This is a genomic window from Scrofimicrobium canadense, assembly GCF_009696615.1.
In the GTDB taxonomy this organism is placed as follows: Bacteria; Actinomycetota; Actinomycetes; order Actinomycetales; family Actinomycetaceae; genus Scrofimicrobium; species Scrofimicrobium canadense.
The window spans coordinates 1-57,671 of record NZ_VULO01000012.1 but is presented as its reverse complement, the minus strand read 5'-3'; the positions used below and the strand labels follow the sequence as shown (position 1 = coordinate 57,671).

50 protein-coding genes, 1 tRNA gene, 1 other RNA gene and 1 pseudogene (1 of these 53 running past the window's edge) are annotated in these 57,671 nt (G+C 53.0%); 16 read left to right on the top strand and 37 right to left on the bottom strand.

The window, feature by feature from the left end; all coding sequences use genetic code 11:
* The 3 genes in view from narH to narI are tightly spaced (each overlapping or abutting the next) and all read left to right on the top strand, a layout consistent with a single transcriptional unit that may run on beyond the window.
* Positions 1-569 carry the end of a nitrate reductase subunit beta gene (gene narH, locus FYJ24_RS10195; RefSeq protein WP_154546067.1) on the top strand. The gene continues 1,045 nt to the left of window position 1, outside the view, so 569 of the gene's 1,614 nt are visible here — the last part of the coding sequence; the start codon falls outside the window, past its left edge; the stop codon is at positions 567-569.
* The gene (narJ, locus tag FYJ24_RS10190; protein WP_154546066.1) at positions 562-1,236 is read left to right on the top strand and encodes a nitrate reductase molybdenum cofactor assembly chaperone; all 675 of its coding nucleotides are present in this window, start codon (positions 562-564) and stop codon (positions 1,234-1,236) included. Before narH ends, narJ begins: the two co-directional genes overlap by 8 nt.
* Positions 1,233-2,039: a respiratory nitrate reductase subunit gamma gene (narI, locus tag FYJ24_RS10185; RefSeq protein WP_318656650.1), complete on the top strand. Its 807-nt coding sequence runs from the start codon at positions 1,233-1,235 to the stop codon at positions 2,037-2,039. The genes narJ and narI overlap by 4 nt, the downstream gene beginning before the upstream one ends.
* Before the next feature lie 812 nt (positions 2,040-2,851).
* On the opposite strand, the gene FYJ24_RS10180 is transcribed toward narI, so the two are convergent.
* Complete coding sequence (locus tag FYJ24_RS10180; protein ID WP_154546064.1) at positions 2,852-3,352, bottom strand: MarR family winged helix-turn-helix transcriptional regulator; 501 nt, start codon at positions 3,350-3,352, stop codon at positions 2,852-2,854.
* Positions 3,353-3,541: 189 nt separating this feature from the next.
* On the opposite strand from FYJ24_RS10180, the gene FYJ24_RS10175 reads away from it, so the two are divergent.
* A complete protein-coding gene (locus FYJ24_RS10175) occupies positions 3,542-5,791 on the top strand; it encodes an MMPL family transporter (protein ID WP_154546062.1) in 2,250 nt (749 codons plus the stop codon).
* Positions 5,792-5,814: 23 nt separating this feature from the next.
* Here FYJ24_RS10175 and FYJ24_RS10170 read toward each other — a convergent pair whose 3' ends face one another.
* The 16 genes from FYJ24_RS10170 to galK all read right to left on the bottom strand — a co-directional run bounded on the left by FYJ24_RS10170 (position 5,815) and on the right by galK (position 20,771).
* Complete coding sequence (locus FYJ24_RS10170) at positions 5,815-6,840, bottom strand: magnesium and cobalt transport protein CorA (RefSeq protein ID WP_154546060.1); 1,026 nt, start codon at positions 6,838-6,840, stop codon at positions 5,815-5,817.
* Positions 6,841-7,016: 176 nt separating this feature from the next.
* Complete coding sequence (locus FYJ24_RS10165; protein ID WP_225872119.1) at positions 7,017-7,949, bottom strand: isopeptide-forming domain-containing fimbrial protein; 933 nt, start codon at positions 7,947-7,949, stop codon at positions 7,017-7,019.
* Between the two features lie 100 nt (positions 7,950-8,049).
* Complete coding sequence (locus FYJ24_RS10160; RefSeq protein WP_318656649.1) at positions 8,050-8,811, bottom strand: HAD-IC family P-type ATPase; 762 nt, start codon at positions 8,809-8,811, stop codon at positions 8,050-8,052.
* Complete coding sequence (locus FYJ24_RS13205) at positions 8,735-9,391, bottom strand: P-type ATPase (RefSeq protein WP_263970231.1); 657 nt, start codon at positions 9,389-9,391, stop codon at positions 8,735-8,737. Before FYJ24_RS13205 ends, FYJ24_RS10160 begins: the two co-directional genes overlap by 77 nt.
* Positions 9,391-9,756, bottom strand: coding sequence for a Cd(II)/Pb(II)-sensing metalloregulatory transcriptional regulator CmtR (gene cmtR / locus FYJ24_RS10155; RefSeq protein WP_318656648.1), 366 nt, complete (start codon positions 9,754-9,756; stop codon positions 9,391-9,393). The genes FYJ24_RS13205 and cmtR overlap by 1 nt, the downstream gene beginning before the upstream one ends.
* Positions 9,757-10,073: 317 nt before the next feature.
* On the bottom strand, positions 10,074-10,256 hold the full coding sequence (locus tag FYJ24_RS10150) for a hypothetical protein (RefSeq protein WP_154546056.1): 183 nt from the start codon (positions 10,254-10,256) through the stop codon (positions 10,074-10,076).
* A 45-nt stretch (positions 10,257-10,301) separates the two neighbouring features.
* Positions 10,302-10,377: transfer RNA gene (locus tag FYJ24_RS10145), tRNA-Leu, on the bottom strand.
* A gap of 104 nt (positions 10,378-10,481) precedes the next feature.
* Entirely contained in the window at positions 10,482-11,387 is a 906-nt protein-coding gene (locus FYJ24_RS10140) for a Ppx/GppA phosphatase family protein (RefSeq protein ID WP_318656647.1), read from the bottom strand.
* A 52-nt stretch (positions 11,388-11,439) separates the two neighbouring features.
* Entirely contained in the window at positions 11,440-11,934 is a 495-nt protein-coding gene (locus FYJ24_RS10135) for a DUF501 domain-containing protein (RefSeq protein ID WP_318656646.1), read from the bottom strand.
* Positions 11,927-12,475: an FtsB family cell division protein gene (locus FYJ24_RS13445; RefSeq protein WP_154546054.1), complete on the bottom strand. Its 549-nt coding sequence runs from the start codon at positions 12,473-12,475 to the stop codon at positions 11,927-11,929. Before FYJ24_RS13445 ends, FYJ24_RS10135 begins: the two co-directional genes overlap by 8 nt.
* Before the next feature lie 174 nt (positions 12,476-12,649).
* Positions 12,650-13,924, bottom strand: coding sequence for a phosphopyruvate hydratase (gene eno / locus FYJ24_RS10125; RefSeq protein ID WP_154546153.1), 1,275 nt, complete (start codon positions 13,922-13,924; stop codon positions 12,650-12,652).
* A 57-nt stretch (positions 13,925-13,981) separates the two neighbouring features.
* The gene (locus tag FYJ24_RS10120) at positions 13,982-14,536 is read right to left on the bottom strand and encodes a hypothetical protein (protein ID WP_154546052.1); all 555 of its coding nucleotides are present in this window, start codon (positions 14,534-14,536) and stop codon (positions 13,982-13,984) included.
* 82 nt (positions 14,537-14,618) lie between these two features.
* Entirely contained in the window at positions 14,619-18,143 is a 3,525-nt protein-coding gene (gene mfd, locus FYJ24_RS10115) for a transcription-repair coupling factor (RefSeq protein ID WP_154546050.1), read from the bottom strand.
* Positions 18,140-18,733 carry an aminoacyl-tRNA hydrolase gene (pth, locus tag FYJ24_RS10110; protein ID WP_154546048.1) on the bottom strand — a complete coding sequence of 198 codons (594 nt, stop codon included), beginning with the start codon at positions 18,731-18,733 and terminating at the stop codon, positions 18,140-18,142. Before pth ends, mfd begins: the two co-directional genes overlap by 4 nt.
* A complete protein-coding gene (locus tag FYJ24_RS10105) occupies positions 18,730-19,584 on the bottom strand; it encodes an SGNH/GDSL hydrolase family protein (RefSeq protein ID WP_154546046.1) in 855 nt (284 codons plus the stop codon). Before FYJ24_RS10105 ends, pth begins: the two co-directional genes overlap by 4 nt.
* Positions 19,581-20,771, bottom strand: a complete 1,191-nt coding sequence (gene galK, locus FYJ24_RS10100; RefSeq protein ID WP_154546045.1) for a galactokinase — start codon at positions 20,769-20,771, stop codon at positions 19,581-19,583. Before galK ends, FYJ24_RS10105 begins: the two co-directional genes overlap by 4 nt.
* A 135-nt stretch (positions 20,772-20,906) precedes the next feature.
* Here galK and FYJ24_RS10095 point away from each other — a divergent pair, with 135 nt between their 5' ends.
* Positions 20,907-21,446 carry a 2'-5' RNA ligase family protein gene (locus FYJ24_RS10095; protein ID WP_318656644.1) on the top strand — a complete coding sequence of 180 codons (540 nt, stop codon included), beginning with the start codon at positions 20,907-20,909 and terminating at the stop codon, positions 21,444-21,446.
* Positions 21,443-22,396 (top strand): YihY/virulence factor BrkB family protein, encoded by a 954-nt coding sequence (locus FYJ24_RS10090; RefSeq protein WP_154546043.1) that lies wholly within the window; start codon positions 21,443-21,445, stop codon positions 22,394-22,396. The genes FYJ24_RS10095 and FYJ24_RS10090 overlap by 4 nt, the downstream gene beginning before the upstream one ends.
* 92 nt (positions 22,397-22,488) lie before the next feature.
* On the opposite strand, the gene FYJ24_RS10085 is transcribed toward FYJ24_RS10090, so the two are convergent.
* Genes FYJ24_RS10085 through glyA form a run of 3 tightly spaced genes read right to left on the bottom strand, consistent with a single transcriptional unit; the run spans position 22,489 to position 25,467 of the window.
* Positions 22,489-23,295, bottom strand: coding sequence for an exodeoxyribonuclease III (locus tag FYJ24_RS10085; protein WP_154546041.1), 807 nt, complete (start codon positions 23,293-23,295; stop codon positions 22,489-22,491).
* Entirely contained in the window at positions 23,288-24,178 is an 891-nt protein-coding gene (locus tag FYJ24_RS10080; protein WP_318656643.1) for a bifunctional methylenetetrahydrofolate dehydrogenase/methenyltetrahydrofolate cyclohydrolase, read from the bottom strand. Before FYJ24_RS10080 ends, FYJ24_RS10085 begins: the two co-directional genes overlap by 8 nt.
* Positions 24,175-25,467 carry a serine hydroxymethyltransferase gene (gene glyA / locus FYJ24_RS10075; protein WP_318656642.1) on the bottom strand — a complete coding sequence of 431 codons (1,293 nt, stop codon included), beginning with the start codon at positions 25,465-25,467 and terminating at the stop codon, positions 24,175-24,177. The genes FYJ24_RS10080 and glyA overlap by 4 nt, the downstream gene beginning before the upstream one ends.
* A 319-nt stretch (positions 25,468-25,786) precedes the next feature.
* Between glyA and FYJ24_RS10070 the strand changes: the two genes are divergently transcribed.
* Positions 25,787-26,215, top strand: coding sequence for a hypothetical protein (locus FYJ24_RS10070; protein ID WP_154546039.1), 429 nt, complete (start codon positions 25,787-25,789; stop codon positions 26,213-26,215).
* A gap of 99 nt (positions 26,216-26,314) precedes the next feature.
* Here the strand turns inward: FYJ24_RS10070 and FYJ24_RS10065 are convergent, their stop codons facing one another.
* The 5 genes from FYJ24_RS10065 to FYJ24_RS10045 form a co-directional block, all read right to left on the bottom strand.
* Entirely contained in the window at positions 26,315-27,259 is a 945-nt protein-coding gene (locus FYJ24_RS10065; RefSeq protein ID WP_154546038.1) for a sugar-binding transcriptional regulator, read from the bottom strand.
* A gap of 89 nt (positions 27,260-27,348) precedes the next feature.
* Positions 27,349-28,338 carry a malate dehydrogenase gene (locus FYJ24_RS10060; RefSeq protein ID WP_154546036.1) on the bottom strand — a complete coding sequence of 330 codons (990 nt, stop codon included), beginning with the start codon at positions 28,336-28,338 and terminating at the stop codon, positions 27,349-27,351.
* Positions 28,339-28,506: 168 nt separating this feature from the next.
* Positions 28,507-29,205 carry a hypothetical protein gene (locus FYJ24_RS10055; protein ID WP_154546034.1) on the bottom strand — a complete coding sequence of 233 codons (699 nt, stop codon included), beginning with the start codon at positions 29,203-29,205 and terminating at the stop codon, positions 28,507-28,509.
* The gene (locus FYJ24_RS10050) at positions 29,202-30,026 is read right to left on the bottom strand and encodes an ABC transporter ATP-binding protein (protein WP_318656641.1); all 825 of its coding nucleotides are present in this window, start codon (positions 30,024-30,026) and stop codon (positions 29,202-29,204) included. Before FYJ24_RS10050 ends, FYJ24_RS10055 begins: the two co-directional genes overlap by 4 nt.
* Positions 30,027-30,085: 59 nt before the next feature.
* Complete coding sequence (locus tag FYJ24_RS10045; RefSeq protein WP_154546032.1) at positions 30,086-30,505, bottom strand: GntR family transcriptional regulator; 420 nt, start codon at positions 30,503-30,505, stop codon at positions 30,086-30,088.
* Positions 30,506-30,640: 135 nt separating this feature from the next.
* Here FYJ24_RS10045 and FYJ24_RS10040 point away from each other — a divergent pair, with 135 nt between their 5' ends.
* Positions 30,641-31,276 (top strand): hypothetical protein, encoded by a 636-nt coding sequence (locus FYJ24_RS10040; RefSeq protein ID WP_154546030.1) that lies wholly within the window; start codon positions 30,641-30,643, stop codon positions 31,274-31,276.
* Here FYJ24_RS10040 and FYJ24_RS10035 read toward each other — a convergent pair.
* The 4 genes from FYJ24_RS10035 to FYJ24_RS10020 are packed head-to-tail and all read right to left on the bottom strand — an operon-like array spanning position 31,266 to position 35,469.
* A complete protein-coding gene (locus FYJ24_RS10035; RefSeq protein WP_154546028.1) occupies positions 31,266-32,075 on the bottom strand; it encodes a carbohydrate ABC transporter permease in 810 nt (269 codons plus the stop codon). The two genes, FYJ24_RS10040 and FYJ24_RS10035, sit on opposite strands and share 11 nt — an antisense overlap.
* Entirely contained in the window at positions 32,072-33,004 is a 933-nt protein-coding gene (locus FYJ24_RS10030; RefSeq protein WP_154546026.1) for a carbohydrate ABC transporter permease, read from the bottom strand. Before FYJ24_RS10030 ends, FYJ24_RS10035 begins: the two co-directional genes overlap by 4 nt.
* A 57-nt stretch (positions 33,005-33,061) precedes the next feature.
* Positions 33,062-34,432 (bottom strand): ABC transporter substrate-binding protein, encoded by a 1,371-nt coding sequence (locus FYJ24_RS10025; protein ID WP_225872115.1) that lies wholly within the window; start codon positions 34,430-34,432, stop codon positions 33,062-33,064.
* A complete protein-coding gene (locus FYJ24_RS10020) occupies positions 34,429-35,469 on the bottom strand; it encodes a carbohydrate kinase family protein (protein WP_154546024.1) in 1,041 nt (346 codons plus the stop codon). Before FYJ24_RS10020 ends, FYJ24_RS10025 begins: the two co-directional genes overlap by 4 nt.
* Before the next feature lie 102 nt (positions 35,470-35,571).
* Between FYJ24_RS10020 and FYJ24_RS10015 the strand changes: the two genes are divergently transcribed.
* From FYJ24_RS10015 to FYJ24_RS13010, 6 genes and pseudogenes are all read left to right on the top strand, one after another.
* Positions 35,572-36,321, top strand: coding sequence for a DeoR/GlpR family DNA-binding transcription regulator (locus FYJ24_RS10015; RefSeq protein ID WP_154546022.1), 750 nt, complete (start codon positions 35,572-35,574; stop codon positions 36,319-36,321).
* Positions 36,318-37,676, top strand: coding sequence for a family 4 glycosyl hydrolase (locus FYJ24_RS10010; RefSeq protein ID WP_154546020.1), 1,359 nt, complete (start codon positions 36,318-36,320; stop codon positions 37,674-37,676). The genes FYJ24_RS10015 and FYJ24_RS10010 overlap by 4 nt, the downstream gene beginning before the upstream one ends.
* Positions 37,677-37,885: 209 nt before the next feature.
* Positions 37,886-41,173, top strand: a complete 3,288-nt coding sequence (locus FYJ24_RS10005) for a sugar-binding protein (RefSeq protein WP_154546018.1) — start codon at positions 37,886-37,888, stop codon at positions 41,171-41,173.
* 328 nt (positions 41,174-41,501) lie between these two features.
* Positions 41,502-41,954, top strand: coding sequence for a GNAT family N-acetyltransferase (locus FYJ24_RS10000; RefSeq protein ID WP_206192642.1), 453 nt, complete (start codon positions 41,502-41,504; stop codon positions 41,952-41,954).
* Between the two features lie 1,092 nt (positions 41,955-43,046).
* On the top strand, positions 43,047-43,190 hold the full coding sequence (locus FYJ24_RS12670) for a hypothetical protein (protein ID WP_206192641.1): 144 nt from the start codon (positions 43,047-43,049) through the stop codon (positions 43,188-43,190).
* Positions 43,180-43,941: pseudogene (locus FYJ24_RS13010) on the top strand (ISL3 family transposase). Before FYJ24_RS12670 ends, FYJ24_RS13010 begins: the two are co-directional and overlap by 11 nt.
* 54 nt (positions 43,942-43,995) lie before the next feature.
* Here the strand turns inward: FYJ24_RS13010 and ssrA are convergent.
* Positions 43,996-44,371: a transfer-messenger RNA gene (gene ssrA, locus FYJ24_RS09985) on the bottom strand.
* Between the two features lie 254 nt (positions 44,372-44,625).
* Here ssrA and FYJ24_RS09980 point away from each other — a divergent pair.
* Complete coding sequence (locus FYJ24_RS09980) at positions 44,626-45,387, top strand: SDR family NAD(P)-dependent oxidoreductase (protein ID WP_154546010.1); 762 nt, start codon at positions 44,626-44,628, stop codon at positions 45,385-45,387.
* 114 nt (positions 45,388-45,501) lie between these two features.
* Here FYJ24_RS09980 and smpB read toward each other — a convergent pair whose 3' ends face one another.
* The 5 genes from smpB to prfB all read right to left on the bottom strand — a co-directional run bounded on the left by smpB (position 45,502) and on the right by prfB (position 50,149).
* Positions 45,502-46,032 (bottom strand): SsrA-binding protein SmpB, encoded by a 531-nt coding sequence (gene smpB, locus FYJ24_RS09975; RefSeq protein WP_154546008.1) that lies wholly within the window; start codon positions 46,030-46,032, stop codon positions 45,502-45,504.
* A gap of 11 nt (positions 46,033-46,043) precedes the next feature.
* Complete coding sequence (locus tag FYJ24_RS09970) at positions 46,044-47,339, bottom strand: M23 family metallopeptidase (protein WP_206192638.1); 1,296 nt, start codon at positions 47,337-47,339, stop codon at positions 46,044-46,046.
* 5 nt (positions 47,340-47,344) lie between these two features.
* Positions 47,345-48,259, bottom strand: a complete 915-nt coding sequence (gene ftsX, locus FYJ24_RS09965; protein WP_154546005.1) for a permease-like cell division protein FtsX — start codon at positions 48,257-48,259, stop codon at positions 47,345-47,347.
* A gap of 2 nt (positions 48,260-48,261) precedes the next feature.
* A complete protein-coding gene (gene ftsE, locus FYJ24_RS09960) occupies positions 48,262-48,951 on the bottom strand; it encodes a cell division ATP-binding protein FtsE (protein WP_154546003.1) in 690 nt (229 codons plus the stop codon).
* A 73-nt stretch (positions 48,952-49,024) separates the two neighbouring features.
* Positions 49,025-50,149 carry a peptide chain release factor 2 gene (prfB, locus tag FYJ24_RS09955; protein ID WP_318656640.1) on the bottom strand — a complete coding sequence of 375 codons (1,125 nt, stop codon included), beginning with the start codon at positions 50,147-50,149 and terminating at the stop codon, positions 49,025-49,027.
* Positions 50,150-50,184: 35 nt separating this feature from the next.
* On the opposite strand from prfB, the gene FYJ24_RS09950 reads away from it, so the two are divergent.
* Entirely contained in the window at positions 50,185-51,387 is a 1,203-nt protein-coding gene (locus FYJ24_RS09950) for a phosphotransferase (protein WP_154546001.1), read from the top strand.
* Here the strand turns inward: FYJ24_RS09950 and FYJ24_RS09945 are convergent.
* Together FYJ24_RS09945 and FYJ24_RS09940 are read right to left on the bottom strand one after the other, a co-directional pair.
* Positions 51,353-54,646, bottom strand: a complete 3,294-nt coding sequence (locus FYJ24_RS09945) for an ATP-dependent DNA helicase (RefSeq protein ID WP_154545999.1) — start codon at positions 54,644-54,646, stop codon at positions 51,353-51,355. The two genes, FYJ24_RS09950 and FYJ24_RS09945, sit on opposite strands and share 35 nt — an antisense overlap.
* Positions 54,643-57,671 (bottom strand): PD-(D/E)XK nuclease family protein (locus FYJ24_RS09940; protein WP_154545997.1); only part of this gene is annotated, 3,029 nt, incomplete at its 5' end. The genes FYJ24_RS09940 and FYJ24_RS09945, both read right to left, overlap by 4 nt.

Here is a 57,671-nt window from a genome sequence, read left to right as displayed (position 1 = left end):
CTTTGCCTATGGTCTGGTATGTTCCTCCACTCTCTCCTATTGTGGATGCAGTGACTGCATCCGGGGTAGACGCAGAAGATCACCGTATTCTGCTGACCACCTTGTCGCATATGCGCATCCCCATGGAATATTTGGCACAGCTCTTTTCCGCTGGTGACACAGCCCCCGTAGAGCTCTCACTTCGTAAACTTGCCGCTATGCGCTCATACATGCGCAATGTGAACTTGGGAATGGAAGAGAATACGGAAGCTGCCACGGCAGTTGGAATGTCCGGTGAAGAGCTAATGAAGATGTACCGTCTGCTGGCGATTGCTAAATATGACGATCGGTACGTAATTCCAGCTGCTTCTTCTGCTGGCGCCCCCCGCATGACTGAGCTTGGTATTGACACCTCGTCTCTGGAAGACGAAGAGTTTCTAGGAGACAAACCTGCAAGCCTAGGGCAAGGAGCTCCTGCTGCTTGCTCTCAAGCTGCTGGCTGCGGAATCCGGGCTGGTGGTGGTGACGTGCGCGAACCTGTCTATATCGATTTGCGCACCTGGGATCCTCACGGAGGTCGCGATGAGTAAAACACGGTTTCTCTCGTCGCCGCACTCCTCCATTGGGGCGGTAGTTCCAGCGCAATGTTCACCCCAAGACATGCGAACCATTCACATGCTCTTGTCAGCACTACTGGAGTACCCGTCCGAGAGGCTCACGCAGGCTATCACGGCCTACCACGAGGTTCAGGCGGGATTGCCGACAGAAGTACGCTGCCACATTGACGCGTTCCTCGAGTGGGCTGAGGCTCACGATCAGCGTCAGATTGCTGAGCATTATGTCGATACGTTCGACCATCAGCGGCGCTGCGCCCTGTACCTCACGTACTACATGGCCGGGGATACTCGATTGCGTGGAAGCGCGATTCTTGGCTTTCGCGAATTCCTTCACGCCTTGGGATACGAACTGGCCAAAGAGGAACTGGATGACTACTTGCCGGTTCTTTTAGAGTTGTCGGGACGAAGTGGCGATCCCTTGGTCTGGCAGCTCTTGGCCTCACACCGTGAAGGTATCGAAGTCATGAGAGCGGCCCTCGACCGGGCGCGTTCCCCCTACCTACACCTAGTCAACGCGTTGGCGGCAACTCTTCCAGAGGTGAGTGCCGAAACAGAAGAACGATTCCATCGCCTCGTCAGCCAGGGACCACCAACCGAAATGGTTGGCGTCCACCTACCACTGAGTTGGAGCACACCGTGAACTACTGGAGCATATTCTTGTGGATAATCTTTCCATACCTGTGTCTCACCATCATGCTGGTTGGTCTTATCTGGCGTTGGAAGACAGACCAATTCGGATGGACCAGCCGCTCATCCGAAATCTATGAACGTACGTGGCTGCGCATTTCCTCGCCGCTTTTTCACTTCGGCATACTCTTCGTGGCATTAGGTCATCTGGGAGGGCTAGTTATCCCCGAATCCTGGACGTCGGCGGTGGGTATCAGCGAGGAGGTCTATCACCTAGTAGCTGTTAGCCTGGGAATGATTGCAGCACTGATGACTGTCGTGGGTCTCATTGGGCTGCTAGTGCGCCGGTTTGTGGTTCGTTCTATCCGATTGGCAACCTCACGCAGCGACATCGTCATGTACATTCTTTTGTGCGTTCCCATTGGACTTGGAACAGCAGCCACTGTCACGAAGCAACTCTTTGGAGAGCCCGGCGGATATAACTACCGCGAAACAATCAGTCCCTGGTTTCGCTCACTGTTCTATTTCCATCCCGATATCTCTCTCATGACGGATGTCCCTGGGGTTTTCAAAGCACACATTATTGCTGGCTTCCTTCTCTTTGCCATCTGGCCTTTCACTCGTCTTGTGCATGCGGTCGCCCCTCCCATCTCATACCCACTGCGCCCCTACATTGTTTACAGAAGTCGCGACACTCAATCCGGACAGGTTCCCCATTCCCAAGGCTGGACTCCTCAAGGACACGGTGACAGTGCTCCTCAAAAGGTCATCCATCGTGCCTCCTACGAGATATCTAGCCGCAACAAACGCCCTTAAATACGCACCATCAGGCGGACAACAGCATTGGTCGAGGTATTGAAAACGGTAGTTCATAAGGGACCTCAGTCAGTGGTCACTTCAACGGGTAGCTGGTAAAGCATGACTACAACCCACGCTGCGAGGAAGGACCCTACTTTCTTCATCGCAAGACTCGACCATTTCGGTAGAGATCATCGACAATCTCTTTCAAGTCTTTTGTCAACTGTCCACGTCGAAATTTCGTTGTTGAAGTGACGAGATCTCCTCCCGATGTGAGATCGGGAGGAGTACACCAGAGCGCTTGCCCCCTCACCGACTTCGAAACTCATCACTATCGAAGAAAACTAGAGCAGCTGGGTAGGGTTGCGAGTCACTCACTACCGCCGCGTGTGCCACTAACGGATCCGCTTGACTTCTCGTTCCCATAGCTGCGGGGAAATAGTCTTCCCACCGGAGGCCACTATCATCCTTTTGGTGCGGCCCGCTATTGGCAGCCGCCTGTCAGCTGCCAATGGAGACTAAGGGGTATCTGCAATCCTGGTTCATATTGTCGGCGCTACGTATAGGTACCCTAGGTAGCCGCAGCCTTCTCAGCATTTTTCCACGGCCAGGCAAGATGCTTGTCTTGGGCAGTTGTAGCTATGCGCTCGAGAGTTTTCTGAAGCCCCCTTAAAACAACCACTACGAAAGTCGGCTCCACCTCTGACAAGGCTGCGATTGCCTCTCCTGGATTAGCCTCATGGCTGATAGCATCCTCGATGTATCATCCAAAGACGACTGCACACGACACTCTTCAAGCTGCTGCAGGCATATGTGTTCACACTAAGTAGTTACTCATCATCAATCCAATCCGCATGAGATACATCGATATCGTTGGCCATATCGCGAAGAAATCGAATAACGATTTCCCGTTCTTGAGAGGTGAGACGTGCTGCTGAATAAAACCTTCGCGACTGGTGTTTCCCAATGGTTTCATAAGCAGCCCGTCGGGTTTCGGGCGTGACGGTGATCTGTAAAGCCCGCCTATCAGTTGGATGCGGGGTACGTATTACATGGCTGGCTTTTTCGAGCCTATCTATCAGCTTGGTCGTGGAAGAGCCAGATATACCCAAATAGGCAGCTATATCTGTAGCAGTGGCAGTCACACCTTGGTTTTCGCACACAATCAAGTAATGGAGAGCTCTCATGTCGGTGTCATTGAGTTTCATGTAGCGAGCCGAGGCCTCACTCACTTTTCTCTCAGCATCGCGCAAACGCCCCATTTCCTGCATTAGCTCAGCAATCTGAGCAACTTCTTCTTCAGACTGCTTGCTAATATCAAGCAACTGCATGCTGGGGTCATTCTCACGAATCCCGTACACCTTTTCACGCCTTCCGTTTGCAAACCTCTCGATTGGTGCTTACTATTCACAATAGTAGTACGCTAAGCGAACTAATAGCTAATCTAATGGTTCGCTTATATAAGTATTCATACTTGTCGAGCTGACACTCTCGACTCACATGGAAGATTGGAAGCTGATATGGGACGCGTGAGAAAACCAGAACACAATAATTCCGCCTCTCATCGCGAACCCGGTACCCACACCCGCGCAGCGCGCTGGCTCCGTATCTTGTTACCAGCTTTTCTCATCATTGGATGGGTTGCTGCAGCAGGAATGGGGGGTCCACTTTTTGGCAGAATAAGTGAGGTCTCGTCCAACGACCAGGCTGCCTATCTTCCAAGTTCAGCCGAATCAACCAAAGCAAGTGAACTCTCACGGGAGTTCTACGACTCTGATGACATTCCCGCTGTTGCCCTCATCGTTTCAAATGACAGCGAAATAGGTGAGGATTCTTTAGTAGAGATTACGACATCCGTAGAAAAACTCACCGATATAGACGGAGTCGTGGAAGTATCCCCCCCTATTCCATCCGAAGACGGGAAGGCAACCCAGGTATTCATTCCCCTAGATTCTTCGGGAGACATAGGCGAAACAGTCACAGAGATGCGCAACAGCCTTAGCACCTCTCTGGGGGATTCCTACTCGGTATACATTACAGGCCCCGCTGGACTTACGGCTGATCTAGTTGACGCTTTCGGTGGTATTGACGGGTTGCTCTTAGGGGTGGCTCTTGTCGCAGTCCTCGTCATATTACTATTCGTTTATAGGTCAGTACTACTGCCTATCACCGTGCTCCTCACAAGTCTTTTTGCCCTCTGCGTCGCCCTTCTCGCGGTATGGAATCTTGCCAATGCTGGAGTGTTCCTACTCAACGGACAGACGCAAGGAATCTTGTTCATCTTGGTTATCGGGGCAGCCACCGATTATTCGCTTCTCTACGTCTCTCGGTATCGGGAAGAACTTCTCCAGTATGAGGACAAGTGGCGTGCCACTCGAGAAGCAATAAAGGGCACAATCGAGCCAGTTTTAGCTTCAGGAGGAACTGTTATTGCTGGACTATTGTGTCTACTTCTTAGCGACCTAAAGTCCAACAGTGTTTTAGGCCCGGTTGCATCTATTGGGATTGTTTTCGCGATGCTTGCAGCTCTCACGTTACTACCAGCCGTGTTGGGATTATTAGGCAGGAAAGCCTTCTGGCCAAGACTTCCGCAGTTTGATCCCGGCTCTGAGGGGGAAGAACACATCAACTATCAAGGCGTGTGGGGTAGAACTGTAATGTTCGTTAGCCGTCATTCACGCCCAATATGGATGGCTACGACTGCGGCACTTCTTGTCGGTGCAGTCGGGGCCGTAGGTCTCAAAGCTGACGGAGTAGCCCAGACGGAACTGGTGCTGAGCGCATCCCAAGCGCGTGATGGGCAAGAGGCACTTTCACAGCACTTCCCTGGCGGTTCCGGAAGCCCCGCGACCATTATCACCACTGAAGAAAACCTCGATAGTGCGGTCGAAGAGATACTCTCTCAGCCAGGAATCGACTCTCTCACTATCACTTCCGACGATTCACCAAGCGGGCAAGCACCTATCAATGTTGACGGTATTAGCCCAGTAGGCCCACCCGGAACTCCTGCACCTACGCCTACCGTGGTAGCCGGACGTGTGCTTTTGCAGGCGACTCTCGCTTATCCTGCCGACTCAACTGAAGCTCTCAGCACAATCACTGAATTGCGAGAATCTCTCCATTCCACAGTGCCAGACACGCTTGTGGGAGGCACAACAGCCACTACTTTGGACACGAATGTCACGTCATCACACGACAGAAACCTCATCATTCCCATCATTTTGGCAGTGATCCTCATTATCTTGATGATGCTGCTGCGCGCAGTTGTCGCTCCTATCATGTTGATTCTGACCACTATCCTCTCTTTCGGAACAGCTATGGGAGTTGCGGCGATAGTCTTCAACCACATACTCGATTTTCCAGGAGCGGACCCAGCAGTACCTCTGTATTCCTTCGTATTCCTCGTGGCTCTAGGTATCGACTACAACATCTTTCTGATGACCCGTGTGCGCGAAGAAAGCCAAAAATATGGCACCCACCAAGGAATCATCCGCGGCTTGGCAATAACGGGGACGGTCATCACATCAGCAGGATTGGTACTTGCCGCTACTTTCGCAGCACTTGCTGTCATCCCCATTCTCTTTTTAGTTCAGTTGGCCTTCATCGTGTCATTCGGAGTTTTACTAGACACATTTGTCGTTCGGACACTGTTGGTACCCGCACTATCACTAGAAATAGGGAAAGCTATATGGTGGCCGTCGGCGCTCTCTCGAGCGAAACAGCCAACCCCTCAATTCGAAAGCAACACAGCCTCTCGCATTGCGGACTGAAGTAAGTGGATGCACTTCGAACCCTAGAGCCAACCACGCCGTTTAAACAGGAACCATAAGACAACTGCCGAGGCCAGCATCAGGGTCAAAGCAAAGGGATAGCCCCACACAGTGTCAAGCTCAGGCATATGCGAAAAGTTCATCCCGTAGATTGAACCAATGACCGATGGCGTGAAGATAATTGCCGCCCACGCGGAGATTTTCTTCATATCATCGTTTTGTCTTTGAGCCACCAGCGTCGCATTGACATTGAGTATCCGTGTCAGCATGTCACGCAGTTCTGCCGTGAGTTCTGCATCTCTGGTCAAGTGGTCAGCCACATCTGCTAAGTGGGCGCGCAGTTGAGTCGCCACCGCATATTTCTCAAAACCACTTTGCAGAGCCTTAACCACAAACTGCAGCGGCACTATAGCGTGCTGTAGGTCAACAAGTTCCCTACTCAAACGATAGATACGCTCTGGCGCTGCCGCATCACCTGAGAACACTTGACGCTCCACATCATCAATATCATCAACGATTCCTCGCAAAGCTGGCGCGTAGCCGTCCGCCGTATAGTCGATAACCGCATATAGCATTGCTTCCGGACCTGACTGAAGCATGGGTGCTTGTGCCTCAAAGCGGCGATCCACCTCGTCAACCCATCTCCTATCAGGAGCGTTCCTATCGCCGCGCTGCCGTATGCACACCACAGTTCGCCCTGCCACCACAATGTGAGTTTCTCCTAGAAGGACGTCCTCTGTGGCCTCGTCGTAGACCGCAGGCTTCATGACACAAAACAGCGTGCTGCCATACCGTTCTAGTTTTGGTCGCTGATGGGAAGTGACAATATCTTCCACCAGCATGGGATGCAGCGAAAGAGCCCGTGCAATAGTACGAATGTCATTGAGGTCTGGACAGTCGTAGGCAATCCACCCAGTTGCATGCGGAGACTTCTCAATTTCTCCCAACAGATCCCAAATATCTCTGGCTGAGATCGGCTTTCGTTGACCTTCCTCATACATAGCAATATCAACAATCGAACCTTTGTAGCCGAGATCCTGCCCATCCATGATTGGTCCCTTCAGCTAGAAAGTAGCGCCAGGTGCAACTCTATGTCTCTCATCAAGCCTCGTCTACTAGCAAACGATACACTCCTCAAAATCTTGTCACTCACAGTTAAAAGAAAGTGGTCTTGGAGCCATCGGGCGAAGAAGACTCCAAGACCACTGGGGACGGGTAGCCCACCCTATCTTTGGGCTACATATCGGTCATTTAGCTGTGTTTTTTTCTTGCGTACTATCAACACAGCGCCAAGTCCCGCCAGTGACAACGCTAGGACAACTCCCAGAATGAGGAGTGGTCCAGAAGCACCGGTCACAGCCAACTTACTCTTCACTGGATGCTCAGTGCGCGACGGAGGTGTCTCAATGACTGGAGTGTCTCCTGGAGGAGTGGCACACCCTATCACTGTATTCTCAAGAACCGTGCCACCAGCATCGGGATTAACCGTCACAGAGTAGGTGATTGTCGCTTCCTCGCCGGGCTGCAAAGAGCCATTCCGCGAGAGCTCATCTTCCTGCACTAGCGCAGTCCCTACACTTGCAGCGACATCACCGTTGCACTGTGCATGTGCTAGCACCCCAGACAGATCATCCTTTATCTCAGCTGGTTCCAATACAGTTTCACCAGTATTGACCCCGGTTACCGTATAGGTGATGATGCTTCCAGGATCTACTGCGGTTCCGGTCTCGGGATTCGCGCTCTTTGAAACTGAGAACCCTGGAACATTGACAGGATTATCAGTTGTCACAGGCGGGGGAACAATCTTGCCCCCACCAGGAGGTGTTACCTCGCCAGCAACATGATTGACAAGGTTCTTACCCACTGCGCTAGCATCTACTGTTACGGAATACGTGATCGAAACTGATTGCCCCGGAGCGAGAGCCCCACTCCAAGTCAGTTCATCACCAGTAATAGCAGGAGCAACTGCAGTTTGGCCAGCAACAACAGCAGTAGCGTCATTGTTGTAGGTTGCGTCGGAAATGACAGCAGAGAGATCATCCACTATGGACACGGAATCTAAAGCGGTCTGTCCTGTATTGATTCCAGTAACTGTATAGGTGAGTACATCGCCAGGATTAACTGCTGTCCCAGAAGTTGGCGCGACTGACTTTGTCAGTTCAAACCTGGTTCATTCACTGGGTGTTCGGTTTCACTAGAAGGCGTCACAACAGGTTCACCAGGAACTGGAGGTGCGTTTGGATCATCAGGATCCGGCGTCAATGGTGTTCCAGAACCTTGAGCAATGTTATGTAAAATAATGCCCCCAGCATCGGCGGCAACCGTAATAGAATAGGTAATTTCAACGGTTGCTTCGGGTTCGAGATTTCCACGCCAAGCAAGACGTTGTCCATCCAGGGCCACTTCTCCGACTGAAGCAGTCCCAACCGTCTAAACCACCCATGACCTACACCACACCTAACCGCCTTAACACACAATAGGAGCATCGTTGACTCTGCCGCAGCTGCCCGTGTGATCATTTCAGCGTTATCAACCTGACCAAAAGTCCTTGCTTCGATGACACTGGGTTGGTTACGGGTAAGTGTGCCTGTCTTGTCGAAAGCGATAGTGCGAATCGTACCGAGTTGCTCGAACGCTTCACCAGACTTGATGACCACGCCTAACTTTGAGGCTGCCCCAATCGCACTGATGACGGTTACCAGAACCGCAATCGCCAGTGCACAGGGGGAGGCTGCCACCAACACCACCAGGGCTCGTTCAATCCAGGTCAGTGGATCCCCAACGATGAATCCGTAACCGGCCACCAAAGCAGCAGCTATCAAAACTAGTGGGACCAGCGGCCGAGCTATCCGATCAGCTAACCGTGCCCGAACTCCCTTCTTTGCCTGTGCTTGTTCTACCAAGGTAACAATCTGCGTCAGCGAGTTATCTGTTCCGCCGGCACTAGCTCGAACGCGAAGTGTCCCGCCGCCAACATTGATCGACCCCGCTGCCACCACTGCTTCGGGAGAAACATCCACAGGGATCAACTCCCCCCGTCACCGCAGACGTATCGAGTACCGACTGCCCAGCCTCCACTACTCCATCGGTAGCAAGGCGCTCCCCTGCGCCAACAATCAGTAGGTCATCGACTGCCAGTTCTTTGGCGGCAATCGTCTGTTCAACACCGCCTCGAGACACCCTCGCTATATCCGGAATGAGAGCAAGCAGAGCACGCAATCCCGCCTGGGCACGACCCATCGCCCGATCTTCTAAAGTTTCAGCCAGAGAGAATAAGAACGCTAAGGCAGCGGCCTCTCCCACATGTCCCAAAGCAACCGCCCCAACCGCTGCGACCGTCATCAACAAGGCCACGCCTACGCGCCGATTACATAAAGCTCTCATGACCCCCGGAACGAAGGCCCATGCCCCGGCCGCCAAAGCAATCCCTTGAAATACGACTGGAGCCACAGGCACCCCGGCCCATTCAACGACGTAGCCAGCCAACAGAAACACACCCGAAACAGCAGACGGTAAAAGTGCTCGATCTTGCCACCACAAACTAAGAGGTTCCGCACCAAAGTCACGGTCCTCTTTTTCTACCCTGCAGCAGTCATCCATCAGGCATTTACCTCATCACCGGGGCAGCACAACGGCACATCGCAATTCTCACCATTCACACACGGATGACCGTCATCAAAAGCCAGCACCACTTCTACTAAGGCAGAAATTGCCCGCGAGATATGCGGGTCAGCAATTTCGTACCGGGTCTTTCGCCCTTCAGGAGCAGCCACCACGATCCCACAACCCCGCAGACATGCCAGATGATTCGACACATTCGTCCGTGTCAATCCCAAGCTCTCCGCTAAACGTGCCGGATAACCCGGCCCCTCCAATAGTTCCAATAAAATACGTGAGCGAGTACTATCAGCCATCGCCCGACCTAAACGATTCATAACCTCAACACGAGAAGCAATAGTCAGCACATAGTGACCGCACAGTAGATGCTGACCTGTTGCAAGCCCACAACCACTTAGGGTCAACCATGTCCAATGGAACTTTGTCTCACCTACTTCACGTCAGTAGACTTCGCCCAGACCCCACCGCACCTTTGTTCTGAGAAAGGGAGCGTGTGGGGAACTGTGAGACTCCCACCAGCGAACAACGTTGACTCCTCGATCCATACCTAGCCGAAGCGCTACCGATAGACCTTTTCACCGAGAAATAAAAGGCACTAGAAATCGAGATCACCCACCTCGACCGAAAGATCAGATAACACCAAAATGTATTCTCGCTAGCATACTCATACATCAACGAATGCCTTGGTGCCGTCAATGACCCCACAAGCTCCTATCAAATTCTCAGAGTACGCAACAAAGAACTCTTCACGAAAAACTACATAGACGAAAACCGAATCATTAGCACAGAAAACCAGGCCTAATTCGATACCATCATCGAAGCCAACCGACAACAGCAGTCGAGCCACAAGTCAGGATTTCCCGAAATGCCTGAGGCTGGAACATCTCAGATCTGGTACCCCCGGTCGGACTCGAACCGACACTGGACCGATTTTAAGTCGGTTGCCTCTGCCATTGGGCTACGGGGGCTTGCCGCGTACCATTGTATCTTTCTCACCTGGCCAGCACCAAAGCGCGTGACCAGCAGCATACATACCCTGCTTGTAACGTGCTATATATGTTTTAGGAGTTACTTAGTCAACCAGTGCCAATGCGATACCGTCAAGGATGTCATGCTCTGAGACATAGGCACCGCCAAGCTTCGGTAGCCTTTTATCGACTCGATTGATGATTCTTTGCCAAATCAGCGCACCAGCACCTATCACATCCGCACGTCCAGGAGGCATGAAAGGAAGGGCCGCCTTCACCTCGACAGGCTGGTCCTTCATGAAATCAGCTGCGTCGTTCCACTGTTTCCAGGTCAAGAACTGTCCGTGGGTGAGTTCCGGTTGATACCTGGTTGCACCTAGAGAGTGTGCGGCTAGCGTTGTGACCGTACCGGCAACTCCCACCAATGCCCCCAATCGCACAAAGTCAATGGCGTGTTCTACCTGGTCCAGCTTGTCATCTACCCACTGCGCTGCAGCATCGAAGTCGGAGCCAAACCGCTCTGTTACTCGCACAGAACCCATGTCAATGGAAATAGCGGCTTCTGGCGCCTCGGCTCCATATACGAACTCGGTGGAGCCTCCACCAATGTCCACAATCATTCGAGGGGCGGGGGCCGTCAGCGAGCTCACCGCACCTTTGAAGGATAACGCTGCCTCTTCTTCGCCCGGAATAATCTCTGGCCGCACACCAATAATCGCCTCGACAGAATCCATAAACTGTTTTCCGTTATGAGCGTCCCTCATCGCAGATGTGCCGACGAATCGTGTTCGTTCAACATCATGGTGTGAGATAATTTCTCGGTATTCTCGCACTGCGGCAAGGGTCCTCTCAACCGCGGTGTCAGCTAGTCTGCCAGTGCGGTCCACGTCTTGCCCCAAACGCACAATGCGCATTTCTCTCACCAGATCGACTAGACCTGTTGGAGTTTCCTTAGCGATGAGAAGGCGGATGGAATTCGTTCCACAATCGATGGCAGCTACTGATTTCACAGAACTAATCTAGGCCGCTCGCCGAGTGGTCGCGAATTTGCGTCCACTCGTTCTATCTGTTCCACAGTCCACGTTCGCCGATCATTTCTAGGGCAGCATCACCAACGGGGTTGATTCCGGGGCCGACTGCTAAGGAATGAGCAACCATGGCATGGAGACATTTCACACGCGTCGGCAGTCCGCCAGCGGAGAAATCACTAATCTCCTCCACTTCTTCCAAAAGAGAGCGGCGACGCAAATAGTCTTTATGCGCCTCATGGTTAGAAGGGAACCTTTCAGCAAGTTCTTCCATCATGTGTTCAGCCTCTAACACTGAACAAGCCCGAACCACGTCGGGATGCGTCAAATAGAACAGAGTCGGAAAAGGGGTTCCATCGGGCAAACGCGGCCACGTAACAGCGACCAGAGGATACCCCTGACTATCACGCGCACCAATAGCCCACACACCGCGAGGTGTCCTTCCCAGCTGCTCAGCAAGAATCGTCAAATCTTCTTCAGTAGCTGGGCTTCCTTGGGGCGCGACTTCTTCAATGGCGGGGCTATTCACTGACTATATCGGCTTCCTGTAACTCTTCTTGTACAACCATCGTCCAAGGGCGTTCTGGCCCGCGGCGCTTGTCTTCCGCATCTTTTTCTGCCTGCCTCTGCGGTGCATCAGCAACGGAAAACTGAGTTTCCCCCTTTTCAACCAGCCCTAGCCGGCTTCGTGCTTGCGAGGCGATGTATTCTTTATTGTCCCAGTTTGCAAGTTCATTTTCGAGTTCAGCCCGCGTGGCTTTAGCCTCTTCCAACTCGCCTATCGCCGCCTGATACTCGCGCGCTTGATCCGCCCACTGCAGAGCAACCGGAACTGTCACCAGCGCGGCAACAACAACGACTGCCGAGGCGATGACGGCTCTGAGAGAAAACGTGAGAGAAGTAAGCGCGAACCCCTTCTTCTTCGGCTGAGAAGATTCCACCTGGTTTTGGCGGCTAACTCGTTTTGGCCTGGCACTTGCTCGCACATCTTCCGGACGCCTTGCTGGGCGCGAATTACCACCCGGCCCACGTGGGGCCTTAGGACGGCGAATGGGATCAGTATCAGACACGTCCTCATCTTCTCATCATGAACAAAACCAAGTGAACCACTACTGCGGGCGTGGCGGCTCTTATCACCACCGTAGCGGATGTTTAGGGACCAAAATTGCTTGGGGTAATAGTAAGGGGAGAGAACCACAATGGTTCTCTCCCCTTGTCTGTATCTATGTATCTATCGAGAAGAACTAGAAACGTGCGCGTGGGAATGCGCTGGCGCCAGCGTATGTGGCTTCTTCGCCCAGTGCTTCTTCGATGCGCAGCAGACGGTTGTACTTCTCTACACGCTCAGAGCGGGCAGGAGCACCGGTCTTGATCTGGCCTGAGTTGGTTGCAACAGCCAAGTCAGCAATGGTTGTGTCACCGGTTTCACCTGAACGGTGTGAGGTCATCGAACGGTATCCGTTGCGGTGTGCCTCTTCCACTGCATCCAGTGTCTCAGTGAGTGAGCCAATCTGATTGACCTTGACCAAGAGTGCATTAGCAATGCCACCCTTGATACCGCGTTCGAGTCGCTCAGGGTTGGTGACAAACAGGTCGTCACCCACGAGCTGTACGCGATCACCGATGGCATCGGTGAGGCGCTTCCAAGCATCCCACTCATCTTCCGACAATGGATCCTCAATCGAGACCAAGGGGTAGTCAGTGATGAGTTTCTCATAGTAATCGATCATGTAATCGGTGGAGCGAGCTTCACCTTCAAACTGGTATGCGCCGTCTTTGAAGAATTCTGTCGAGGCAACATCGAGAGCTAGAGCAATGTCCTTGCCGGGCTCATATCCAGCGCGCTTGATAGCTTCGATAATGAGGTCCAGCGCAGCGGTGTTGGACTCAAGACTTGGCGCAAAGCCACCCTCATCGCCAAGTCCTGTGGAAAGTCCACGTTCCTTGATGACTGCTTTGAGCGTGTGGTACACCTCAGCACCCCAACGTAGTGCTTCACGGAATGAAGGAGCACCGATGGGGGCAATCATGAACTCTTGAATGTCCACGTTGGTGTCAGCGTGTGATCCGCCGTTGAGAATGTTCATCATAGGAACGGGCAGTACGTGAGCATTGGGACCGCCCAGGTACTGGTAGAACGGCAGGGCAGCAGAAACTGCAGCAGCTTTAGCAACTGCTAGTGATACGCCTAGGACCGCATTCGCGCCCAGTTTGCCTTTATTGGCTGTTCCATCGAGGGAAATCATGGTGTGGTCGATGAGACGCTGCTCGGTTGCATCCAAGCCGATGATTGCAGGAGCAATCACTTCAGTTACGGCTTCAACAGCCCCCTCAACACCCTTGCCCTGGTAACGTCCTTCATCACCGTCGCGGCGCTCTACAGCTTCGAACGCGCCGGTGGAAGCACCTGAAGGCACAGCAGCACGGGCTCCGACGCCGTCCTCCAACACGACCTCAACTTCCACAGTCGGGTTGCCACGGGAGTCCAGAATCTCGCGGGCCGCGATGTGCTCGATCATTGACACGTTTGTCTCCTTTTGTTGGATATTTCTGTCTCCGGCGCCGCGCGCCAAAGTCTATTCGGTAGGAAGTTCTGCCTGTGAAGCACCGGCAGATGCTACATCACCTAGATAAGGAACTAATCCTTGCTGTGGGTCAAACGACCCATATCGGGGATTGACCTTAGTCACAGGCGAAGTCATATTTTCGGTGATTGTCTCTATCGCTGTGGGGTCTTGTTGCGCCAGCATCTGTTGTGCTTCCTGCAGTTGACCGAAAGCTAAAATCTGCTGGGTAATAGGAGAATAATCTTCGATATTGATGCCGGCCTGGGCTAGAGACTGTCCAGCCAAGGCAACTCCCTGTTCCTGCGTTGCCAGTCCGCTCTCCTCAAAAGCATTGAACATGGGCTGCAGCATAACGATGGTAGAAATTACCACGTCACGGGTAATTTGTTGTTGGCCACCAAAGAGCTCTTGCAGTTCTGGCATGGCCTCATCAATTTCTTGTTCCGTATAGGAAACGCCCATCGATTGAACAGCAACATTCGGTCCAGGTGTGCACCCGCTAAGTGCCAGGGCAACTCCTAAAACTGCAATGCCAGCTCCTATGCGACGGCGGGTATTTCTCACTGGGTCCTCCTCAGCGGCCCTCTTTGGGCCCCTCCTTATTCTACGCTACTGCAGCGCTAAACCAAGCTGAGGTTCACGCTTTTTATCCTCTGCTCTTACCTCGCCCTACAATGACTCCACGCAAGAGGTCTTCGACAAAACTGAGGATTGCTTCATCTTCTGGTCCTGTCTCGCCATGATGCCTGGTAAGTGGAACCAGAATTTGCCGAGTCGCAGCTTTGATGACAGATCCTGGATACAGCCGTTTCAGACGCAAAGCCTGTGAGTCAGCTAGTTCGACGGGCCCTAAACGTACATAGCGCCCCTGGGTCACAACTTCGGTGATTCCAAGTTGGCGCAGCATTGACCGCAAACGTGCCAACAAGAAGAGCCTCTCAACCTGAGAGGGCAATGGCCCATACCGGTCAAGTAGCTCTTCTTGAACCTCGCGCATAAGAGCAGGATCGTTAACTTGAGCTATCTTCCCATACACCTCCAGACGCGCATCCTCGCCGGGGATGTACGACTCCGGCAGATGAGCGTCCACTGGAAGTTCAATCCGAACCTCTGTGGTCTCCTGTGGTTTCTCACCTTTGTACTCAGCGACTGCATCGGCAACCATCCGCACGTACAGATCAAAACCGACGCCTTCAATGTGACCAGATTGTGCACCGCCAAGGAGATTCCCCGCCCCACGAATCTCCAAGTCCTTTTGAGCGACAGCTAGTCCCGAACCCAAATCAGAATTCGCAGCTATGGTCCGCAAGCGCTCTAAAGCCGTTTCCGTGAGAGTTTTACCCTTGGGGTAGAAAAAGTAAGCGTAGGCACGTTCGCGACCGCGTCCCACCCGTCCTCGTAACTGGTGAAGTTGCGACAGTCCAAAGATGTCAGCTCTGTCGACAATGAGCGTATTGGCATTGGAAATATCGAGTCCAGTCTCCACGATCGTGGTGCATACCAAGACATCGAATTCGTGATTCCAAAAATCTACGATGACACGCTCTAGCTCACCCTCTGAAAGCTTGCCATGGGCTACTCGAATGCGCGCTTCTGGAACCAGTTCTTGTAGTTCTGCGGCTACTTTATTGATGGTTTCCACCCGATTGTGGATGAAGAAGACCTGCCCATCGCGCATCAATTCACGTCTGATTGCTGCAGCAACTTGAGCATTTTGGTACGGCCCCACAAAGGTGAGGACCGGCTGACGCTCTTCTGGTGGAGTCTGCAGGACCGACATTTCCCGTATTCCAGCTACCGCCATCTCCAATGTGCGGGGAATCGGGGTGGCGGACATCGCCAGTACATCAACTTGGGCTCGCAACGCTTTGAGTGTTTCCTTGTGCTCAACTCCGAAGCGTTGTTCTTCGTCAATGACGACTAATCCTAGGTCTTTGAAACGCACCGAACCGGTAAGTAGGGAGTGGGTACCAATCACAACGTCGATAGTTCCGTCCAACAATCCTTGACGGACTTCGTCCGCTTCTTTCTTTGTGGAAAAACGCGACAGGGCTCCTATATTGATGGGAAAACCTGCGAAGCGTTCAGTAAAGGTGTCCACATGTTGTTGGACCAGAAGCGTGGTGGGGACCAATACCGCCACCTGTTTACCATCTTGGACTGCCTTGAATGCGGCACGAACAGCAATTTCTGTTTTCCCATATCCGACATCGCCAGTGAGGAGCCTATCCATGGGCACGTCACGTTCCATGTCGGCTTTCACTTCATCAATGGTGAGCAGCTGATCGGGGGTTTCAACATAGGGGAAAGAGTCTTCTAATTCCCGTTGCCAAGGAGTGTCCGGGCTGAATGCGTGGCCTTTCATACTCTGTCGGGCCGCATATAGACGCACCAATTCGGCAGCGATTTCCTTGACCGCAGCTTTGGCACGTTTCTTAGTCTTTGCCCAATCTGCGCCGCCCATTCTTGATAGGCGAGGCTCGTCAGAACCTGTATATTTCGATACTTGGTCGAGGGACGAGGTGGGGACGTAGAGCACGTCGGCGGGCCGGCCTCGCGCACCGGCATATTCCACCACCAGGTAGTCGCGTTTGGCATTAGTTCCTGGGACGACGCGGGATTCCATTTCTAGAAAACGTCCGATCCCGTGTTGCTCGTGAACGATAAAATCTCCTGGACGAAGACTCAGCGGGTCCAGTTTTCCTTTGCGCCGCGCGGGCATTTTCCGCATGTCGCGGGTGGTGCCTCCACTGCGTCCTCCGGTGAGATCTTGTTCTGTGAAGACCGCCAGCTTCGATTCTTCCATGACGAAGCCGACACCTGCTGCCACCGGAACGACATGGACCAGTCCTAGCTGCGGGTCGAGGGGGAGTTCTTCTTCGAGGCGAGCAGGTACTTCAGCGTCTAAGAGAAGTTGTGTGAGCCTGCGTGCAGCTCCGTGTCCCGGTGTTGTCAGGACTAGTGTCCAACCTAATGCGGCCAGTTCAGCTAGGTCTTGGGCGGCTTGCCTGAAGTCTGCGCGGTATGGAATCACGTCACGTGCTTGGGTGCGGAAGTAACGCGTTTCGGCCTCATCCAGGACTTCGGCGCCCTGCAGGGAGGTCAACTCCCACCAGCGGCTGCCCTCAGGTGCCCACACTTCGTCCAATGCAAGGAAAGAACCCGTGCCCATTGTGAGAGGCGCGTTGCCACCCCCGGCTGCGGCCCCCCATGCTGCTGATTCAAATTCGGACGAGGTGGTTGCCAGATCTTCTGCGCGGCGAAGTACTCTCTCAGGTTCGTCAACACACCACAGCGCGTCAGTAGGAATGAGGGAATCGAGCGAGCGCATCTGGGATACAAGTGCGGAGGTGAGGGATTCAATGCCCGGTGCGTAAATTCCTTCAGATGCTAGTTCGAGGATGTCGGCAGCACCTGGAAGTTCTCTTTGGAGCTCTCGTGCTCGCTGACGCACTTCGTCAGTGAGAACAAGTTCGCGGGCTGCTGGAGCCCACAGTCCACCTTCTGCTGGGCCTGCACTGCGCTGGTCTGAAAGGTTGAACCAGCGAATTTCTTCAACTTCGTCACCAAAGAGTTCCAGGCGGACAGGATGATCGCCTGCTGGGGGAAAAACGTCGACGATGCCACCGTGAACGGAAACTTCGCCGCGTCCTCTAACGGTGTCGACTGGAGAATACCCGAGGTTGAAAAGTCTTGCGAGTAGATCGTCTCGATCGATCCAGTCACCGACTTTGACTCTTAGCGGTTCCATTTCTGCAACGTCGGCGGCTACTGGCTGCAAGAGCGCGCGAACTGGGACAATGAGCACATCTATCGGGCCTGCATGTTCATCGCCGACTATCGGATGGGCGAGGCGCCGCAGCACCGCCGCACGCCTAGCCATTGTGTCAAGGCCCGGTGAGAGCCTTTCATGAGGGAGCGTCTCCCAACTGGGGAAGACTGCCGCCCGCGGTCCCCAGGCACTGATTGCTTCACCTAGTTGGTTAGCTCGCCTCCCTGTCGCGGTGATAACAACCGTGAGGGAATCGTCATCGGCTAAGGCAATGATTGGGGGACGCAGTCCAGGTGGGGCGACTATCGTCCCGGTGCCAGGCACCGACATCCCGCGCATGGCAGCATCAATAGCAGGATCGTGGGCTACTTGGGAGAGCAGCGAAGATAACTCACTCATGAGCGCGAATGCAGGTCTTGTTGGGCTGCGGCAAATCCACGAACCGCCACGTCTTCGACGGTATCGGCTGCCAACTCATACGTGACATTCCATTCTTCACGCGCCGCTGAAGAGATTTTTTCCAACACAAAGTCCGCTGGATTTTGTCTCCCTGGAGGACGTCCGATTCCTATGCGCAAGCGCCCGTAGTTTCTGTCTCCCAAGTGTTGGCTCAGAGACCGCAGCCCATTGTGTCCCCCTTCTCCCCCGCCTTGCTTGAGGCGCAGTTGATGTGCGGGGAGATCCAGGTCATCATGGATGACCAGTATTTCGTCTGGGGATATGCGCAGGTATTGCGCCAGACGCGACAATGGCCCTCCAGAAACGTTCATGTACGAGTCTGCAACGGCTAACGTGATCTTGGGGCCAGGCGCCCCACCAGGGAGAATCCCAATTCGAGCTTCGGCCACATGGCACCGGCTGGTATGTGATCGCATCGTGGCGCCTAGCCGCTTCACCAATACCGCAATGGTTGCTGCTCCCACATTGTGCCGGGTATCGACATATTGTGTTCCCGGATTTCCTAACCCGATAACCAGTTTCAGGGTCATTGTGTCCAATCGTCTGTGTTCCTGACCCGCCATTCTACTGGGTCAAAGACAGCATTCTCTATTCCTTCTTCTGTCGCCCACTGCTCAAAGTACAGCGCTGCCCACTCTCTGTAGGCTCTCGAGTTGGGATGGAACAAATCGGCAGCATGATATCGGAATAAGTAGGTCGACGTCGGCAATGAACGACTAAAGGAACGCAGGTCAATAATGTGATGGCCGTAGCGCCCTGCAACGTCTTCCAAGATTTGGGAGAATTCGGCCGCGCGTTTTTCTTGTGGCAAGCCACTAAATGACGGGATATTCGCTATGTATGAGCCGCTGAAAAGATACCGTCCCAAATGTTGTGCAAAAAGCGCAAACCGGTTAGCGTCGATGCTGGGGTCCATCACATCGTTCCCTCCGATCTGCACAATCGTGAGATCGGGCTGCCAATTAGTTCCAGCTAGGCCATAGCCATTGACGGTGGGGAGCTGCGTGTCAAGGATGGAAGGAATCTTTGCCCCTGACCGTGAGATGTTGAGCACCAACCCCGGACGAGGAAGATACCGGTCGATAGCCCCCATCAGGTAGGGCACCACACTGTGATTAATGCTGCTGGCACCGATTCCTTGCATCGACGAATCTCCCATTGCCAGCATGACAAAAGGGCGTTCAAGGTTTTCGGAGACAAAAGGGGAATCGGGGTCGAGGTCCGTGATCCCTAAATCGTGCAGTTCTTGGAGGGTGTCTAAATTGTGGTGTGCCCATGCGTCTGCGAAAGCACCCACGTGCTTACGTAAACGAGCAAGAGCCCTTACTTCGGCGACGCAGCCAGCTCCCGCGGCAACAGCAGCCACGGTAACCGGCTTCATCGTTCCTCACCGGCTGCCCCTGCTGCGTGGACTGCCAAGAATTGCGGAGCCACAAAACCTCGCCGGGCGAACTCTTCTGCAATTGCTTCAGCTACTGCTTGTGTGGAAGAGGAGGGGACGACGGCGATAGCAGAGCCACCGAAACCGCCACCGGTCATTCTGGCGCCCAGTGCTCCCTGCGCTAATGCGACTTCTTGTGCAGTGTCGAGCTCTGGGCACGTCACCTCATAGTCGTCACGTAGAGAATCATGTGAGCTGTTGAAAAGGCAACCCACGCGTTCGATATCGCCATTTTTCAAGGCGGCTATTGCTTCTTTGGTTCGTTCGATCTCTGTCACGACATGGCGGACACGTTTCTTGAGAGTCGGATCGTCAAGACGCCCCAGGGCTTCATCTAGGTCATCTACCTGCGCGAGGTTATCGACCCCCAATGTATCTGCCGCTTCTTCGCAGCTGGCACGACGCTGCCCATATCCACCTGTCGCATGAGAGTGCTCTGCCCGCGTATCAACCACTAAGAGATCTAAATCACGAGACCCCAAGTCAAAGGGGACTGCCTGGGTGGTGAATGTCTGGCAATCCAACGCAATAGCTTCACCCTCCTGGCAACGCAGCACCGCAGATTGGTCCATTCCACCAGTTGGGGCACCCGCTATGTCATTTTCGGCTCTCACACACCAGGAAACCATGTCTTCTACCGGAGCCTCAATATTCGACATTTTCATGATCGCCCCCACCACTGCACCTTCTAAGGCAGCCGAGGAGGAAAGTCCCGAACCGTAGGGAACGCAAGAATCGACGGCCACATCAAAGCCTGGAACTTTGATGCCCGTGTCCTTTTCCATTGCCCACGCAACACCTACCACGTAAGCTGGCCAACCACGTACGGGGTGGGCCGAAGAATGTATGTCCACCTCATCAAGATTGACCTCACGAATGCCATCTTCTTGCGCGGATACCAGCCGCACTATACGGTCTTCTCGGGGCCGCAATGCAGCATAGGTACGGTGAGGAAGGGCAATGGGAAGTGCCATTCCCCCGTTATAATCAGTGTGCTCTCCAATGAGGTTAACGCGCCCCGGGGCAGACCACAGCAGCGTGGGTTCTTCCTGGAAACTCTGCTGGAATAGATCTTGAACTTTCTCGCGTCCTTCATCACGCTGCCACGCATGGCGCCATACGACCATTATTCCCCTATTCAACGAATTCTTACCGGGTTAAGAGTAGCCGGAATTGGTCGAGAATCTCCCTTTGTGCCACAAGGCGATCGTGCTTTGGTAGTCTAGTGAAGTTATTAATCCCGAGATACTGAGGAAGGGTGCGTGTTCCTACCGGAAAAAACTGAGAGCCAAATATGGGGCGGCGTTGTTATTGCTGTCCCTGAACCGTGGGTCAGTCAGCTGTCGGAGGTGCGTCAGGCACTTGGAGACCCAGAAGGTGCATCAGTTCCCCCACACATCACTTTGGTACCGCCCCTCGCTATCGAGGCAGATGACCGCGAAGCGGTTATTACCCACCTGCAAACAGTTGCTCAGCATTTCCCTCCTTTTCGCATTCGGTTGGGAAAGGTTGAGTCTTTTTATCCGATTTCTCCCGTTGTGTATTTAGCATTGGACGAGGGGGCGGCAGCCTGCGCAGCTCTTGCCGATGAGATCCGGGGCGGCCCGCTCAACTACAAGCCTCGTTTTCCGTACCACCCACATGTCACACTGTTGCAAGGATCGTGGGATTGTGACGTACCTGCAGTGCAGGAAGCCGTTGCCGACCTAGACGCCCACTGGCAAGTCTCTGGTTTCCGACTCGATCGAGTAAGTGAATCAGGAACCTACTCTTCCGCCGCTATTTTTGATTTTGCGCTATGAAGAAGGAAATTGCTCACAGTATTTCGCGTTTTCAAAGCACACGAATCTTTCGAGCATATTTACGTTTCTCCCGTGGTCGCGGCCCTCTTTTAGCTGCAGGTATTGCTTACATGGGCCTATTTTCCATCACTGCTGCCATCACCGTCGGGTGGACTGCCTTCAGCGGAATACTTGCATCGCGCCCAGCTTTCAAAGAGTCCGTCATCAATGCCGTCAACACTCAGATTCCAGGATTGCTGCAAAGTCCTCATCACCCAGAAGGTCTCGTTGATCCAGATTCGCTAGTAGGAACTCCAGGAATATCGTTGACGGGATGGATTGCAGCGGCACTCACAGTGGTGACTGCCTCCACAGTTATCTGGTATCTGGGCCTAGCGATACGATCAATGTTCGGGCTATCAGCAGTTCCCGAGCCACTGAAGTCTGCGATTCCCCGCCGCTTCTTGGGACTTTTCGCTCTTCTTTTTGCTGTAGTGCTGGTGGCGGTCCTCACCAGCCTTGCTACTTTCTTACGTTCCTGGGCTGTGGAATATATAGGCGTTACCAACGGCCGGATTTTCGATATTTCACTGTTGGTCGCGCCTTTTGCTATCGACTACCTAGCATTCATCATCTCGGTGCGTTTAGTGGCTGCGGTGCGTCCTCCTCGCCGGGACCTTGCTTTAGGAGCATTGCTGGCTGCGATCGGTTCATTTGCACTTCGTACCCTGGGAACCACAGTAATAGGTCGTGTCTCCAGCCCAGTTCTAGCCACCGCAACATCACTGGTCACCGTGATGTTATGGATGAATTTCCTAGGTTGGATTACCCTATACGCTGCTGCATGGACGTCAAATCCGCCGCTAGTCCTCCACCCGCGATTGGCATCCAGTCAATATTCTTCCCAGCGTCCGAACTACGTAACAATGTCAGCGCCACACACCCTGGGATGGGTGCGAGACCTGCCATAGCCACTCCATCTGCTTATCCCCCAAGTAGAGCAGTGTCCCGGCTCGATATTTCTCACCGTGTCAGGAATTATCACACTGTGATGCGCCGGAGGTTATGGCGCGTAGCGGATCGTGACAGGGGCATGATCTGAAAAACGCTCATCCCAGCTAGATGCTCGAAATACGGAATAATCGAGAGCTCTCTGCGCCACGTCCGGAGTCGCATACTGGTAGTCAATACGCCAGCCAGCGTTATTATCGAAGGCCTTTCCACGCCACGACCACCATGAATATGGTCCTTGCACATCCCCTGCCAGGTGACGAACAGTATCTACCCATCCGGATTCCACCCAACGGTTGAGGTAGATGATTTCCTCATCTAGGACTCCAGAAGACTTGTTGTGGTTAGGCTTCCAGTTCTTGATGTCGCTCTCGCCGCGCACAACATTAAAGTCCCCCGCTACCAAGGAACTTCCCCGCAGGCGAAGTTCCTCCATGCGCTTTTCAATACGCGCCAAGTGCTCCATTTTGAGGTCTTGTTTAGGAGTACCGAGGGCGCCCGAATGGAAATATGCGGAAACTAATTTCAGTGTTCCATTCCAGTCGATGTCGACTTCTAACCAGCGACCCGAATGCGCCGCGTGAGCCTCGTCTCCAGGTAGTCCTTCAACCACATCATTCACCTGAATGTCTGGACGTACAGCTACTGCAACACCAGCGCGTCCATTAATCTGACAAGGCAAAGAAAAGACCTGGTATGAACCCCCCAGAATATCCTGAGTTACCTCTGTAGGAGCTCTTACTTCCTGCATAAGCAAAATATCTGGAGACTCCTGTTCTGCCCAGTCAAGAAAACCCCGTTTGTGGGCCGCGCGAATCCCATTGAGATTGACTGTTGTCACCTTCAGCGGCTCAGTCATGTACTACACTCGCTCTCTCAGCAGATTCAACAACGTTGACTAATAGCAGCGCTCGGGTCATCGGCCCGACTCCACCCGGGTTTGGACTGAGCTTCCCAGCTACTGTTTCCACCCCAGGAGCAACGTCTCCAACTATCTTTCCGTTAACTCGTGAAACACCCACATCAACCACAGCTGCACCCGGTTTCACCATGTCGGGAGTGATAAGTCCGGGCACTCCAACCGCAGCAATAACAACGTCAGCAGCGCGCACGTGCGAAGCCAGATCACGCGTCCCTGTATGCACCAGTTCCACGGTTGCATTAATATCCCTGCGACTCAGCATCAAACCGATGGGACGCCCGACAGTTAGCCCGCGTCCGACCACACACACTTGAGATCCTTCAAGAACAACACCGCCCGCACGTAACAACTCAATGATGCCGCGAGGTGTGCATGGTTGCGGGCACGTGGGAGCGGTGCGAATGGAACTCACTAGCCGTCCGAGGTTTGTCGGATGCAAACCGTCAGCGTCCTTGGCAGGATCAATACGTTCCAGGGCTGATGCCTCATCGAGATGGGAAGGAAGCGGCAGCTGCACGATGAATCCGGTGCACGTTGGGTCCTCATTGAGCGCATCAATGGTGGCGATCAATTCCCGTTGAGTTGTGTCAGCAGGTAGCTCGACTTGAATGGAGGCAATCCCCACCTCTGCACAGTCCTTATGTTTGCCGCGAACATACACCTGTGAAGCCGGGTCTTCACCTACCAATACTGTTCCCAGCCCGGGAGTAATACCTTGCTCCTTTAGTGCCGCAACCCGACTTCGAAGATCTTCCTTTATACGACCCGCTAGCGCCAATCCATCAAGAGGCTCCGCCTCACCATTCCACGGATACTTCACTGTTCGAGGCCTGGGTACAGCGGGTGCGCGGCAGTTAGAGCAGCTACACGGTCTTTGAGGGCCTCGGTGTCAACTTCTCTACCAAGAGCCGCATCGCGGAGTGCAACGGAGATAACGTCAGCAACCTCCCTGAAGTCGTCATCGGAGAAACCTCTAGTCGCCAATGCCGGCGTCCCAATACGCAAGCCAGACGTGACCATGGGTGGGCGCGGATCGAAAGGAACCGCGTTGCGGTTCACAGTGATGTTGACCGTGTGAAGCAGGTCCTCAGCGTCCTTGCCTGATAGCGCACTATTTTGGAGATCTACCAGAACCAAGTGCACGTCGGTTCCTCCGGTGAGTACCGATATTCCTGCCTCACTGACATCAGGTTGCGACAGGCGATCTGCCAGGATACGAGCCCCAGAAAGAGTGCGCATCTGACGATCCTTGAACTCTGCACTGGCAGCAACTTTGAGAGCAACAGCTTTTGCTGCGATCACGTGCATGAGAGGGCCACCTTGCTGTCCAGGGAATACTGCCGAGTTGAGCTTCCTCCCAAGTGTTTCGCCTCGCGAAGACAGGATCATTCCAGACCGCGGACCCCCTATTGTCTTGTGAATGGTTGTCGTCACGACATCGGCAAAGGGGACTGGGGAGGGGTGCAAGCCAGCTGCAACTAAACCGGCAAAATGAGCCATGTCTACCCACAGATACGCGCCCACCTCGTCAGCGATTTCCCGGAAAGCCTGGAAATCCAGGGTGCGCGGGTACGCACTCCACCCAGCAATGATGACTTTAGGTTTGGATTCAATGGCCTTCTGGCGCACGTCATCCATGTCGATGCGATAGGTTTCCTTGTCGACACCGTATGCTGCGACGTTGTAGAGCCGACCTGAAAAATTCAGTTTCATGCCATGGGTGAGGTGCCCTCCATGATCAAGACTCAACCCCAGGATCGTATCGCCTGGCTGAGCCAGCGCATGAAGTACTGCCGCGTTCGCCTGCGCTCCTGAGTGAGGCTGCACATTGGCGTAATCGCCACCAAAGACCTCCAGGGCACGTTCGATTGCGAGGCTTTCCGCAATGTCAACCCATTCGCAACCGCCATAGTAGCGACGCCCAGGGTATCCCTCAGCATATTTATTGGTGAGCACCGATCCCTGCGCTTGAAGCACCGCTCTGGGAACAAAGTTCTCTGAGGCGATCATTTCCAAAGTATCGCGTTGGCGTTGTAATTCGCCCTCCAATACCTGGTAAATCTCTGGATCGAGTTCCTGCAGTGACTGGTTGATTAGGGGATCACTCACGCTGCCTCCAAGGTCTGACCGACTTGCGTACTTAACACTAGCGACTTGCCACTACTTACGAAAATGCGACCAGTCAGTGGCACATGCTTGATGTTCTTGGGACCTATGACTGAATGCAGTTTTCCACAGTGCAACCGTTCTCGAGGATACTTTCGAGCAACCGCATTATTCATGAGCACTAAAGACAACCCCAAATCTTCACGTGTGTGGCGTTTCTTTGATGTGTCTTCCTATCTCATGCCCCCCGGCAAATGTGTTGATTCTTGCCGGGCTAATATTCGTGCTCATTACCGGAGATTTCGGAGGCCGAAAGGCCGCTATGGACCACATTGAGGAAACTCCAACTATCAAACTAGGCGATCACATCGACGCGGCACCTTTTTCTCTAACAGTTCACCAGGCATTGTGGATATCAGACGTACCTCCCCTCATTGCAGGTGTCGGTAATAAGGCTTTCTTTGCTGTACGCGCTACAGTTGTCAACACGGCTTCTCAACCAGTTCCAACGCACGTCTTCACTGGTTCACTCGCCTGGGCTGCACCGCGAGAAGTCCCCCATTCGCGCATGGATTCAACGGACCCCACAAAATACGACACCGCCGTCACAAACTATAGGGCCTCAAGATACCCCACAAATCCCGCCCGCGTAGTGGTTCCTAGAAAGAATAAAGAACAATGTGAAAAGGATCGGCCATTTTCCAGCGAATACACGCCAACCGTCTCCGAGCATTTAGGCGAAGACAGGTAGCGCCTTGCCTATCATTTACACCAAAGCTACAGGGTGAGCCTAATGTTTGCGCACAGTAGTTGTTTGAGTTCTCTACAGAGCTCATCCCTACAACCACGTTTAAGAGGCCAAGAGAACTTCAGCTGTATCTGAATCGATGACGAGGCAATCTGCCAGTCCGCCGGTACAGGCCGCCTTGATTGCTGGTGCTCGTGTCACCCCGTGTCCGATGAGGACTTTCGAGCGTATCCCACGTAAATCACATAGTGGCAGCGCAATAGTACGTCGATCGAGATCTTCACTGACGGCGTTACCCTTTTCGTCAATCCAATGCCCCATGATGGAGCCCACTGGTCGAGGCCCGAGATCCTCAAGACGTTCCTCAGCGTCAGGACCAACAGTAAGCGTCCAGGACCGGGAATCGGAAGCTCCCGGGGAAAATACCGCTGTATCTGCTGCTCGTGCTGCTGCGATAGCCGTCTTCACTCTGCTATCGGCAAGTTGTGTTTGCGCCTCTTGCACCGAGCCAGCTACCAGAGGGCCTGGGAGGACGCGAACTGCTCCGCGACCGCGTTTAGCTAGAACTGCGAGTGCTTGCCCCACCAGTGTTCCGTCATGGAAAAGTGGTGCGGCATTGGCCTGCACGATATTGACTCCGTGTGCCCAATTATCTTGCGCAGCATGGGCAGTGGCTGCGACCGTCCGTCCGGGACTTACCGCGATTACTCCGGGTACCGGGCGTAGGTCAGCAAGAAAGTCAGCTGCAAGTTTGGCCAGGAGAGTCAGCGTGTCACTGACAGTCTCTTGGGTTGGAGATACTCGCGCAGCACGAAGGTTGAAACGAGTTACTAGGTTGACTTCTAGGTCGTGGCGCCGGGCATGAGGGTGTGAAACAATTACGGTTACCACTCCACTATCTGAAGCGTCTTTCAATAAACGCCCCACAGTCCACCGGGTGCATCCCAATCGTTCAGCAATTGCCGCTTGCGTCAAGCCGTCACGGTAATAAAGCTCAACGGCACGCAACATATTACGATCACGGTCCGTCATCTTCTCCTGGTTCACCCCCCAACAGTAACCCGTATGGTGAGGAAATGTATTCACTTATAAAAGGGGGTCACCCCCTTAGAAAACAGGGGTGACCCACCTAGATGCTATTTGATGAAACCTAGCGCTTTCACCGCATCATACTCTTCTTGAAGAGCCGCAATATTGTGTTCGATTCCCGCAATTGTCGCAGGCGACAAATCTAGACCATCAACAATTTGGTACTCACCATCGACAGAAATCACCGGGAATCCGAAGGAAAGACCCTTAGGGATGTTGTAATGGCTACCATCGGAGTACACACCACCGGTTACCCACTGCCCTTCGGGGGTTCCATTGATCCAATCGTGCACGTGATCAATCGCAGCGTTAGCGGCCGAAGCAGCTGAACTTGCCCCCCTGGCCTCGATAATCGCAGCACCACGCTTAGCCACCGTGGGGCGGAAGTAATCATTCAACCAGTCTTCACTCACTAGCTCTTCCGCAGGTTTCCCATCAACTGTGGCAAATGACACATCGGGATACTGGTCGGCAGAATGGTTACCCCACACAACGATATTCTTGATGTCTGAGACGGCCGCACCGGCCTTTGCTGCCAGTTGAGAGACAGCACGATTGTGGTCGAGGCGCATCATCGAGGTGAAACGCTCCGGGGGAACGTCGGGTGCCGCATTTTGAGCGATGACCGCATTAGTGTTGGCGGGGTTGCCAACTACCAGAACCCGAATGTCGTCGGCCGCACCATCATTGATGGCCTTACCTTGGGGTCCGAAAATTCCAGCGTTCGCAGCTAAAAGGTCTGCGCGTTCCATTCCCTTTGTGCGAGGCCGTGCCCCCACCAACAGGGCGACATTGCTACCTTGGAAGGCTGCATCGGCGTTGTCAAACACGTCGACGCCAGCGAGAAGTGGGAATGCACAGTCATCCAGCTCCATCGCAGTTCCCTCAGCAGCTTTGACTGCCTGGGGGATTTCTAGAAGATGCAGTTTCACTGGTACATCTGGTCCGAAAAGCTGTCCTGAAGCTATGCGGAATAGAAGTGCATATCCGATGTTGCCAGCTGCGCCGGTGACAGTGACAATTCGAGGCTGAGCCATAAGAAAACTCCTTGCGTTGGTACTTTTGTCATCCTCCAGGTTACCCGTCTCTTCATGGATTGGATAGGACTTCTGCCGGACACGGACCCGTTGGTGAGGCTTCCACGTATCTCCACCTGGAAATGCTGCTCATTCGGCACCTGTGAGCGGCGCCTTTCTAGGAGAGGACTACCGTATCGCCATACGCCGAAGAACCATCCACCCCGCAAACACCGACATCACAGTACAGAGCAAAACGAAGTTGGCCACCTCGCCCGGTCCGAATCCCGCGAACCAGGTGAATACTTCTATCCACGCATCGGTTCTCGCAATAACGACCATTGCGATAGCCAGTCCCAAGGCAAATATAAGAAGAATCAGTGCCAAGAACAGCATCCCCCACCTTTTATAGATAGCCGCAAAAGTAAACCCTATGCTCATGAAGAGCCAGACAATACTAGCTGTCAGAAACCAAGCTCCTCCCCAGCCTGCTTGCCACATCCACGGCAAATAGAAAAAGTACCCCTCAATCCACCACCCATGACTGAGCCGTTCTAACACCCCACCTAGAGTGATAATAGATCCACAAACAAGTCCACACAGCAATGCGTTAAGGATAAACCCCATATAGAACTCTCCTCGGGTAAGCGCCAGAGCGAGAGCAAAAGGAAAATAGAATGCCACCAGTTGAGCACCAAAGGCGATGTAGAACCATAGCGGTGCCTGGAGTCCTCCCCCCCCCATTTTCATTTCGTCACCAGGTATTGCTGCATAAATAATGAACGAAATAATATAGGCACCTACCAGCACAACAAGAGGAACCCAGTAGAGGGTACGAGTGTTGGCAAACTGTATGCGCGTTGAGGCGAAGATTCTCTTAGCCATCATGCTGCATCCTGATTTCGGCCCCGGAGCCCACCTAAACTCACAACTAAGTCGTTGAGGGCGGTCGGGCGTACCTCTAAGTGCTGCATTTTCCCCCGCGTTAGGTCTTCACTGCTGAGCTCCTTAATAATGGTGGCTCGCGTTGTACCGCCGAGGCTTTCACTGCGAATAACCATGGCGCCCCCTATGAAATCTTCCACGAGTGCGTACGGTCCGACGACCTGGAAAGAGGAGCTACGCAGACTCTCAGCATCCATATCTAAAACTAGTTTGCCACCATCAAGAAGCAACACATGGTCGATCAGACTCGCTATTTCGTCGATGAGATGCGATGAGATGACCACAGTACGGGGCCGACTGCTTATTTCTTCGAGAAGTTCGCGATAAAATATATCACGGGCGTAAGCATCAAGTCCTAAATACGGCTCATCGAAAAAAGTGATGGGCGCGCGACAAGCTAGCCCCACGGTGACTCCCACAGCAGAGAATTGTCCGCGTGATAGTTTTTTCATGGAACGCGACATTGGTATATCAAGCCTTTCAGAAAGACGTGAGCTGAGGGAGCTGTCCCAATCGGGATATAGCCAAGCCGCACTGCGAAAAACCGACGCAGGTGTCGCCTCATCAGGATATTTCTGGTTCTCTCTTATAAAACACATTTGACGAGTAATCTGAGAGTTTTCAGTGACAGTTTCTTCGAAGACACTGACACTTCCACCGTCGGCAAAGTTCTGACCGGTCAGAACCGACATTAGGGTCGTTTTTCCAGCACCATTACGACCCAACAACCCGTACACACAGCCTTCTTCCAGTGCCATGCACACGCGGTCGAGAGCCTTAGTTTTTCCAAAATGTTATGTCAGGTTCCTCGTTTGGACGATTTTCATCGGGTTACCTCTTCCACTCTTGCGGTGTCCCCGCTTGATTCTGGAGCCACGGACGCTAGAGAGTACTGCACCTGGATTAGCTCTTCCACGTGAGAAAGGGGAATCTCAAGCGCGTTCGCTTCTGCGATTAGCGGCTGGACGAAGTCGGCCACAAACTGCTGATTTCTCTGCTGCAGCAACTGTCTTCGGGCACCGGAAGTTACAAACATCCCGACCCCTCTCTTCTTATAGAGAACGCCTTCATCCACCAAAAGATTGAGACCCTTTGCTGCAGTGGCTGGATTGACTCGATAAAAGACTGCCAGTTCATTGGTAGAAGGTGCTTGCGATTCTTCTGGCAGGACACCCTCAAGAATTTGGCGGCGTAGCTCTTGAGCAATCCTCACAAAAAGAGGGAGATTATCACCGATTCCCATCCAATTCCTCCTTGGTTCATTAGTTAACTAACTAACCAATAGAGTAGCGAAAGGTTGCCGTCAAAGCAACCACCCGCACATTTTGTCAGGCAACTAGATAGACTCGATGAACACCCTCACAAAGGAGATATTGCCATGCGCGGGTCGGGGACGTTTTCTACCCATACTGCAATTCGAGTAATTGCTGCCAGTCTTTCAATAGCCGTTATCATCGCCATTGTCTGGGTTGATATCGCAAGCGGAGTATGGCAAGAAACCGTCATCCTTTCCGGTATCACCGCAGGACTGCTTACTTTTCCTCTCACATCTCTCTTCCTAGAGCGGTGGTTAGCCAGAGTTGAACACAAGAAATGGCAACCAGTCACTAGGCTTGCATTGACCGACATTCTTCACGCCATCGCAGACGATGAACACAGCGACATTCACCGACAGCACATCGTCCCCCGATCAATCCGTGTTCCCGATGCGTGGAGCTCACAAAGCCTTCACAACCTTATGCGTCAAGTAGTACATGAACGTAACAATCTCACTCACGCATTGGCTAGGTGGTCAGGATTCCTCGCTGGTAGCGCTGACGTGCAAGGATTCATGAACCATATTGCAAATTTGGCCGAGGAGCTGGACGACATTCGCGATGCAGCCGTCGAAGCCGATACTGGTACTTCTCGCTCTTATGACACGGTCACATACGAGATCAACTCATATAATAAGGCGGTTATCGAGGCAATCGACGAGATCGAGCGACTTCTCGAGGCAATGACTACCCTTTGACTGCCCCCTCAGTCATTCCGGCAATAAAGTGCCTCTGTAACAACAGATAGAGAATAATCATTGGCAATGCCACCAAAACAGCGGCCGCTGACAAAAGAACGGTTCCCTGAGTGTACTGTCCTTGGAAAAATGCGAGCGCTAACGGAGCTGTTCGCATTTTCCCAGATGGAGACATTATGAGTGGGATTAGGAAGTCATTCCATGTCCACATGAACGTCAATACAATCTGGGTAATGATGGCTGGAATTCCCATGGGCACCAACACCGATCTAAGGATTCGCGTATTCCCAGCACCATCCAGCCTGGCAGCTTCGATAATAGCGGGATCAACTGCACGAAAATACGAACGCATCCAGAACGTGCCAAAGGCAGTGGATTGAGCTATCTGAGGTAAGGCTATTGCCCAGATAGTGTCGGTCATGCCAAGACTGCGCAGGTCGAAATATAGCGGCAAAACTATTGCTTCGGAAGGAACCATAATTCCGAGCAAGAACACGTAGAAGATAATATCCGCACCCGGTGGTCTGAGAATTCCTAAAACATAGCCAGCCATGATCGATAGCACTAGCGAGCTAGCCACCACAATGACAGCGATAACCACCGAATTCTTCATATAGAGGGAGAAGTTTCCTTGCTCCCAAGCCTTCACGTAGTTTCCCACGTGTCCCCACCCCTCCTGCCCTCTCGCCTCGGGACTGAGTGATGAGTGGACAACCAAGAGAATAGGAGTAAGCGCTGAAAACGCAAAGAAAGCCAGAACTACGTAGTTGACAATAGTCTCAAAACTGCGGGATTTCATCGGTCACGTTCTCCCAACCAGTTAACCGTCACATTGATGACGAAAATAATCACGGTAAGAACTACCGCCAGCGAGGAGCCTACTCCCACGTTTCCTAGTCGAATCGCCTGGTTATAGACCTCATAGGCAGGAACTGTTGTTGCGGTGCCAGGCCCGCCTGACGTCGTCATATAGATAAGATCAAAGGTCTTCAGTGCGGCAATAATCGTCAAGGTGGCAGCAACGAGCATCTCGCCTCGCACCGAAGGGATCGTAATTGACCAAAACTGCCGAACAACACCAGCACCGTCTAGGCGTGCCGCCTCATAATACTCTTGTGGAATTCTTGATATTCCCGACATAAAAAGCACCGTGACTAATCCAGTCGACACCCATGTGCCAATCAGCCCGACAGCGGGCAATGCTGTACCAAAGTCTCCCAGCCAGGCACGAGTGAGACCGTCAAGCCCTACACTGCGCAATACGGTGTTGATAAGTCCATTTGGCGCATAGATTTGCCGCCACGAAATAGCCAGAACCACCATTGCGATTACCTGGGGCATAAACACCACGGTGCGAAAGAAACCAAGCCCCTTGACTTTTGCTTGCACAAGAAGAGAGGCAAGTATCAGTCCAATAAAGATTGGAACCACTGCATAAAAGAAGATGAGAACCAGGGCATGAATAAAAGAGCTAGAGAGCCTAGGATCGGAAAAGATTGTCAAGTAGTTATCTATTCCGGCCCATACGCCGTCTCCCATTCCATCCCACTCATAGAACGACAGAACGACGACTCGCCCTAGTGGGTACAGCAAGAATAGGCCATACACCAAGAGAGGTAATGCTAGCAACGCTATCGAAGCGCCTATATGACGGTGTCGCACTCTCTTGAGGGGCCGAAGTTCACCCCCCTCTCTACCACTTGCTTCATTCGCTCTTACTGCTGTCATTTCTTTGGTCCTCACGTGTTGCTGTGGTCCCGGGAAGCCGGGACCACAGTGTTGTTGCTATCCAACAAATGCCGTGTAATACCCCTCCATCTGCTGGACAAATTCCTCTGGAGTAATTCGCGCTTCCATCAGCTCTTGCAGAGCTGCTCCCAAATCATCACCCATTGTTGGCGTGGCGTAGTCCATGTAGGGCAGAAGATCGCCCTCTGTGGTCAGATCAGTAAACCCATTCATGATGTCCGCGATCACTCCCGATTGCTCTGAGGCAAACTCGGATGCGTTGCGCACCGGTATGTTCCCAGTCTCAGCAAGGACCTTCATCGCGTCATCATTCGTCAGAAAATCGATATAGGCCGCTGCAACGTTGGGATCTTTTGCTGCAGAAGTAATCGCGAAAGGAAGACCGGTCCCACCAGTGGTAGCCACTACTTTGTTCACTGAGTTTGCCGGCGGCAGGAAGAAACCTACATCCTCACCCATGGATGCCTCTAAGTCAGGACCCAACCAAGACCCACCAATAAGGTAGGCACCTTCACCCTTAGCAAACTCTTGCCAAACTGTATCGTAGTCGGCTCCATTGAACCCCTCGTTGAAATAGCCAGCTTGAGCCCATCGTTGAAGCTCACTAGCCGCAGCAGTATTCCCTTCGGTGTCCCATGACCCACCCGGATTTCCAAAACCAATCACGCGAATGTCCGCAGCCTTTTCATAAGCTCCTTGAACGGGACCCCATACGTGAATTCCCGGCCATTTTTCCACATTTCCCAATACCAGAGGGGTCTTTCCTGCGGCTTTGATCGTCTCTAGCTGAGCGACAAAATCCTCCCATGTTTGTGGAATCTCTAACCCCAATTCTTCGAGGTGTTTTTTGGAGTAGTAGACGCCTACTGCCTCACCCACTTGTGGCAAACCGTAGACGCAGCCTTCACCAAAGTCTTGTGCATCTTCGGAGTATGAGGAAAAAGCCAGAATCGATTCTGGATAAGCCTCATTCCATCCATATGCTTCAGCCCAATCATCTAAGCAGAGAATTTGTTTGGCGGATACAAACTGTCCCATGATTGCACGTGAGTTGTTCGCCTGCACGACGTCCGGAGCATCATCACTAGTCAGAGCTAGTCTTAACGTGGCTTCAAGATCGTCAAAGGACTGAGATACGCGATTAATTGTAATATTTGGATATTTTTCCATGAACGCAGCATTAAGCTTTTCTATCTGCTCATTTTGGCCACCGCGTATCTCTTGATCCCACACCGTCAACGTTTGTTCAGGCACGTTTGCAATATCAGTCACGATTTCTCCAGACTGACTGCCTGTATTTGATTGAGTCACACCGCCTCCACCTGAAGGCGCACATGCGGCTAGCGTTATGAGGGCTCCTACTGCACCGATTGTCAGCAAACCCTTTCGTATCTTTGGATCCATCATTGATCCCTTTCCTTTGTTAGTGGTCGGTCTAAATACATGATTTCGGGAATTGCGTACTGGGAAGGAAGCTCTATCGATTGAATTAGGTTTCTGATTTGTTCGAGAGAGGGCGCCGATAATGAACCACCGAAAGCCTGCACAGAACATGCGGCTGCCAAAGACGCTACCGAGAGACTCTCACGCAAAGGGAATTCCTGTAGAGCACACCATGTCAGTGCCGCGCCGAATACATCGCCCGCCCCAGTGGGGTCAACCGCATCGACTGCTATAGCCGGTAGTTCCACTTCTGTTGTGCCGTCATATGCGAAGAGACCTTCAGCTCCGTTAGTAATCACGACTACAGGAACTCGACTTTGCAGGGAATATGCAGCGTCACGAATACAAGTGGTACGTGTGTACCGGCATGCTTCACCAGCATTGGGAACAAAATAGTCAACTAAGTCCAGGCCGTTGAGCTCCTTTGGATCCCATCGACCGCTGTCATCCCACCCAACATCAGAAATAAATAGGGGACGAAGACTACTTGCACGCCACTTCTCTAACGTTGGCCTGTTCATCGCAATCGCACGCAAATCAGCCATCAAAGCGCGGGGTTTCGTTTCAGGTACGATCTTCGGAGCTTCGTTAGTCCCATAAGTCACCATTGCCCGATCGTTTGCAACACTGATCGACGCAGTTACTGACTGATGGGCAACTTCTACCATCCCTTCTTCTGAGAGTCCCTCTTTCCTCAGTAACGATTGCAACAAGATACCCGGCTCATCTGTTCCAAGATAAGAACACAGTCGCGATGACAATCCGAGTCGTGCCAAGGCAACGGCTTGATTGGCAGCCCCACCGGGGGCAAACGCACATTGTGATACCCAACGCTCTTCTCCAGGGATCGGCATGGCATCGACAGGACCCAGCACCACATCGAGAAACACCGGACCAACAACTAAAACATCCATACTGAATCGGTCGGGAATAGCCATCATGTCGTATTGCTCGTCAGTACTTTGCATGTCGTTAAACGAATCGCTCTGTGATAGCATCATGCTCCTTCGCCAATGGATGGTACTGGAGCATAATGCACAATACCCGTGAGTGCAAATAATAACATTTGCTCACTTTTGCTCATTACATGATATGCTCTGTTCATGCTTCCCAAACAGCGTCAGGCAATGATTTTGGATCATGTCCGCCAACGTGGTGGTGTTTCCGTCTCTGCCCTAGCGCATGAACTGCAAGTATCACCCTCAACTATTAGACGCGATCTTAACGACATGGATAGCCAGGGGATTCTACGCCGTGTTCGTGGTGGAGGAATGATTGACGCTGACCCCAAACCATTCCACGTAGTGGCCTCAACCTCCAGTGAAGAGCGTGATCTTCTAGGTAAATATGCCGCTGACATGGTTTCTGACAGACAAGTAGTACTGCTCGATATCGGAGCTACAGTGGCGATGGTAGCCAGACACCTACGAAACCGCCCCGTAACGGTCGTCACCGCTTCCTTGGCAGTAGCTGATGAGTTGCGCGATTCCTCCCAGACTGAAGTGATTGTCCTAGGCGGCATCATGCGACATTCCTATCTCTCTCTTGTCGGCCCGCTCACAGAGCAGGCCCTTGACGGACTTAGCGCTGACATTGCATTTCTTGGGACCTCAGGCATCCGGGATGACCTCACAGTTCTCGACACGACGGGCACAGAAGTCCCCATCAAACGTCTGATACTGCAGAAAGCAAATTCGTCCTATTTGCTCGCTACTGCAGACAAGTTTCCAGGTTCCGGGATGCTGTCGGTATGCAAAGCCACTGATTTCTCGGGAGTAATTACCACAGCAAGCCCTGACATCACTCCACTACAAAAGTTGTTGACCACCAATACGAGAGTAGAAACGCTATGAAACTGACGATTTTTGGGGGAGGCGGCTTTCGCGTTCCACAAATCATTGAAGCTTTAGCAGTGCGTTCGCGCAATGAGCTGGATGTCGACACAGTCTGCCTTTTCGATATCTCAGCGAAGAGGCTGTCTGTAATGAAGTCAGTTCTCGAGGCGCTGCCCTTGACTAGCATGCCGCGTATTGCTGTTACAACCGATTATAGGGAAGCACTGCGCGGTGCTGACTTTGTCTTTTCAACCATGCGCGTGGGGGGAACCCATGGGCGCGTCATCGATGAGAAGGTCGCCCTCGACGAAGGAATCCTGGGGCAAGAAACAGTCGGCCCTGGTGGTTACGCATACGCATTTCGCACAATCCCGCATGCAATTAGGCTGGCAGAAGCTGTAAAAACTTACGCTCCGCAGGCTTGGGTCATTAATTTTACCAATCCAGCCGGGATCATCACTCAAGCAATGCGCAATGTGATGGGCAAACGAGTCGTTGGAATCTGTGATACGCCGATTGGATTGGTTCGCAGAGTCGGCAGAGCTTTGAAACGAACCGAGTCAGAGTTCACCTATGACTATGTCGGCCTCAACCACCTAGGTTGGCTTCGCGCCCTGTATGTTGATGGCACCGACATGCTCCCGACATTGTTGGCGGATGATAACTTGCTTTCCGAGATCGAGGAGGCAAGGATCATCGGCTTTGACTGGGTGCGCCAAATAGGGATGGTTCCTAATGAGTATCTCTTCTACTACTACCATAACCGGGAAGCTGTAGAGCAAATTCAAAATGAGTCCCACACGCGCGGCCAGTATTTAGATGAGCAGCAGCAAAAGTTCTACCGCGCAGCAGGTGAAACTCCCGACCAGGCAGGCGCTCTCTGGGATGCGGCTCACCGTGAAAGAGAAGCGACCTATATGGCTGAAGCTAGAGAACTGGCCGACGAGGGCGAACGGAAACAGAGCGATGTCGAGGAAGGCGGCTACCAAGAAGTCGCACTTGATCTCATGACCGCACTTTCAGGCACCGCGACGAAACGTATGATCCTTGGCGTATGTAACGGCGACGGGCCAGAAGGGCCACTCATCTCCTCCCTCGATAATGACGCGGTAATCGAAGTCCCGTGCTTGGCCGATGGTGATGGTGTGCATCCTCAAGTGGTTGCCCCCCTCATAGGCGCTGAACTTGGTCTTGTCACCCAAGTTAAGGCGTGTGAAAACTTGGTCATTAAAGCAACTGTTAATCGCGACAGGGGGCTTGCGTGGCAAGCATTGGCTGAGCACCCTCTAGTCAATTCGGTAAATGTCGCACAACGAATGTTTGATCAATACTGCTCACTAATTCCTGAAGTTGCAGAAGTGTTTGATCGCTAACAACGCTCTGACTCTATGGAAACTTGTTAGAAATTAGCTCAATAGGCTGCATTTTTGCGGGCGCATCACTCTGAAATGTGGCGCGCCCGCTTTTTTACATGCTCACTTTTGCTTACTTTTAAGCTCCTTTTTCCTTCATTAAGCTGCTAACATGCTTCATTAGGGAGCAAAAGCGCCGGTGCTTTTGCTCAGTATCAAGTGGAGTTCACATGAAAAAAGCTACTTTGACACATCGGTTGCTGCGCGCCGGTGCCGCAGCCCTTACAGCCGTTGGGGTATTAGTCGCGGCCCCCTCCTTCTCACATGCGGAGGAAACACCCCCACTTACACTCGATTCACCCAGTCAGGCCAGCGCAACCACCCCTCATAAGATCGATGTCATGGGGTTATGGGCGCACCCAGACGACGACGCTGGTTTCACCACTCCGTGCGGTGTTTGGCACGATCTCTACGGAGTGCGCTGCGGGATCATTATGGCAAGCCGGGGTGAAGGCGGATCAAACTCAGTTGGACCAGAAGCAGGACGAGACTTAGGTCTACGCCGAGAGAACGAAGATCGCACTTCACATGTCCGCTCAGGTACGGTAGATATCTTCAATATCGATCGCGTGGACTTCTACTACAACACAAGTGCCCCACTCACTGAAGAAGTGTGGGGGCATGACGAGACTCTCAGAAGAACCGTCCGAATCATACGTGAAACACAACCAGAAATCCTCGTGGGCTGGCCCTCTGCCCTCAAAGGGGGCCATGGTAACCACCAGTATGCTCAAGGACGCATGATCTGGGAAGCGGCCGCGGCGGCAGCAGACCCCACAATGTATCCAGAACAGTTAACCGGCATCGGGGCGGTAGAAGTTTGGCAGGTAAAAAAGATACTGGCCGGCGGTAAGACCACAGGAACAGGAGGAACTGAAGGACCTGGCTGTAATAGTGGCTTCACACCAGCGCAAGACAACCCCTTCACAGTTGTTGGAACGTGGACTGGCTATGACTCCCCCTATTCCTGGCTAGAGGGGAATCTAGCAGGGATTGCCGCTGGCACACCCAAATCATGGGCTCAGGTAGGACGGGAAGGAGGACGCGCTCACCCAACACAAGAACGAGTCATGCAAAAAGACGTATGGGAACCCACATGCCAACGTTACGGTGTTGCGCAGTCCCTGGTGCCCATGCAACCTAATGGAAGCCCCGAGTCCGAGCGGGACGATGCAGTTTTGTTTGGGGCAACGGTCCCTGACCCAGGCGGTATGCCGCTGGGCACTCTGTTCTATCCACACACCCAAGATTACTTCCAAGCTGCGGGCGTTCCCTTCACCCTTTCAGCCTCAATCCTTATTCCTGACTCATCCGTGTCTGAGGGAGCTATTGAAGTGGTCTTGCCTGAAGGATGGACCCACTCCGGCTCCCAGTCACTTACAAATCTCACAGCAGGAGAAGCCCAGACCGTCGATTTCACTATCACACCCTCGCCGGAGGCAACGGTTGGCACATACAAGATAGGGCTGCGTTTTAGTAACGGCACAGTACAGGCTTATAACGACATGCGTGTCGAGCTGGTTCCTGCCGTTGAGGGACGTCTTCTACGTTCTGGTCTTGAAGCCGAATACGAACAATGGGCAAGTACGCTAGGGACTTTCGTTGAGGGCCGCTCAGATGCCGTCACTCAAATCGGCACCGGAGAATCCATTACGTTTCCAGTTGAAGTGACGAATCGAAGTGATTCTGAAAAGAGCGGCGAAGTCGTTGTTCACGCACCCGAAGGTTTCACTATCGACACAGACACCAAGGAATTTGTCAGCCTTCCACCAAGGGAATCTACAGTTATTGATTTCATTCTTACCCATACGGACCCGACTAGTCCCGGAAATGTTACCGAGTCGATCGAGATTGGTACATCCACCGGGTCAGAGCAATCCTCTGAAACAGTTGCAATCCGCATAGTCCCCACCACCGTGATCCCGCAGCTGGAAACAGCCCCAACCCTGTCTGGCGATATCTCTCAGTACCCAGGGGCAGACTTAGATATCTCTACTCTGTGGGAAGGTAAACCATGCGAACCCAACGGAACAGATTGTGGCGCAGGCTCTATCGCGAAAATTGGATGGTATGACGACGCGCTCTACTTCTATTCACGAGTAACCGATGATGTTGCTGGAGGTGCTGTCACTCCGGACAGATGTTTTGGGCATTGGATAACCGATTCTGTTGAAATACTGCTTGACCCTCAAAGCCGCTCTATCGATACTTCTTCAACTTTTAAGCTCGGCATCTTCCCCTACACGAACGACCCAGATAATTGGAACGGAAACGGTATAGACGGTCCATGTTGGTCACGGGACGCCGACAACCATCAAGGGTTCTCTTCCGGACCACTAGCCGCTTCGATTCTCGATGCCCCCAATGCCGAAGGAGTCGAAGTTGTCAGTAATGCAGCGACTGATGAAAACGGACACTACATCGACAATCAATATGTTATCGAAGCAAAAATTCCTTTTGCTGCATTGCCTTCGGCAGTGCAGTCCAGCGATAAACCTAGCGGCGATCCCCTCACCAACACTATTGATCCACAATACTTGGGACTCAATATCACCCCATACGATTCGGATAACCAATCATTTGTTGGGAAGAGCCGGACAGCGTGGTCTGCGTTTGGCAGCCAGCAGTCTGAACCTCTGCGGTGGGGACACGCCTACCTAGAGAACTATGAGCATCCATCAGACGCTCCAACGACTACTCCCCCAGCGCGTATTCCCGACACTGCACTAACTGGAGTGGAATCACCCCAAACGATATACCAATCAGCTATGCGCGGCGGGACAATCTCGGGTGTACAACCAACCCAGGCACTGTCTTTCCTCACACCAGCAATCACAGAAAATCAGATCACGTTACCTTTTGAAGCTGATAAGCCCGGGGTAATACGAGCATTCGTTTGGAAGGGCAGCCCCGAATACATCCCCGTGTGGACATCCAGCTGCCCTGACGATGAGTACGGGTTCGAAGCCTGCTCGCCAGATGATGGCGCTGCTCCTCCTTGGGCACCAGACATGGGCGGGCGACTCAAAGGATCAACCGTCGTTGAGGTTGAAGTTGGTAACGGTCAAGTAGATATTCCACTAGAACAAGAGGTGTATAACACCCTGGGCGAAGACTCAATGGTTCTTGTCTCGTTTGTCGAGGCAGTCCCCAATTCCGGAATAGAAGGCGACGGAGTCGACGCGTGGGTATTCCCCATCACGGCCAGTGATACCCCAGAGTCACCAGACCCCGACCCAGAACCAGAACCGAGCACTCCGGATCCTGCCCCTAACCCAGAGCCAACATCACCCCCAGAAACTGGAGAATCGGCCCCTGGAACCACAACTAACAACGAGAATAATCTGGCCACCACAGGTGCGACAGTCGCTGCAATAGTATTTGGGGCTCTGTGTGCGGCGGTGCTAGGCACTACTATCTACCGTTTATCGCACAGAAAGAGAACCACCGAAAACTGATACATGATGCTGAGGGGTACACGCGAAGTCAGTGTGCCCCTCAGTCTTTTCTGAGTACAACACAAATTAATTTTAATTCAGGCTGATTGAGTCCATTTATTGTCATGTCAAATACTCGATAGGTGAACACCTCACCCATTATCTCAACGCTGAGGGCATCGCCGATTCCCACACAATCAAGACCAGTGAACATTCAGAGTTTCCAAGTAACCGACAACGCCATGCACGTGAGGCTTACTATAGTCTCTTGGGTGGGACAGACTCGCATTGTCTGTCAGTAAGCAGTTACGAAATCACACAAAATGAAGCAAATGAAATGGGGGGTTCCATGAGCGATACTGTTGAGGTCACGTGGGACACGAGCTTTGGTTCCAGTGGCTGCGAAAACGCATTCGACATCCGACGCAAAACATTCGTCGACGAACAAGGAGTCCCCTATGACGAAGTATTTGATGCACGCGACAAAGAGGCAATACATATTGTCGGCCGTATAAATGAGTCTGCTATCGCATGCGTCAGATGTGTCGATGAGGGAGGCGGCCGGTGGCGAGTTGGATGGCTTGCCACGCACCAGGAACTCCGCGGCAAAGGAATAGGAACCCAGGCAATGAGACTCGCCATCAAAACCATAGGTGAACACGGCGGTCACGAAGTAGTGCTTTCCGCGCAAGGTACCGCCATCGAATTCTATAGGGGCCTAGGATTTGAACAATGCGGGGCATCTGAAGATCTGCCCTCAGGGTTTACACTCACTCCCATGCACTGTACTCTCAAAAACTAAACTCATCTGATCTATAGCTTTCGTGACAAGCTATCACCAACGCGAAAGATGCAAATTCTTGACTACTGCCATTTCTTACAGCCTCGTGGGGATGATCCGTAATATATTTTCTTTACAATAACAAGTCTCGATATCTAAAACCACAAGGTTTTAGGCATTTTAAGTGTGGGCCGCGGTGACCGTTGTGTGTCAGAGTTTTGGTAATCAACGCCTCTTTGCTAACAGGGTTTGCGCGTACAAGTGTCACAAAGGTATTGCGACCAGAAGCGGACTCACCTGCGCGTTAGTGTGATTGACAAATCTTTGTCCGCAACGACCGCGCTCTACCTATTCTTTACCTTCCATCACCTCGCCACACAGCAGACTCTAATGATGTGCTCTAATGTGACTATCGGCGTAGATAGGCATTGCTAGCAAGCTACCTTGACACATTTATTGAATCTACGGTTGACGCCACGTTCTAAAGAGATAGAGTGGATACCCAAACAATCGGAGTAGGGATACGTAGTCTCGTGGTATTGAGCTACGCAACCTAGCTTTGACGGCTCTTCATAATGGGGGCTGTAATGGTGTGACCCTCTGGCTGACAGAATGTAGGTATCTGAGTCTGCATTTGTTGCCCGGAGGGTCTGTGTTTGAGTTTAGCAAGCCGTGTTTGGAGTGCGCATTTCGCCTTGATTCTGCCGTTGTGCGAGTCACGGGACAGGCCCAGGTTCGCCAGAGGGGCCGCGAGGTTCTGGTTTTCGAGGTGCGTCTGATAGGCATTGGCCGGTGGTGTGCTTCGTGTGGGGCCCAGGAACCGCCCGGGGAAGCCGCGCTCGTGTTCTCACGCATTGCCCATGCGGGTCTCGCCCAGTACGACTGTTAATACGACTGCGGTGTTTCACCTGCGGGGACTGCGAACACTATTGGTCTGAGCAGGTCCCTGACATTCTTGCGACTCCTGGCTCCAAACTAACCCAAGCAGCAGTCAACTGGGCTCTGGTATCAGTGGTCTTGGACGGGATGAGCATCAACGCTGCCGCCCGGAATCTAGGGGCCTCATGGAACACGGTGAACACCGCCGTCCTAGACGCGGGCTACACACATTTGATGAGTGATCCCTCCCGCTTTGACGGAGTGAAAACCATTGGGGTTGATGATTCCCCCGCGCGCTTCGCTTATTACGGGAGGTGCCCCCAGTTGCTGGAAACACACAGGTTGGCGATCAGACAGGTTCGTCACCGTGATCATTGACCTGACCCCCAGGAGTGGGGGCAAGCCAGCCAGGCTTGTAGACATGATCCCCGGCAGGTCAAAGAAAGTGTTGAAAGCCTGGCTAGAGAGCCAAGACACCAGGTTCCACTTGAACGTGAAAACCGTGGCAATGGACGGGTTCACCGGTTACAAGAACGCAGTACGAGAAGTCCTAGCCGGAGCCGCTACAGTCATGGATCCTTTCCATGTTGTCCAGCTGGTTGGAGACAAGATCACTCAGTGCAGGCAGCGACTCCAACACGCCACCCTGGGCAGGAGAGGCCGCAAAGGAGACCCCCTTTCCAGGCCCGACGTCTCCTGTTGACCCGCAGCAAACTCCTCAGTAGCAAGGCCGCCCCTAAAGTCGATGTCATCATCCAGGACCCCCTAGTACGCGGACCTGGCCCGGATTTGGACTATCTACCAAGCCGTGATTCTTGCCTACGAGGAGCCAAACCGGCGTAAGGGACGAGAGAAACTCGCCAGCATCATCGATGCTCTGGACAAGACCAACACCAAAAGGGGGATCCCCGAGCTTCGCACCCTGAAAAACACACTCAAAAAGAGACGCAACAATATTCTGGCCTACTTCACCCACCCCGGCAGTAGTAACGGGCCCACCGAAGCCATCAACAGTAGATTAGAACACCTCCGCGGCATCACCCTCGGATTCAGAAACCTCGACAACTACATCAAACGCAGCCTCCCCCACACAGGAGGAATCAAACACCAACTACAACCCCTATTATGAAGAGCCCTTTTAACAAGCAAAAACACCGCCCCATCTGGGACGGTGTTTTCACAAACGTGGAGATGGGGGGAATCGAACCCCCGTCCGGCAACCAACCCCGAGGACTTCTCCGGGTGCAGTCTGCTTACTATTTCTCAGCCCTCAACTACCTGCAGACCTGCTGTTGAATGGGCTCAGTCAGCTAAATGTCGGAGTCACGCAGCTGACACGCGCAACACCCAGTGGCTCTTTAGACGACGCCAGGAACCGGAGGAAGAGCAACCTTCCGGGCTGACGGACTCAAAGGTCCAAGCTGCAATCAGGCAGCGAGGACGAAGTCAGTGCGATTTTGTTTGGCACTTATTTGTTTTGCATACACTTTTACGAGTGAGCATGCATTCTCGACCCGCTTCTCCTCGATCGAGGGCCACCGTCGAAACCGATCATCCCCTATTGAATTGTTAGTTCATACCCCGAAAGGCGATATTTCAGTTTACACGAATGTGTCACTTTCATCAATACTGCGATCGCCTCCCACAGCATTGCTCGAATGGACAGCATCGCTAGGCTGTCCGCAAGCGCACGAAAGCTGCCAGCGCCCTTCACACCAACACCAAAATACATAGGACAAAAGGCCCACGAATCCATCTCATTCTGCTAGCGCGAATATGTCAATCCTTCGCTCTACTATGAAAAAGAAGTGCAATGATGCAATGGGATTTTGACGGACGAGTAGCCTTGGTCACTGGTGCGGGATCGGGCTTGGGAGAAGCTATCAGCCGCGACTTGGCGGAAAACGGTGCACGTGTGGTCGTTGCAGATATCAGCAAGGACGCTGCCGAACGAGTGGCGGAAGAAATCGCCGAATCTGGGGGCTTAGCGTTCCCCGTCGTTGGAGACACATCGAGTAAACATGACAGTAAGGCAATGGTTGATATTGCTATTTCTACGTATGGACAACTGAACTATGCGGTGAATAACGCTGGAATCGGCGGACCTCAAGCACCCGTGGGCGACACTGATCTAGACGCTTGGGACAGAGTCATAGATATCAATCTCAATGGAGTTCTCTACGGGATGCGGTATCAGATCCCAGCAATGATCGACACCGGCGCCACTACCAGCACCATCGTCAATATGGCATCAATACACGGAATGGTAGCCGCCTTGGGCAACGGTGCATACACCGCAGCAAAACACGGGGTTGTCGGTATTACTCGCACCGCCGCTGGCGAGTACGGGCCTCAGGGGTTACGCGTCAATGCTGTGGGGCCGGGCTATATTGAAACTCCTCTCTTGGCAAACCTTCCTCGCGAGGCGTATGACGCTCTAGCCTCAAAACACTTGTTAGGAAAATTAGGAAAAGCTGAAGAGGTTGCCCACTTAGTCACTTACCTTTTGTCTGACTATTCATCCTTCATCACAGGGGCATACATCGTGATAGATGGCGGCTATACCGCCATCTAGTGTTATGCGGATTTCTGGAGCGAACTGCGTTCCAGAAATCCGCATCATTGATCGGATGCTATTAGAGTCCCTAGGTTGACCCAGTGCTCAGCTCCGATAGCCTACTAGGTGCAGTTACCGCCCCGAACTGCGACGCACATACCGCTTCATAGCCCGCTCTGCTTCACGCTTGTCCTGCGCCTCACGTAAAGCATGCCTCTTGTCGTACTCGTGTTTGCCTCGCCCAAGGCCTACTTCTACCTTGACACGGCCTCCAAGGAAATACAGTTCAAGGGGCACTATGGTGTAGCCCTTTGCTTGAACTTTATTCCCCATTTTGCGAATTTCGTTCTTATGGAGAAGTAGTTTGCGTTTGCGCGTGGGAGCGTGGTTATTCCATGAACCTTGCGAATACATAGGAATGTTGACGCCGTAAAGCCAGGCTTCTCCGTCTTTCACCTCGACCCAGCCATCAACCAGGGAGGCGCGTCCCATCCGTAAGGCTTTTACTTCGGTGCCCGAAAGGACCAGGCCAGCTTCCCACGAATCCTCAATGAGGTAGTCATGGCGAGCTTTCTTATTGCGCGCGATTGTTTTATGCGCGTCGGCGGCTGCTTTACGCTTTTCCGCTTCACTTAGCTTCGGCTGTTTCCATTCTTTCGGCATAACACTATAGGTTACCCCAGGTAATCCATCGGATTTACCGTAGAGCCGTTTTGGTACATAGTGAAGTGAAGATGACACCCTGTCGAATTGCCGGTGGTGCCAGTGTACCCAATCAGTTGACCTTGTGAGACAGATTGGCCTTGTGAGACCACTGCAGAGTCAAGATGAAGGTGCTCTGATATCCACGAGTTACCACCCAGGTTTCCATGGTTGATAATCACCATGTTTCCGCCACCGGAATCGTAGTACGAGCCTTCGACCGTTCCAGCTGCGATCGCATACTGAGGTGATCCACACCCACCAGCAAAGTCAGTACCGTCGTGGAGTCGGTAAATGCCAAGTATCGGGTGCAGGCGCATCCCATAGGATGAGGAAATCGGCGTGCCCGCTGGAACCGGCCAGCTGAACATTGCCCCTGATGAAGGCGAAGCGGGGGCTGCACCACCACCTTGGTTTGCAGCTTCAGCCGCTTTGCGGGCTTCTTCTTCCGCCTTCTTCTGATTCTCGGCGTCTATCTTGGCAATGATCTCGTCAGCTTTTGTCCTAGCCTTCTCTTGCTCTTGAAGTTGGGCGACTGCTTCATCTTTACGAGCCGCCCACGCCTTTTCTTTACTCTCCAACGACGCTTGCAAGGCCTCAAGCTCTTCTTGCTTGGCGGCCGCTGCTTCTTCTGCCGCCTCTGCCTGTGACAATGCCTCTGCGGCTTCTGCCTCCAAAGCCGAAATACGCTCAGTCGCGGCATCCTGTTTCAACGCTTGGTTCTGCAAAGTTGCCGCCTCCTCACGCACACTCTCTAGAGTGCGAGATTGGGCACGGGTGACGCTCTCCGCCGCTGTTGCCCTGTCGGTAATGTCCCCTGGCCCCTCGGTAGTAAGAAGGAGAGTGAGTGCCGAAGTTTCACCTCCACGGTAGAGATCACGCGCCATCGAAGCAATCGATGTTTGTAGTTCTTCAGCTTCGTCCTTGCTGCGGGTAAGTTCACCGGTGATACGCTCATATTCTCCCTGCGCTGCCGTGAGCTGAGAAAGCACTTGATCGTGTTCTCTTTCTGCCGCGGCTGCCGTTTCTTGAGCGGCTGCCAGCTCCGCCTCGACCACAGGAAGTTCAATATTGACTTTTTCGAGGTCTACATACACTTGTGCAAGATCAGAAGACAATCCTTCTAGTTCATGCTGCAAGTCAGCGATCTGCTGGTCGGCAGCCTCACGTTGTTCCAGGGCGTCCGATCGCTTATCCGCATAGGAAGGCACACTCAAACACATGACCAACGCAAGAGCAACACCGGCCGCCGCACATCGTTTCTTCATGCCCATCACACCTTGGTGTACTTTCCGAGAGAGAATGCCGAAGATATAAGGGCTAAAAGCAGGGCTGCTATCACTAAGAATGGGGTCACAAATGCGACTTCGGTAGGCCCAATGAGCTGAGCCCAACTAAGAGCATCCGATAGCCAACCATCTACCAGGAAGTAGACACCCAAGAAGAGACCTCCCACAGCTAACCCTGCTCCAAGTAACGCTGCAATTGCGCCTTCTATCATGAACGGCGCTTGAATAAAGAGGTTAGAGGCACCCACAAGACGCATGATTTGGGTTTCTTCTTCGCGGCTCATTGCCGAGAGTTGAATCGTGGTTGTAATCAGCAAGATCGCTGCCACAATCATGACGCCTGCCAGGCCAATCGAGATGACTTTCATCTTCTCTACCAACTCGAACAAAGGCTCAATGAGTTCTCTCTGGTCCTTAACTTCAGCAACCCCTGGAGTACCTGAGAATTCTTCCCGGATAATCTCATATTCTTCAGGGTTGACCAGTTTGATCCTAAAAGAGAACTGGAGCATGTCGGCCGATGTCAGTTGAGTGATCGGATCGTCCCCATACATTTCTTGGAAGGACTCATAGGCTTCTTCTTTGGTTTCTTCGTACACCTCAGAAACATATGGAGCCAATTCAGGTGAAGCCAATCGCTGACGAACCTGATCAATTTGTTCTTCTGAGGCTTCCTGCCCATCGCATGAGAGCACTTTGTCTAGTGGCGCACACATGTACACTGACACTTCAATCTTGTCATACCACTGGTCTTTCATCTTATCAACCTGCATTTGTGCCAGCGCCGCGGTACCAACGAAAAGAAGAGACACGAAAGTCACGATGACCACCGCGACAGCCATGGCCTTATTGCGGGCTAGGCCCTTACCAGTTTCAGAGAGAATAAATCGTAAGCGCATGATTACCTGGCACCCCCATAAACTCCACGGTCCTGGTCGCGCACGACCTGCCCATCTTCGAGTTCGATCACGCGCTTTCGCATCTGGTCGACGATGCGGGCATCGTGGGTTGCCATGACAACGGTGGTACCACCACGGTTAATTTGATCCAAAAGTCGCATGATTCCTAGAGAAGTTTCTGGGTCGAGGTTTCCCGTTGGCTCATCTGCTAATAACAGCGGGGGGCGGTTGACCATAGCGCGGGCTATCGCCACGCGTTGTTCCTCGCCACCTGAGAGCTCCGAGGGAAAGCGTTTTTCTTTCCCTGCTAATCCAACAAGATCCAAGACATCGGGAACAGCTGTGCGAATCTGGTTCTTCGACTTGCCGATCACCTGCATTGCTAGAGCAACATTCTCGTAGACAGTCTTCGAGGGAAGCAGCCGGAAATCTTGGAAAACCGTTCCAATTTGCCTACGCAGCTTCGGCACACGCCACTGCCCCAACTTGCTGACGTCCCGCCCCAAAACCCACACTTCCCCGCCTGTAGCGCGCTGTTCACGTAGAACTAGCTGCAGGAAAGTAGATTTGCCAGATCCTGATTTGCCAACAAGAAACACAAATTCTTCTCTTTGCACTTCTAGGGAAACATTATCTAGCGCAGGGCGCGCGCCCTTGCCATACACCTTAGTCACACGGTCGAATCGGATCATTTCCTACTCTTGAGCTTGGGGTCAATCAAACTCAGACTAGGGGGGCTACGCGCACGCGCGTGGATACGACACGCTAATTGGCGGCTTCCCCTTGGTTCTTCCGCCACCGAATGCCAGCATTGATAAAGCCGTCAATGTCACCGTCAAAGACATTTTGGGTGTTCCCAGACTCAAAACCTGTTCGCACATCCTTCACCATTTGATACGGGTGAAGAACATAGGATCGCATCTGATCCCCCCAGGAAGCTTTTACGTCACCCTTGAGCTCATCTTGGCGGGCCTTCTCTTCTTCGTGGCGCCTCACCAGAAGCCGCGATTGCAACACCCGCAAAGCCGCAGCTCGGTTCTGAATCTGCGATTTTTCATCCTGCATCGACACCACAATCCCCGTGGGAATGTGAGTCATACGAACGGCGGAGTCGGTAGTGTTCACTGACTGCCCCCCGGGACCCGAACTGCGGAATACGTCGACTTTCAGTTCAGATTCTGGAATCTCAATATGGTCAGTAGTCTCAATCAAAGGAATTACTTCGACAGCCGCGAACCCGGTTTGGCGGCGCCCCTGGTTGTCGAAGGGCGAAATGCGAACCAGGCGATGCGTGCCAGATTCCACCGAGAGAGTTCCATACGCATAGGGGGCCGCGACTTCGAAAGTTGCCGACTTGATTCCTGCTTCTTCGGCGTACGAGGTGTCCAATACTTTCGTGGGATATCCACGTCTTTCCGCCCACCGAAGGTACATCCGCATCAGCATTTGTGCAAAGTCTGCAGCGTCGACACCGCCAGCGCCCGATCGGATTGTGACGACTGCGTGTCGCTCATCGTATTCTCCGTCAAGCAAAGTACGTATTTCTAAAGCGGCAAGGTCATCTTTGATGTTGGCAATATCTAACTCAGCTTCACCTAGTATTTCGGCACGCTCATCTTCATCGTCAGATTCTTCGGCCATGGATACTAGCGCCTCAAGGTCATCAATGCGGCCAACCATCGTGTTGAGACGCTCAAGCTCCGATTGCAGGTGAGAAAGCTCCGAAGTAACTTTCTGCGCCGCATCTGGGTCGTCCCACAAATTCGGGGCGGACGCATCGTTGGATAAAACAGCAATACGCTCTTTCATTCTTTCAGGTTGCTGTACAGCCAGAACGTTCTCCATGGTTGCACGAAGCGCTGCTATCTCTTGATCGAACTCAATACTCACCTACTAACCATATCGCGTGGTGCGATGATCAGATTATGGCGCGCCTGGTTTGGAATGCCGTCCCCTACCGGTATTTTGGTTATGTGCCAACTCCAACTCACCCATTCGAATTGGCAGCATTTGCAAGTGCTGCCGTTCCCACCTTGCGCATTACTGAGCTTCGCGCGCCCCAAGTGAGTGACGAAGCTGGCTCAATGACGGGTTTTTCCGACGCCCAAGGCAACAGTTGGTTGGCAGTAGCTCCATCACGAGACTTTACTCACGAACAACTCGATAATGTTCTAACGCTCCTGGGATATTTGACTCGATGCAGTGCCTCCGAAGAACTACCTTTCAGGATTTTTCAACCTGAGGGAATAGCTGGGACCGACTCGGGCATAGTAGCTGTATTTCGCGACCCAGGCGGCAATCCAGGAAACGACTCTGAAATATTGACTGATGGACTCTACGCTGCTTCTCTTGGACGGGCGCTAGCTGCCGTCCATAATCTTCCCTCCGTCCGCATCGCCCAATGTGGCGTTGAAGTTCACAGCATCAGCGAACTGCGAGACTCCGTGCGGATCCTAGTCAAATCTGGGGGACGCTATATTCCTGCGTCGTTGAGACGCCGCTGGTTGGCAGCCGCGGACCACGAAGAACTCTGGACCTTTTCGCCAGCGCCCATCCATTCCGCGCTTTCACCGCGGTCTGTATGGCAGCAAGACGGGGCAGTACTAGCAATCACCGATTTTTGGGATATGTGCATTGGCGACCCCGCCACAGATTTATCCTGGGTGCTTCCTCTTTCAGATGATAGTTTCATCTCTCGGTTTCAATCGGCATATTCGTCATGGCGCAATGCCGCTGACCTGCATCTGATGACCCGCGCCCAGTTGTACTCTGAACTTGCTTTGGCTCGGTGGCTTGGTTTTGGCATTGACACTGGGGACTCTCAAGTAGTTGAAGATGCAAAAGCGATGCTCGCTGAGTTGGAAGAAAGCGTCGGCGATACTCTGCTGACCCCTCGCACTGAGCCTGTCGCTCCCATTCATTTCACAGCGGCAGAAGATCCTCTACTGTCGATGCACTCGGATCCTGAAGTAGATATTGACGAGCTAGCCGTTGTCGATTTGGAAGATCAACTGGCAGCAACACCCTATCCCCCTGAAGAAGCCGGCAGCCTTCTCACCGAAGATCTTTCTGATGTTATTGACGACATCCTGGCTACGCACCAGGAACCTGACGAAGACGATCACTAAAGGCGCTAAGCGCATCCAACAAATCCCACGGTTTCCCGTAACGATGCAGGTATGCGTCCTCCAGCTCTTCCAGAGTCACCACCTGTGGCACCGAATCCCCTAAAAAGACTAACTGCGCTCGCAACGGCGCAGTCGTGTTATCTTTCCACGCCAAAACATAGGTTCCCAGCTGGATCAGATAATCAACCAAACGTGAGTCGTTGCCATGGTCGCTAGGTGCTCTACCGGTTTTCCAATCAATCAACCATTGTTCACTCTGACCAGGAACTTCCAGCACCGCATCAATGCGCCCTCTCAGTAAAACTCCTTGGTGAGCAAAAGAGAATGGCACTTCAAGGGCGATTGCCGACGCATCATGAATCCATGCCAGTGAAGCAAAATTCTGTTGGAGGCGCTTCAGTATTACATGGTCTTTTTCCGATAGTCCTAGCTGCGGATAGTCTTCAGCTTCTAGGTCATCCGCTGCCGCCCGTCTCAGTGTAGTTTCGACCCATTGGTGGAAAGCCGTGCCGATGACCGCACCATGCCCAGGTTTCTGGGGAAGGGGCCGCCGCAGTTCCATCCACAGGCCTTCATTGCCCACGAGTCTGGGCAACTGCGTGGCACTGAAGGTCCAATCGCTGTCGGCAACTGCCGCTAAGACATCGGTTGCCGACCGCCTTTCTAAGTCTAATGACCGATAACGCTCAATCTGAGTACGCTCAGACAAAAGTGCTTCGATATCTTTACTAAGCTCTGAACCAAGCTGAGCTAAGGCAGCAGAACGAGTCGATGCTGGGGCCTTTCTTTCTTCGCGCACAAGCCAGGCCGAAGACTGAAGGGCCTTCGTGACGTTATCGGGAGGTTCTGGAAAGGAATACTCGTTGAGAGCGCGCTGCTCTTTGATGAGTTCTTCCTCTTGCGGGCTGGGATGGATATACGTGACAACCCCAGTGACCTTGCTGGCTTCCATAAGAAACATTGAGGGGTAGCGCGGGGTTGCACCCGAGCCAAGCCATGAGCCGAAGAGCCCGAGCCTCATGCGTGCACGAGTGAAAGCAACATATGCTAAGCGTCTCTCTTCTGCCAGGAGATAGGCGCCAATGTCCTGTCGCAAAAGCTCCCCCGCCGCCGTTGCTTTAAGTTCTGCAGACCATATGTCCTCATGCGGCAAGACCTCAGCGTCACCCCGAATTGGGTATGGGAGCGACCGATAGTCTTCCCACCATCCCTTTTGCCCAGGGATTCCACTTTCAGGTAAGGGTGAAACCCATTCGTCTTCCACTTTCTTTGCACTCTTGGGACTGCGATAGCTGGGGAAGGCGGTGAGTTCAAGATCAGCGACCGCTACCGCGTCCCACTCTAGGCCTTTGGAAGCATGTACCGTCATCACCTGCACTGCGTTTGGGTCCGGCTGCACGTGAGGAAGAGATAACCCGCCTTCTCTCGCCTCTGCTGCTTCAAGCCACGAGAGAAAACCTTGCATGGTCGGGTGGGGGTTAGAATCCTGATAGGAGGCGGCAAAGTTCGTCAAGGTATCGAGTACTTCTGCCACTTGCTGGTGTTCACCCGTAACGACCGCGTCCCGTTCCAGCCCCGATATGATTCTGGCCCGCGCAATCTGGTCGACAATACTCCAGCCTGCAGCCCCGCGCAGTTCCTGTAGTTGAGCAGCTAAGCGTCGCACGCGGAATGTGCCTGCCTCACTGAGATCAGCTTCTTCGACTCTATCGACTGCTTCCGACAATAGCGCCGGACTTCGTTCTCCCGTTTTACCCCGCGCGCACCGGGAGGCTAGTCTTCCAAGTTTCCATAAGTCGTCAGTTCCCAAACGCAATTTTATGAGGAGACGCAACAAGGCTGGTGAGTCCCCAATGTCTGTCGAGGCACGCAGGTAGGCCCGAAGATCAGCGACCGCGGGGTGAAAAAGCAGTCCGTCGGCGCCAACGGTTTCAGCGGGTATTCCTCTGTCTCTCACCGCCTGCAAAACGAGAGGGATGAGAGAACGTCTTCTGCACAGCACCGCCACTGACGCGAGAGAGCCGTTCTTGCCTTCCAGTTCACTGCGCGCGTGTTCTACGAAGTCAGCAATACGCGTTATTTGCTCATTTTCAGATAGTTCATAATCTACCGAAACCTCCCCAAGGAGTGCTTCCTCCATGGACTCAAGCTTCGGTGACTCTATCCTTTTTCGCTTTTTTGCAATGACCCGAAGGGGGGCTGCCACGCTATTGGCAACTTCCAAAATCCTCTGGGCGTTACGCCACGATGTGGATAGGCACAGGGTTGATCTCTCGGTGTCCGCGTGCCGCGAAAAGCGCAGATGGAAATCATCGAGAGCACCTGCCGACGCCCCGCGCCACCCGTAGATGGCCTGGTTAGGGTCACCAACTGCTGTGACAGGGTGGTCGTGAAACAACTGAGCTAAGAATTCCATTTGCGCCACTGACGTATCCTGAAACTCGTCCAGGAATACTGCGCGGTGACGCTCTCGCAGGGTAGCGACAACATGGGGAGATTCTTTCACAATGCGCGTCGCCATCAGCACCTGGTCAGCAAAATCTGTGCGACCAGTTTCCGCTTTTCTCCGATCGAATTCTTCGATCAGTCCTAGAAGTAGCAGACGCCCATTATTCACATTCTGGCCGGATATCCACAATTTCGGACCGCGTGGATGATCGGCAATTGCCAGGTCGAACCGTGAGTTCATCTGTTCTAGCCGTCGACGAGCCGTCGCCACATCCATTCCTTGGTTTGCGATGTCTTCACGTAAACGCAATGCATCCTCAGTCAGAGTATTCATGGATCGTTCTGGCAGTGGCTCAGTCCACCCTTGGACGATGTCATTCATGAGTTGCCATGAGGCGGCACTATCCATATGAACAAGGTTTGTTGGCAAACCGATGAGTGATCCAAATTCTTGGACAACACCGAGGGCAAAAGCATTGTACGTAGTGGAGACTGGTAGTTGACCAAAGTCCAGTTCGTCACTGCTCTGCTTCGGTATTGCCTCAACAAGTTTTTCTCTCAGTTCAGCCGCAGCCTTCCGCGTAAAGGTGAGACCTAGGATCTGCCCGGCATCCACTTGCCGCGTAGCAACAGCATAAGCCGCCCTGGTGGACATTGTTGCTGTCTTACCTGATCCTGCACCAGCAACCACCAGCAATGGCTGCGGTACTCCCTGAGCAACTAGAGGAAACTCAATAATCTGCTGTTGTTCCTTTGTGGGGACGAACTTCAGTTTCAACAGTTCCTTGATGTCTTTGCCAGAGTCAGTCATGAATCTTTCCTTGCTGGGCACACGTCACGAAAATCACAATAGCGGCAAGCATCGCACACAGTTGGCCGATAGTCAGGTCCACGCATATTTGCTGAAAGATCAGCTAATGTGTTCTGCAATTCTTCGCGCTGCTGTACATCCAAAGTAGGCTGTCGAAACTCTGGATTCTGTCCCCTTCCCGGCGCGCCAACACTGAGGTAAACGGCCCCAGCACTATTCTCTGCGTCGGTCATTGCTAGTTGGTAGGCCGCAAGCTGCAGATTCTCTTCCACATCAGCTGGGCGAGGTTTCGTCTTCCCCGTCTTGATATCTACAACCTGCATGCGGCCGTCCTCAAGGTGCTCCAGCCTATCGACACGACCGTAAATAGTGGCGTCTCCTACTTCTAGGCGGAACTCTTTTTCGACTTCAACGCGGGTAACTGGCCGCTGGAAATAATCCCCCAAGAGAGAGACCATGTGCAATGCTTTTTCGTGCTGCACCTTATCCAGCCATGTTCCGTCAGATTCCCAGTACTGGTCTAGCAGGCTTCTGAGCTGTTCGGGTGTTCCGTGTGGAGCTTCTTCTGCCACGCGGTGTATCAAGGTACCGAGTTGCGCACTATCAACTTCGGCAGGGGCAAATACTCCTTGCTGCCGCCTCGCTTGAATCGATTGGAAAAACCAGTTCAAGAGACACTGTGACGCAGTCTCTAGCTTGGACGGGCTCAGCCCTATCGGCTTTCCCTGCCCGACAGGCTCCCTGGAGCTAAGTTCCCCCGCCCCAATCCAAGTCACGGGATCTGCCGATTGCACACCAGAATCGGCTAGATACGCTAATGCACGCGCAGCCTCTACTTGTTGATCCGCATCGTATTGTCCGCCCATCGTTCGCTGCCGCAAGAGGGCAACAAACGATTCGAGGTCAAAAGGAATCTTTGGATCATGCGGGACTGGATTGTTGTCACCGACCTCATCCCAGGTAAGCACGCCTTTTCGTTTCAGGAGCATCACAAATGATGAGAGCGCCTGTTCCGAGTCAACAACCGTCATGATCTTTGTTTCGAGACGCGCCCGGGACGCAGCACTTACCAGAAGCATCGCTTCTGAGCGGGTCTGTTCCCGGCGTTCTGTTGCATACTGCGTATCAGCAGCCACGAGTTGCGGGTCGATTGCACCTACCCCTACATTGCGCGCTTCATCGAGAAGAGTGCGGAGCTTTGGCATCTGCATCAGAATGCCACTAGTGCCTGATGCGGGCCATAATCCATCCTGCAAGCCAACTATGTAAACAAAGTCCCACTCACGTCCGGCTGCCTGAGCGACGGTGAGAACTTCCACTCCAGGCGCCCGCATCCCCCGAACGGCAAGTGAGTCGCGTTCAACTACTTGCCCCAGTAGCTCCTTGGCAAAGGTTTGGGCGTCAGAAGCGCGTCCTGCTGCCATTTCTTCTTGCATCCACAAATCTGCCGAGCGAAATAGTGCAACGACTGCATCCAGGCGAAGATCAGCCTCACGTCCACTGTCAGCGCCGGAGAGCGCCGTTTCTCTCCACGCTTCAGCTTTACCGGTGGCTTCCCATACCGCCCACAGACCATCTGAGGCAGACATGGTAGCTGCCGCCTTCCCCGCGGCGACGATTGCTGCCGCGCTGCGAAGCCATGAGGCCGCAACGGGATGTTCTTCTGTAAGTTCATCGGGGATGTGGCTTTGTGTCAGCCAGTATTCAAGTGTCCCCCACGACTCATCGATGGCTGCTGCGCTGCGAATAAAAGCGTAGAGACGCAGCGTATCCGCACCCACCAAGGGTGATGTAAGAAGCTCTAGGGCATTAGCCGCGCTATCATCCTCATCAACGTAGAGGACTCTCAGTATCGCCGCACATACCGGTATTTGCGAGAGTTTGATTGGCCTCTCAGCCGCAGCTACCGGAACGCCGTGCCGCACCAGAGCTCTACGAATAGTCTCAATCTGTCCTGAATGGCGCACGATGATGGCATTACGATGCCAAGGCACCTCGTCCAAAAAATGACGACGCCGGATCTCATTGGAAATCGCCAGCAACAGACGTCCTTCGGATGAAAAAACACCCACACGCTGTGGATCCGATGCCGGAGGCGGCGTGCGAGGATCTAACGCATGTGCCATGGCCTGACTCACCGAATATGCCCGGTCGCTGCGGTAGCGGTGATAGCGAGTTAGATTACGCATAGGAATACCGCAGAGACTAGCAACCTCTTTCCCTAGGTCAGCACGTCCCCCACGATAGCTAGCGGTTGCGCTCAACGGTGAGGCTGTGGCGACAACGCGAGTTCCCAGGCGAGCCATAGCCTGCAACAAAACAGCAGTCGCCACCGTGCAATCTTGCAGGTCGTCTACCAGCACGGTTGTTGGAATAGGCAGAATGCCCAGCACGCTCTCAGCCTCGGCTTTCTGTTGCCATTCCTGTAATACACGGGCAGCAATGATTTGAACGCGCGCCGCATCAATGTGTGGGGTCTGAACCGAAAATGGGTCCTTTCCTGCGAATGATTCATACATACGAGCCGCTGCTTGCCACGCGGGTATCCCAGCCCATCGCCCCAGGGAATCTAAATCTTCCGCGTTGAGACCTGCCTCCCCCACGCGAGACATCAGTTCACGGATTTCTGTGCGAAACCACTCTGTTTCCTTGGCAGCGTCCGGCACGATCCCATCCCAGACTTGCCCATTGTCAGCTAACCACTGTGCCAGCCAAACGTCTTCTTCTGCACCAGAGACTAATGCTGGCTTAGGAAACGGTTGCTTGCGCCCAATCATCCACTCGGAAATAACAAGATACGCATACGAATTGATTGACCGCACCAGTCGGTGGCCGCCAACCTTCGCGACTGCCCCCAGAATATCTGCCGGTAGCAGTTTCTCTAACTGCGTAGCCCGTCGACGATCGGGGGTAAGAAGCAGTACTGACGCCCACGCTTCGCTGCCATTTTTCCCCGCTTCATCTTCGAAAATGCGCAGCAAGGTACGAGTTTTGCCGGTCCCGGGACCACCCACAAGAACGGCAC

Excerpts from the sequence above, each read along its gene's own strand:
- FYJ24_RS10090 (WP_154546043.1), top strand. The coding sequence starts at position 21,443 with ATGAAGAAGGAAATTGCTCACAGTATTTCGCGTTTTCAAAGCACACGA.
- FYJ24_RS12670 (WP_206192641.1), top strand. The coding sequence starts at position 43,047 with ATGAGTGATCCCTCCCGCTTTGACGGAGTGAAAACCATTGGGGTTGAT.
- FYJ24_RS10035 (WP_154546028.1), bottom strand. The coding sequence starts at position 32,075 with ATGAAATCCCGCAGTTTTGAGACTATTGTCAACTACGTAGTTCTGGCT.
- FYJ24_RS10055 (WP_154546034.1), bottom strand. The coding sequence starts at position 29,205 with ATGATGGCTAAGAGAATCTTCGCCTCAACGCGCATACAGTTTGCCAAC.
- FYJ24_RS10025 (WP_225872115.1), bottom strand. The coding sequence starts at position 34,432 with ATGATGGATCCAAAGATACGAAAGGGTTTGCTGACAATCGGTGCAGTA.
- eno (WP_154546153.1), bottom strand. The coding sequence starts at position 13,924 with ATGATCGAGCACATCGCGGCCCGCGAGATTCTGGACTCCCGTGGCAAC.
- smpB (WP_154546008.1), bottom strand. The coding sequence starts at position 46,032 with ATGCCGAAAGAATGGAAACAGCCGAAGCTAAGTGAAGCGGAAAAGCGT.
- mfd (WP_154546050.1), bottom strand. The coding sequence starts at position 18,143 with ATGAGTGAGTTATCTTCGCTGCTCTCCCAAGTAGCCCACGATCCTGCT.
- ftsX (WP_154546005.1), bottom strand. The coding sequence starts at position 48,259 with ATGCGCTTACGATTTATTCTCTCTGAAACTGGTAAGGGCCTAGCCCGC.
- FYJ24_RS09950 (WP_154546001.1), top strand. The coding sequence starts at position 50,185 with ATGGCGCGCCTGGTTTGGAATGCCGTCCCCTACCGGTATTTTGGTTAT.
- galK (WP_154546045.1), bottom strand. The coding sequence starts at position 20,771 with ATGGTCGTATGGCGCCATGCGTGGCAGCGTGATGAAGGACGCGAGAAA.
- narJ (WP_154546066.1), top strand. The coding sequence starts at position 562 with ATGAGTAAAACACGGTTTCTCTCGTCGCCGCACTCCTCCATTGGGGCG.
- FYJ24_RS10045 (WP_154546032.1), bottom strand. The coding sequence starts at position 30,505 with ATGGGAATCGGTGATAATCTCCCTCTTTTTGTGAGGATTGCTCAAGAG.
- FYJ24_RS10020 (WP_154546024.1), bottom strand. The coding sequence starts at position 35,469 with ATGATGCTATCACAGAGCGATTCGTTTAACGACATGCAAAGTACTGAC.
- FYJ24_RS10180 (WP_154546064.1), bottom strand. The coding sequence starts at position 3,352 with ATGCAGTTGCTTGATATTAGCAAGCAGTCTGAAGAAGAAGTTGCTCAG.
- FYJ24_RS10005 (WP_154546018.1), top strand. The coding sequence starts at position 37,886 with ATGAAAAAAGCTACTTTGACACATCGGTTGCTGCGCGCCGGTGCCGCA.
- FYJ24_RS10030 (WP_154546026.1), bottom strand. The coding sequence starts at position 33,004 with ATGACAGCAGTAAGAGCGAATGAAGCAAGTGGTAGAGAGGGGGGTGAA.
- pth (WP_154546048.1), bottom strand. The coding sequence starts at position 18,733 with ATGACCCTGAAACTGGTTATCGGGTTAGGAAATCCGGGAACACAATAT.
- FYJ24_RS10040 (WP_154546030.1), top strand. The coding sequence starts at position 30,641 with ATGCGCGGGTCGGGGACGTTTTCTACCCATACTGCAATTCGAGTAATT.
- FYJ24_RS10170 (WP_154546060.1), bottom strand. The coding sequence starts at position 6,840 with ATGGATGGGCAGGATCTCGGCTACAAAGGTTCGATTGTTGATATTGCT.
- FYJ24_RS10105 (WP_154546046.1), bottom strand. The coding sequence starts at position 19,584 with ATGAAGCCGGTTACCGTGGCTGCTGTTGCCGCGGGAGCTGGCTGCGTC.
- FYJ24_RS09970 (WP_206192638.1), bottom strand. The coding sequence starts at position 47,339 with ATGAAGAAACGATGTGCGGCGGCCGGTGTTGCTCTTGCGTTGGTCATG.
- FYJ24_RS10000 (WP_206192642.1), top strand. The coding sequence starts at position 41,502 with ATGAGCGATACTGTTGAGGTCACGTGGGACACGAGCTTTGGTTCCAGT.
- FYJ24_RS10015 (WP_154546022.1), top strand. The coding sequence starts at position 35,572 with ATGCTTCCCAAACAGCGTCAGGCAATGATTTTGGATCATGTCCGCCAA.
- FYJ24_RS10070 (WP_154546039.1), top strand. The coding sequence starts at position 25,787 with ATGGACCACATTGAGGAAACTCCAACTATCAAACTAGGCGATCACATC.
- FYJ24_RS09945 (WP_154545999.1), bottom strand. The coding sequence starts at position 54,646 with ATGACTGACTCTGGCAAAGACATCAAGGAACTGTTGAAACTGAAGTTC.
- ftsE (WP_154546003.1), bottom strand. The coding sequence starts at position 48,951 with ATGATCCGATTCGACCGTGTGACTAAGGTGTATGGCAAGGGCGCGCGC.
- FYJ24_RS10060 (WP_154546036.1), bottom strand. The coding sequence starts at position 28,338 with ATGGCTCAGCCTCGAATTGTCACTGTCACCGGCGCAGCTGGCAACATC.
- FYJ24_RS10175 (WP_154546062.1), top strand. The coding sequence starts at position 3,542 with ATGGGACGCGTGAGAAAACCAGAACACAATAATTCCGCCTCTCATCGC.
- FYJ24_RS10085 (WP_154546041.1), bottom strand. The coding sequence starts at position 23,295 with ATGACTGAGCCGCTGAAGGTGACAACAGTCAATCTCAATGGGATTCGC.
- FYJ24_RS13205 (WP_263970231.1), bottom strand. The coding sequence starts at position 9,391 with ATGGATGACTGCTGCAGGGTAGAAAAAGAGGACCGTGACTTTGGTGCG.
- FYJ24_RS09980 (WP_154546010.1), top strand. The coding sequence starts at position 44,626 with ATGATGCAATGGGATTTTGACGGACGAGTAGCCTTGGTCACTGGTGCG.
- FYJ24_RS10010 (WP_154546020.1), top strand. The coding sequence starts at position 36,318 with ATGAAACTGACGATTTTTGGGGGAGGCGGCTTTCGCGTTCCACAAATC.